The 56691-nt window shown below is 67.8% G+C and carries 49 protein-coding genes and 1 tRNA gene (1 of these 50 only partly in view); 29 read left to right on the top strand and 21 right to left on the bottom strand.

The genetic code is table 11. From position 1 onward, the window contains the following. Positions 1 to 807, top strand: partial view of a MoaF C-terminal domain-containing protein gene (locus QUG03_RS12440; RefSeq protein ID WP_500820124.1) — the 3' portion only. It extends 18 nt beyond the left edge of the window; only the last 807 of its 825 coding nucleotides appear in the window; its start codon lies off the left edge, out of view; the stop codon is at positions 805 to 807. A gap of 16 nt (positions 808 to 823) precedes the next feature. Here QUG03_RS12440 and QUG03_RS12435 read toward each other — a convergent pair whose 3' ends face one another. Further along, positions 824 to 1618, bottom strand: a complete 795-nt coding sequence (locus tag QUG03_RS12435; RefSeq protein ID WP_500820123.1) for an SDR family NAD(P)-dependent oxidoreductase — start codon at positions 1616 to 1618, stop codon at positions 824 to 826. 116 nt (positions 1619 to 1734) lie between these two features. On the opposite strand from QUG03_RS12435, the gene hpaR reads away from it, so the two are divergent. Then, complete coding sequence (hpaR, locus tag QUG03_RS12430) at positions 1735 to 2175, top strand: homoprotocatechuate degradation operon regulator HpaR (RefSeq protein ID WP_253315220.1); 441 nt, start codon at positions 1735 to 1737, stop codon at positions 2173 to 2175. A gap of 31 nt (positions 2176 to 2206) precedes the next feature. Here the strand turns inward: hpaR and QUG03_RS12425 are convergent, their stop codons facing one another. The 4 genes from QUG03_RS12425 to QUG03_RS12410 form a co-directional block, all read right to left on the bottom strand. Next, a complete protein-coding gene (locus QUG03_RS12425; RefSeq protein WP_474453840.1) occupies positions 2207 to 2794 on the bottom strand; it encodes a DUF3156 family protein in 588 nt (195 codons plus the stop codon). After that, positions 2775 to 4277: an APC family permease gene (locus QUG03_RS12420; protein ID WP_474453842.1), complete on the bottom strand. Its 1503-nt coding sequence runs from the start codon at positions 4275 to 4277 to the stop codon at positions 2775 to 2777. Before QUG03_RS12420 ends, QUG03_RS12425 begins: the two co-directional genes overlap by 20 nt. Before the next feature lie 101 nt (positions 4278 to 4378). Further along, positions 4379 to 5710: an aspartate aminotransferase family protein gene (locus QUG03_RS12415; protein ID WP_500820122.1), complete on the bottom strand. Its 1332-nt coding sequence runs from the start codon at positions 5708 to 5710 to the stop codon at positions 4379 to 4381. A gap of 37 nt (positions 5711 to 5747) precedes the next feature. Then, positions 5748 to 7247, bottom strand: a complete 1500-nt coding sequence (locus tag QUG03_RS12410) for an aldehyde dehydrogenase family protein (RefSeq protein ID WP_107798705.1) — start codon at positions 7245 to 7247, stop codon at positions 5748 to 5750. Between the two features lie 284 nt (positions 7248 to 7531). On the opposite strand from QUG03_RS12410, the gene QUG03_RS12405 reads away from it, so the two are divergent. Continuing rightward, entirely contained in the window at positions 7532 to 8539 is a 1008-nt protein-coding gene (locus QUG03_RS12405) for a helix-turn-helix domain-containing protein (protein ID WP_486635435.1), read from the top strand. A gap of 8 nt (positions 8540 to 8547) precedes the next feature. Here the strand turns inward: QUG03_RS12405 and hpaA are convergent, their stop codons facing one another. Further along, positions 8548 to 9450 (bottom strand): 4-hydroxyphenylacetate catabolism regulatory protein HpaA, encoded by a 903-nt coding sequence (gene hpaA / locus QUG03_RS12400; RefSeq protein WP_235087847.1) that lies wholly within the window; start codon positions 9448 to 9450, stop codon positions 8548 to 8550. A 254-nt stretch (positions 9451 to 9704) separates the two neighbouring features. Here hpaA and QUG03_RS12395 point away from each other — a divergent pair, with 254 nt between their 5' ends. From QUG03_RS12395 to QUG03_RS12345, 11 genes are all read left to right on the top strand, one after another. Then, entirely contained in the window at positions 9705 to 10376 is a 672-nt protein-coding gene (locus QUG03_RS12395; RefSeq protein ID WP_500820121.1) for a fumarylacetoacetate hydrolase family protein, read from the top strand. Beyond that, positions 10373 to 11155 carry a fumarylacetoacetate hydrolase family protein gene (locus tag QUG03_RS12390; protein ID WP_500820120.1) on the top strand — a complete coding sequence of 261 codons (783 nt, stop codon included), beginning with the start codon at positions 10373 to 10375 and terminating at the stop codon, positions 11153 to 11155. Before QUG03_RS12395 ends, QUG03_RS12390 begins: the two co-directional genes overlap by 4 nt. Next, on the top strand, positions 11152 to 12621 hold the full coding sequence (hpaE, locus tag QUG03_RS12385) for a 5-carboxymethyl-2-hydroxymuconate semialdehyde dehydrogenase (protein WP_500820119.1): 1470 nt from the start codon (positions 11152 to 11154) through the stop codon (positions 12619 to 12621). The genes QUG03_RS12390 and hpaE overlap by 4 nt, the downstream gene beginning before the upstream one ends. Before the next feature lie 107 nt (positions 12622 to 12728). After that, positions 12729 to 13613 carry a 3,4-dihydroxyphenylacetate 2,3-dioxygenase gene (hpaD, locus tag QUG03_RS12380; protein ID WP_500820118.1) on the top strand — a complete coding sequence of 295 codons (885 nt, stop codon included), beginning with the start codon at positions 12729 to 12731 and terminating at the stop codon, positions 13611 to 13613. After that, positions 13594 to 13983, top strand: coding sequence for a 5-carboxymethyl-2-hydroxymuconate Delta-isomerase (locus QUG03_RS12375; protein WP_500820117.1), 390 nt, complete (start codon positions 13594 to 13596; stop codon positions 13981 to 13983). The genes hpaD and QUG03_RS12375 overlap by 20 nt, the downstream gene beginning before the upstream one ends. A gap of 9 nt (positions 13984 to 13992) precedes the next feature. Further along, a complete protein-coding gene (gene hpaH / locus QUG03_RS12370) occupies positions 13993 to 14796 on the top strand; it encodes a 2-oxo-hept-4-ene-1,7-dioate hydratase (RefSeq protein WP_500820116.1) in 804 nt (267 codons plus the stop codon). Positions 14797 to 14815: 19 nt separating this feature from the next. Beyond that, positions 14816 to 15619 carry a 4-hydroxy-2-oxoheptanedioate aldolase gene (gene hpaI, locus QUG03_RS12365; protein ID WP_500820115.1) on the top strand — a complete coding sequence of 268 codons (804 nt, stop codon included), beginning with the start codon at positions 14816 to 14818 and terminating at the stop codon, positions 15617 to 15619. A gap of 76 nt (positions 15620 to 15695) precedes the next feature. Then, the gene (locus QUG03_RS12360) at positions 15696 to 17081 is read left to right on the top strand and encodes an MFS transporter (RefSeq protein ID WP_107798695.1); all 1386 of its coding nucleotides are present in this window, start codon (positions 15696 to 15698) and stop codon (positions 17079 to 17081) included. 144 nt (positions 17082 to 17225) lie between these two features. Further along, positions 17226 to 18395, top strand: a complete 1170-nt coding sequence (locus QUG03_RS12355; RefSeq protein ID WP_107798694.1) for a p-hydroxyphenylacetate 3-hydroxylase oxygenase component — start codon at positions 17226 to 17228, stop codon at positions 18393 to 18395. A gap of 204 nt (positions 18396 to 18599) precedes the next feature. After that, a complete protein-coding gene (locus QUG03_RS12350) occupies positions 18600 to 19520 on the top strand; it encodes a p-hydroxyphenylacetate 3-hydroxylase reductase component (protein ID WP_500820114.1) in 921 nt (306 codons plus the stop codon). 140 nt (positions 19521 to 19660) lie between these two features. Next, the gene (locus tag QUG03_RS12345) at positions 19661 to 21244 is read left to right on the top strand and encodes a GMC family oxidoreductase (RefSeq protein WP_500820113.1); all 1584 of its coding nucleotides are present in this window, start codon (positions 19661 to 19663) and stop codon (positions 21242 to 21244) included. A gap of 70 nt (positions 21245 to 21314) precedes the next feature. Here QUG03_RS12345 and QUG03_RS12340 read toward each other — a convergent pair whose 3' ends face one another. The 5 genes from QUG03_RS12340 to QUG03_RS12320 all read right to left on the bottom strand — a co-directional run bounded on the left by QUG03_RS12340 (position 21315) and on the right by QUG03_RS12320 (position 26971). Further along, positions 21315 to 22499: a DMT family transporter gene (locus QUG03_RS12340; protein ID WP_500820112.1), complete on the bottom strand. Its 1185-nt coding sequence runs from the start codon at positions 22497 to 22499 to the stop codon at positions 21315 to 21317. 9 nt (positions 22500 to 22508) lie between these two features. Then, entirely contained in the window at positions 22509 to 23402 is an 894-nt protein-coding gene (locus QUG03_RS12335; protein ID WP_500820111.1) for a SphA family protein, read from the bottom strand. A gap of 62 nt (positions 23403 to 23464) precedes the next feature. After that, positions 23465 to 24688, bottom strand: coding sequence for an MFS transporter (locus QUG03_RS12330; RefSeq protein WP_500820110.1), 1224 nt, complete (start codon positions 24686 to 24688; stop codon positions 23465 to 23467). 163 nt (positions 24689 to 24851) lie between these two features. Further along, positions 24852 to 25829: a helix-turn-helix domain-containing protein gene (locus tag QUG03_RS12325; RefSeq protein ID WP_500820109.1), complete on the bottom strand. Its 978-nt coding sequence runs from the start codon at positions 25827 to 25829 to the stop codon at positions 24852 to 24854. A gap of 155 nt (positions 25830 to 25984) precedes the next feature. Next, the gene (locus QUG03_RS12320) at positions 25985 to 26971 is read right to left on the bottom strand and encodes a LacI family DNA-binding transcriptional regulator (RefSeq protein ID WP_235087818.1); all 987 of its coding nucleotides are present in this window, start codon (positions 26969 to 26971) and stop codon (positions 25985 to 25987) included. Between the two features lie 312 nt (positions 26972 to 27283). Here QUG03_RS12320 and ptsP point away from each other — a divergent pair, with 312 nt between their 5' ends. The 3 genes from ptsP (at position 27284) to QUG03_RS12305 (ending at position 32497) form a co-directional block, all read left to right on the top strand. Continuing rightward, positions 27284 to 29800: a phosphoenolpyruvate--protein phosphotransferase gene (ptsP, locus tag QUG03_RS12315; protein ID WP_500820107.1), complete on the top strand. Its 2517-nt coding sequence runs from the start codon at positions 27284 to 27286 to the stop codon at positions 29798 to 29800. Further along, positions 29797 to 30744 (top strand): 1-phosphofructokinase, encoded by a 948-nt coding sequence (gene pfkB, locus QUG03_RS12310; protein ID WP_500820106.1) that lies wholly within the window; start codon positions 29797 to 29799, stop codon positions 30742 to 30744. Before ptsP ends, pfkB begins: the two co-directional genes overlap by 4 nt. Before the next feature lie 73 nt (positions 30745 to 30817). Next, on the top strand, positions 30818 to 32497 hold the full coding sequence (locus tag QUG03_RS12305; RefSeq protein WP_500820105.1) for a PTS fructose transporter subunit IIC: 1680 nt from the start codon (positions 30818 to 30820) through the stop codon (positions 32495 to 32497). Between the two features lie 255 nt (positions 32498 to 32752). Here the strand turns inward: QUG03_RS12305 and QUG03_RS12300 are convergent, their stop codons facing one another. After that, positions 32753 to 34021 (bottom strand): T3SS effector SopD family protein, encoded by a 1269-nt coding sequence (locus QUG03_RS12300; RefSeq protein ID WP_500820104.1) that lies wholly within the window; start codon positions 34019 to 34021, stop codon positions 32753 to 32755. Between the two features lie 170 nt (positions 34022 to 34191). On the opposite strand from QUG03_RS12300, the gene QUG03_RS12295 reads away from it, so the two are divergent. Next, on the top strand, positions 34192 to 34917 hold the full coding sequence (locus QUG03_RS12295; protein WP_235087808.1) for a substrate-binding periplasmic protein: 726 nt from the start codon (positions 34192 to 34194) through the stop codon (positions 34915 to 34917). 73 nt (positions 34918 to 34990) lie between these two features. On the opposite strand, the gene QUG03_RS12290 is transcribed toward QUG03_RS12295, so the two are convergent. The 3 genes from QUG03_RS12290 to QUG03_RS12280 all read right to left on the bottom strand — a co-directional run bounded on the left by QUG03_RS12290 (position 34991) and on the right by QUG03_RS12280 (position 37821). Beyond that, positions 34991 to 35788, bottom strand: a complete 798-nt coding sequence (locus QUG03_RS12290; RefSeq protein ID WP_227107712.1) for a hypothetical protein — start codon at positions 35786 to 35788, stop codon at positions 34991 to 34993. A 34-nt stretch (positions 35789 to 35822) separates the two neighbouring features. After that, positions 35823 to 36965, bottom strand: a complete 1143-nt coding sequence (locus QUG03_RS12285) for a hypothetical protein (RefSeq protein WP_107798681.1) — start codon at positions 36963 to 36965, stop codon at positions 35823 to 35825. Between the two features lie 298 nt (positions 36966 to 37263). Beyond that, positions 37264 to 37821: a GNAT family N-acetyltransferase gene (locus QUG03_RS12280; protein WP_500820103.1), complete on the bottom strand. Its 558-nt coding sequence runs from the start codon at positions 37819 to 37821 to the stop codon at positions 37264 to 37266. A gap of 145 nt (positions 37822 to 37966) precedes the next feature. On the opposite strand from QUG03_RS12280, the gene QUG03_RS12275 reads away from it, so the two are divergent. From QUG03_RS12275 to QUG03_RS12245, 7 genes are all read left to right on the top strand, one after another. Beyond that, entirely contained in the window at positions 37967 to 39010 is a 1044-nt protein-coding gene (locus QUG03_RS12275) for a Tle-like phospholipase domain-containing protein (RefSeq protein WP_500820102.1), read from the top strand. A 343-nt stretch (positions 39011 to 39353) separates the two neighbouring features. Then, positions 39354 to 39770, top strand: a complete 417-nt coding sequence (locus QUG03_RS12270) for a hypothetical protein (protein WP_500820101.1) — start codon at positions 39354 to 39356, stop codon at positions 39768 to 39770. A 257-nt stretch (positions 39771 to 40027) separates the two neighbouring features. Beyond that, the gene (locus tag QUG03_RS12265) at positions 40028 to 41002 is read left to right on the top strand and encodes an ABC transporter substrate-binding protein (RefSeq protein ID WP_107798677.1); all 975 of its coding nucleotides are present in this window, start codon (positions 40028 to 40030) and stop codon (positions 41000 to 41002) included. A gap of 18 nt (positions 41003 to 41020) precedes the next feature. Beyond that, positions 41021 to 41851, top strand: coding sequence for an ABC transporter permease (locus QUG03_RS12260; protein ID WP_227107708.1), 831 nt, complete (start codon positions 41021 to 41023; stop codon positions 41849 to 41851). A gap of 246 nt (positions 41852 to 42097) precedes the next feature. Beyond that, positions 42098 to 42889 (top strand): ABC transporter ATP-binding protein, encoded by a 792-nt coding sequence (locus QUG03_RS12255; RefSeq protein ID WP_500820100.1) that lies wholly within the window; start codon positions 42098 to 42100, stop codon positions 42887 to 42889. A 27-nt stretch (positions 42890 to 42916) separates the two neighbouring features. Next, positions 42917 to 44755 (top strand): sensor histidine kinase, encoded by a 1839-nt coding sequence (locus QUG03_RS12250; RefSeq protein ID WP_500820099.1) that lies wholly within the window; start codon positions 42917 to 42919, stop codon positions 44753 to 44755. Beyond that, positions 44752 to 46095 (top strand): sigma-54-dependent transcriptional regulator, encoded by a 1344-nt coding sequence (locus QUG03_RS12245; RefSeq protein WP_227107706.1) that lies wholly within the window; start codon positions 44752 to 44754, stop codon positions 46093 to 46095. The genes QUG03_RS12250 and QUG03_RS12245 overlap by 4 nt, the downstream gene beginning before the upstream one ends. A gap of 186 nt (positions 46096 to 46281) precedes the next feature. Here the strand turns inward: QUG03_RS12245 and QUG03_RS12240 are convergent, their stop codons facing one another. From QUG03_RS12240 to QUG03_RS12225, 4 genes are all read right to left on the bottom strand, one after another. Continuing rightward, positions 46282 to 46944 (bottom strand): DUF6348 family protein, encoded by a 663-nt coding sequence (locus tag QUG03_RS12240; RefSeq protein WP_500820098.1) that lies wholly within the window; start codon positions 46942 to 46944, stop codon positions 46282 to 46284. 53 nt (positions 46945 to 46997) lie between these two features. After that, complete coding sequence (locus QUG03_RS12235; RefSeq protein ID WP_107798672.1) at positions 46998 to 48608, bottom strand: methyl-accepting chemotaxis protein; 1611 nt, start codon at positions 48606 to 48608, stop codon at positions 46998 to 47000. An 89-nt stretch (positions 48609 to 48697) separates the two neighbouring features. After that, complete coding sequence (locus QUG03_RS12230; RefSeq protein ID WP_107798671.1) at positions 48698 to 50467, bottom strand: ABC transporter transmembrane domain-containing protein; 1770 nt, start codon at positions 50465 to 50467, stop codon at positions 48698 to 48700. Positions 50468 to 50593: 126 nt separating this feature from the next. After that, positions 50594 to 51874, bottom strand: a complete 1281-nt coding sequence (locus QUG03_RS12225; RefSeq protein WP_500820097.1) for an OmpP1/FadL family transporter — start codon at positions 51872 to 51874, stop codon at positions 50594 to 50596. A 245-nt stretch (positions 51875 to 52119) separates the two neighbouring features. On the opposite strand from QUG03_RS12225, the gene QUG03_RS12220 reads away from it, so the two are divergent. The 3 genes from QUG03_RS12220 (at position 52120) to QUG03_RS12210 (ending at position 54027) form a co-directional block, all read left to right on the top strand. Beyond that, on the top strand, positions 52120 to 52677 hold the full coding sequence (locus QUG03_RS12220) for a peptidylprolyl isomerase (RefSeq protein WP_500820096.1): 558 nt from the start codon (positions 52120 to 52122) through the stop codon (positions 52675 to 52677). Positions 52678 to 52742: 65 nt separating this feature from the next. Further along, complete coding sequence (locus QUG03_RS12215) at positions 52743 to 53234, top strand: peptidylprolyl isomerase (protein ID WP_107798668.1); 492 nt, start codon at positions 52743 to 52745, stop codon at positions 53232 to 53234. 76 nt (positions 53235 to 53310) lie between these two features. Then, the gene (locus tag QUG03_RS12210; RefSeq protein WP_253315508.1) at positions 53311 to 54027 is read left to right on the top strand and encodes a UDP-2,3-diacylglucosamine diphosphatase; all 717 of its coding nucleotides are present in this window, start codon (positions 53311 to 53313) and stop codon (positions 54025 to 54027) included. A gap of 84 nt (positions 54028 to 54111) precedes the next feature. Here the strand turns inward: QUG03_RS12210 and tilS are convergent, their stop codons facing one another. Together tilS and QUG03_RS12200 are read right to left on the bottom strand one after the other, a co-directional pair. Then, positions 54112 to 55392 carry a tRNA lysidine(34) synthetase TilS gene (gene tilS, locus QUG03_RS12205; protein WP_500820094.1) on the bottom strand — a complete coding sequence of 427 codons (1281 nt, stop codon included), beginning with the start codon at positions 55390 to 55392 and terminating at the stop codon, positions 54112 to 54114. A gap of 37 nt (positions 55393 to 55429) precedes the next feature. Further along, the gene (locus QUG03_RS12200) at positions 55430 to 56395 is read right to left on the bottom strand and encodes an acetyl-CoA carboxylase carboxyltransferase subunit alpha (RefSeq protein WP_107798665.1); all 966 of its coding nucleotides are present in this window, start codon (positions 56393 to 56395) and stop codon (positions 55430 to 55432) included. Positions 56396 to 56613: 218 nt separating this feature from the next. On the opposite strand from QUG03_RS12200, the gene QUG03_RS12195 reads away from it, so the two are divergent. Then, a tRNA-Val gene (locus QUG03_RS12195) sits at positions 56614 to 56689 on the top strand. Positions 56690 to 56691: the final 2 nt, after the last annotated feature.

Raw genomic sequence — 56691 nt, 5'->3', positions numbered from 1 at the left:
GAATTCATCCAGGTCGGCGCGCTGGCCGACGGCTTCGCGCCCGACAGCCTGACCCTGCCCCGCTGCGCCGAGCTGGACGGCCGCAGCCTGCGGCTGTGCTTCGACGACGACAGCGCCGCGGACTGCCGGCTGGAGTCCGGCGGCGACGCCCGCGTCTTGCTTGACCGTCCGGGGCGAGCCTCGGCGCTGGCGGAGATAGACGGCTTCCACGCCAGCTCCTTGCGCGCCGGCGTCTATTTCATCGATTTCCGTCACCAGGGCCCGGCCGCGCAGTCCCTCAGCCTGATCCTGGACCTGGCGCAGCGCCGCTTCACCCTGGTTCTGGGCCGGCTGCCCGACGCCGACGCCGCGCGGATCTGCGCTTTCGACCGGGTGGAGCGCCAACTGGAATTGACCGGCGTGGACGTCGAGTTCCTCCACGGCGCCGTCGGCCAGGCCGCCGCGAGCGTCCCGCCGCATCCGCCCAGCGCGGAGCTGATCGGCATGCGCAACCGCTACCGCTACAGCCCCACCGAGTGCTACGAGCACATTTATCTGAACGACAGCTTCTACGCCTGGCACTGCCTGGAAGGCGTGGAGCGCGGCCTGGCCGACGTCGACCGCTGCCACTGCCTGCAAGTGGCGGAGCGGCTGTATTTATTCGTCTGGCGCGAAAAAATCATCCCCACCCTGGGCGTGATCCTGATCGATCTGGAACGGATGCGCACCGACGGCAAGATCTTCGGCTATCAGGACGGCGGCTTCGGCGCCACCCGCAACTTCCGGGTGGGCGCGCGGGCCAGCGTTGTCAACCACGTTCGCGGCTGAGGACGCGCGCCGGGCTTCAGTCCCGCTCCAGCCGGGAGTACGCCAGCGTCGGCACATCCACCGCCGTCGCGCCGCCGTCCGCCGCCAGGCAGGCGCCGCTGACCATGGCCGCCTCGTCGGACAAGAGGAAACGGCAGACCGCGGCGATGTCCTCCGGCGTCGCCGGCCGCCGCAACGGCACATCGGCGGTGACGCGCCGGTAGGCGGCGTCCAGGTCCTCGCCATAAGCCGCCATCAGCGGCAGCATCTCCTCGTCCGCCATCGGCGTGCGCACCCAGCCCGGACACAGCGCGTTGACCCGCACCGCCGGCCCGTAGTCGCGCGCCAGCGACCGGGCCAGGCCCAGCAAGGCGTGCTTGGCCGTCACATAGCCGCAGGCCGCAGGCCCGGCCGCCAGACCGGCGATGGACGCCAGCAACACCATGCTGCCGCCCTGCCGGATCAGGTCCGGCAGGCAGGCGCGGGCGCTGACGAAGGCGGTGTCCAGATTGGCGCGCATCGCGGCGCGCCAGGCCGCGTCGTCGGTGTCCAGCGCCGCGCCCATGCCCAGGCCGCCGGCGCAGGCGGCCAAGCCGTCCACCCTGCCCCAGCGCGCGCGGATGCGCGCCAGGAAATCCTCCCAGGCCGCGGCGTCGGCGGCGTCGCCGGCCAAGGCCAGACCGCCGGTTTCCTCCGCCAGCGCCAGCAAGGGGCCGGCCCGCCGTCCCACCAGGGCCAGCCGCGCGCCTTCGGCGGCGAAGCGCCGCGCGCAAGCGGCGCCGATGCCGGAGCCCGCGCCGGTGATCACTATGGTTTTATCGCGCAAAGACATCTCAGCCTCCTTGTCGTTCGCCGTCTAAACCCGACGGCATTATGTTAATATATTCATTTAAAGTAAACAGGCCGCCCCCCCCTTACCCTCCCGCGACTTTAAACCAAGGAGCCGCCATGGACCCTACGCAGCGTCCCTACCAATACCAACTGCCGCAACGCCTGCTGCGCGCGCGCGAAGCGGTGATGTCCTACTTCCGTCCGGTGCTGAGCCGTCACGGCCTGTCGGAACAGCAATGGCGCGTCCTGCGCCTGCTGGCGGAACGCGGAAACATGGAAGCCGGCGAGATCGCCCAGCGCGCCGGCATCCACCCGCCCAGCCTCAGCGGCATCCTGGCGCGCATGGAAAGGGACGATCTGGTTTACCGCCACCGCGCCCAAGCGGACAACCGTCGCTTGATCGTCACGCCGACGCAGCGCGCCAAGACGCTGACCCAGCGCATCATTCCGCTGTCCAACGACTGTTACCGCCAGATCGAAGCCCATTTTTCCCAGGCCAAACTGCAAGCCTTGCTCGCCTTGCTGGATGAGCTGGAAAGCCTGCCCGCGCCGTCTTAGAACCTGTTCAAGAGCGGACCGCCCGCCAGACCTAGCCCCGCCCCGCCTCCGCCGCCAGCAAGGCGCGGCGGCAGGCGGCCAGACTGGCCAGCACCGCCAGGCCCTGCACCCCGCGCAGGCCGATGTAGCGCCGCAATGGCGGCAGACGGCAGGCCACCTCGCTGGCGCCGTAAGGCTCCAGGCACACCTGCCAGCCGTCCCGGCCGCCCAGCAGCTCGCAGCGCTTGAAGTCCAGCGGCGACAAGGCGGTGCGCAGATCCGCGTCCGAGCGCAGGCGCTCCAGCAACGGCGCCAGCGCCGCGGCGTCTCCGTCCAGCAAGTCGACGACGATGCCGCTACGGCGCCAGAAGCCGCCGTGACGCAGGCGGATGCGCGCGCGGCCCGGCGCGCCCGGCACCGTCAGCCGGAACTCGCAAGCCACCATATAGGCCAGCCAGCCCGCTTCCACCCGCTCCCGCGCCGAAAAGCTCCACTCCCCGTGCGGAAAGCGAAAACGCCGCTCCGCCTCCTCTTCGGCCTGGCAATCCAGCTCCGGCCAGTCCAGGCTCAGCCGCGCCAGCGTCGCGCCCGGACGATAGCCGCCCGGCCTGCGCCAGGCCTCAACCAGCCGCGGCCACACGTTCCAGCTCCCGCCGCAAGACCTCGTCCTCGTCCAAAGGCTGCGCGTTCAGAATCTGCTCCAGCGGCACCGGCCGGAACGGGTTGACCTTTTGCACCAGCAAGGTCCACAGCAGCGCATACAGCAGGGTCAGCCCCAACATCCAGCCGAAGGGCACGTAGATGTCGCGCGCCTGCATGCCGGGCGGGGTGATGAAACAGATCGCCAGCACGATGCCCAGCGCGGAGCCTATCTGCGGCAGCGGAAACCACGGCGAGCGGTAGGCGCGCGGGAAATCCGGCCGCGTCAGCCTCAGCCGCACCACGGACAGCGTCACCAGCAGATAGGCCACGCCCCAGGAACAGACCGCCGCCAGCACCAGGGGCATGATGCGGTCCAGATCGCCCTGGATCAACCAGGCGTGGACACAGGGGATGAGCACCGCCGCCGCGATGCCGCACCACGGCGTGTTGAAACGCGGATGCAGATAGGCGAAGCAGCGCGGCAAGGCGCCGTCCTGGGCCATGCCGTACAGGATGCGCGGCAGCGCCGCCATCAGGGTGTTGATCGTCGCCGCGCCGGCCAGCAGCAGGCCGATGCCCAGCCAGATCTTGCCGAAGGGCCCCATCACCCGCTCGGCGAAGGCCGGCAGCGCCATCGGCGTGTCCAGCAGCCGCGGGCCGTCCGCATGGGCCGGGTCCAGCGGCGTATTGGCCACCTGCCTCACCATGGCCGCACCGTACAGCAGCATGGTGACGGCCACGCCGCTGAGCCCCATCTTCAAAGCCCGCGGAATGGCGCGGCCGGAATCGCGCAGCTCCGGCGCCAGCGGCGTCACCAGTTCCGCGCCGACGAACATGAACATCGCCATGCCCACCAGGCTGAGCAGCAGGCCCGGATCGTCCAGACGCAGCGGCGCGCCGAACCAGCCGCCCAGATCCACCGCCGGCGCGCGCAGCAGGCCGGCCACGCCGAAGACGGTCAGCGTCGCCCACATGCCGAAGGTCAGCGCCACCTCGGCCTTGCCGAACAGGGTCACGCCCAGCGCGTTGAGCGCGCCGAAAACGATGACCAGGCCCACGCCCACCATCCAGGCGCTGCCGCTCTTTTCCAGCATGGTGTTGAGATGGTCGAAATTCACCAGCGCCATGATGCCGGACAGTATGGTCTCGGCGGTGCCGGCGAACACATGCACCAATAGATAGGCCGACAAGGTGCCGGCGATGGCCAGGCCGCGGCCCAGGCCGGCGCTGATGTAGTCGTACACCGCGCCGGAAGTCGGCAGCATCGCCGCCGCTTCGGCGAAAGTGGTGGCCTGCGCCTGCATCATCAGATAGGCGATCAGCATCGCCAAGGCGAAAGTGCCGCCGGCCATGCCGAAGCCGCTGGTGGCGGTCAGTATCACCGGGCTGGCCATCACCACGCCCACCGAGCTGGCCAGCGCCACCGGAAAGCCCACCACGCCGCGGCTCAGGCTGCGGCTCAAACGTTCGCTTACAGACATGGTTCTCCTCCCTCTCCATCCGCCGTCGCGCCGGCCGCCGCTCTCTGTCTTCCTGGCGGCGTGCCGGCGCGGCCGGCTGCTCCCCGTTCGGGCCGGGCCGTTCAGGCCTCGGCCAGCCCGGCTTCCAAGGCCGACGCGATCACATCGGCGTGCTCGCGCTGCAACACCAGCGGCGGCGACAGAATGATCTTGCTGCCCACCGGCCGCACCAGCGCGCCGGCCCGGCGCGCGATCTCCGCCACCTTGTCGGCGTAGCCGCTTTGCGGGTCTATCGGCTCCCGGCTGGCCTTGTCCTTGACCAGGTCCAGGGCCAGCATCAGGCCCTTGCCGCGCACCTCGCCCACCGCCGGATAACGCTCGGCCAGCGGCAGCAGCCGCCGCAGCAGGTAGTCGCCCGTTTCCGCCGCGCGGGCCGGCAGGTCTTCCTCCTGCACGATGCGCAGATTGGCGAGGGCGGCGGCGCAGGCCACCGGGTGGCCGGCGTAGGTGTAGCCGTGCATGATGACGCCGCCGAAATCGCCGTTGGCGGCGAAGGCGTCCGCCACGCGCTGATTGACCACGGTGGCGCCCAGCGGCAGATAGCCGGAGGAGATGCCCTTGGCCAGGCACATCATGTCCGGCTTCACCCCCCACAGCCGGCTGCCGAACATGGAGCCGGAGCGGCCGAAGCCGGTGACCACCTCGTCGGCGATCAGCAGCACGCCGTGGCGGTCGCACACCTCGCGCACCCGCGGCCAATAGCTGGCCGGCGGCACGATGACGCCGCCGGCGCCCTGTATCGGCTCGGCGATGAAGGCCGCCACCGTGTCCGGGCTCTGGAACAGGATTTCGCGCTCCAGCATCCGCGCGCAGATTTCGGCCAGCTCCTCAGGGTCGTCGGTGAAGGGGTTGCGGTAGGGCCACGGGGTTTCCACATGGAAGCAGCCGGGCAGCAGCGGTTCGTAATTGCGGCGGAACACCGTGTTGCCGTTGACCGAGCCGCCGCCAAAGTGGGTGCCGTGATAGCCCTGCTTCAAGGAGATGAATTTGACCCGGTCCGGCTGGCCCTTGAGCCGCCAGTATTGGCGCGCCAGCTTGAGCGCGGTTTCCACCGCGTCCGAGCCGCCGGAGCTGAACACTACCCGCGCCATGTCTTCCGGCCGCAGCATGTCGATCAGCAGCGCGGACAACTCCTCCGCCCGCGGATGGGAGATGCCGTCGAAAAGCTGGAAATACTCCAGCTCGTCCAGCTGCCGGGCGATGGCCTGCTTGATTTCGGCGCGGTTGTGGCCGACGTTGACGTTCCACAGCCCGGCCACGCCGTCCACCAGCTTGACGCCCTGGTCGTCGAACACATGGCAGCCGTCGCCGCGCACGATGCGGATGGGCGTCCGCTCTTTCATTGCGTTGGGATGCAGCATGGGATGCCAGAAACGGGCCTTGTCGTAGGACATGTCTTTCTCCTGAATCAAAGTGGAAGCGCGTCCGCGCTCAATGGGCGATGCAGACCGATTTGATCTCGGTGAAACTCTCCACCGCACCCTTGCCGAACTCGCGGCCGAGGCCGGATTCCTTGTAGCCGCCGAAGGGCATGCCCGGGTCCAGCGGTATATGGCTGTTGACCCAGACCGTGCCGGCCTGCAAACGCGGCACGATGTCCAGCGCCGCCGACAAATCATTGGTCCACACGCTGGCGGCCAGGCCGTAGCGCGTGTCGTTGGCCAGCGCCACCGCCTCGTCCACCTCGTCGAAGGGCATCAGCGCCAGCACCGGGCCGAAGACTTCCTCGCGCGCCACCGGATTGTCCGGCGCCAGGTCCGCCATCACCGTGGGCTGCACGAAATAGCCGGGCAAGTCGGCGGCGCCGCCGCCCGTCAGCACGCGGGCGCCGGCGGCGCGGCCGCGCTCAATCAGCCGGCACACCGCCTGCTGACGCCGCTGCGACACCAGCGGGTTGACCTGGGCGTCCAGATCCATGCCCGGCCCCAGCCGCATGCCGGCCACGGCGGCGGACAACGCCTCGGCGAACAGATTGAACTTGCTGCGGTGCACGTACAGCCGCGAGGCGGCGGCGCAGACCTGGCCCTGATTGAGAAAGCCGCCCAGCAAAGCGCCCCGCACCGCCTGGTCGATGTCGGCGTCGCCCAGCACCAGCATCGGGTTCTTGCCGCCCAGCTCCAGCGCCAGCCGGGTCATATTGTCCAGCGCGGCGTGGCCGACGGCCTTGCCCACCTCGGTGGAGCCGGTGAAGCTGACCTTGCCGATCAGCGGATGCCCGGCCAGCGCGCGGCCCGCCGCCTCGCCGCGCCCGGTCACCACATTGAACACGCCCGGCGGCACCCCGGCCTCCAGCGCCAGCTCCGCCAGGCGCAAGGCGCTCAGCGGCGTCTCGCTGGCCGGCTTCAACACCGCCGTGCAGCCGGCCGCCAAGGCCGGCACCGTTTTCCACAAGGCGATCATCAAAGGGAAGTTCCACGGCGCGATGCCGGCGGCCACGCCCACCGGCTCGCGTCGGGTGAAGGCGGTGAAGCGCGCGCCCGGCGGCGCCGGAATCGACACGTCCAGGGTTTCGCCGGTGATCTTGGTGGCCCAGCCCGCCATATAGCGCACGTATTCGATGGAGCCGCCCACCTCGATGGCCCGCGCCAGATGGATGGACTTGCCCTGGTTCAGCGTTTCCAGCTGCGCCAGCTCCTCGGCGTGCGCTTCCAGCACATCCGCCAGCCTCAGCAATACGCGTTCGCGCTCGGCCGGCCGCAGGCCGGACCAGACGCCGGATTCGAAGGCGCGTCGCGCGCTGCCCACCGCCGCGTCCACATCGGCGGCCTCGCCGTCCGCCACGCTGGCGATCACCGCGCCGCTGGCCGGATTGCGCACGTCCTTGCGCCGGCCGGACAAAGCCGCCCGCGGCTTGCCGTCTATCCACAGCCCGTGCTCCCGTTCCAGAAAGGCCCGCACCGAATCCAGCACCGGCACCAGGTTTTGATCCATCCTCGTCTCCTTTTCGATCAAGCTTGCCGCCGCGTAGGCGCGGCCGGCGATGGCCCAATATACCCAGCGCCGCCGCCGCGGCTGATCCCAAATCGGCAAAGCGCGACCCGGCCCTTCTCGTTGCGGCGCAGCATGTCGCCAGATGGAAACATTCAGTAAAAACAATGCTTAAGCGACGCAAAGAGCGCTGGACATTTCGATTTAAATAACATATTAATCATTTTGAGATCCAGAGAATGGACCGAGAACAGGCGGACTCCATCCCCACCCACCGGAGAAAGCAGATGATTGCCGCAGCCCGTTGCTTTGACGACGCCCACCTGCACGCCGAGGCCCTGCCCGGCTGGGAGCAGCTGTACAGCCAGATCAGCGGCGGCCGCTTCCGCAGCACCTTGAGCCGGGTGCGCACCGCGCGCCTGGATATTTTTCGCGAAAGCTTCAACCAGCGCGTGGTGCAGCAAGGCCGCGCGCCCGGCGGCATGATCCATTTCGCGCTGCCCATCCGCGCGCCGTCGCCGCTGAGCCTGCAGGGCGTCGCCGTGCCCGACGACGCCCTGATGGCGCTGCGCGGCGGCGAGGACTTCGTCCTCCATCTGCCGCCGGGCGCGGATTCCGTCCAGGTGTCGGTGCCTTACGAGGATCTGGCCGAACTGACGCCCGCGCTGTGCCGCCCGCTGCGCGAGGCCCGCGGCAAAACGCCGGTGTTCCCGGCCCGGCCGGCGGCGCTGGCGGCGCTGCGCGCGCTGCTGAATGGCGTGTTCGAACAGGCTTTATTGGACCCGGCGCTGCTGTCCTACGCCGGCAACCAGAAAGTGATCCAGCACCAGTTGCTCAGCCTGCTGCAAGACGCCTTGGCGGACGGCGCGCTGGGCGAGCGCCGCGGCAACCTGACCTTCGCCACCCATTGCGACATCGTCAGGCGCAGCCAGGCGCTGGCGCTGGCCAAGCCGGACGAGCCGGTGACGGTGCTGGAGTTGTGCAGCCGGCTGCGCGTCAGCCGCCGCACGCTGCAAAACAGCTTTCAACTGGTGGCGGACACCACGCCGGTCGATTATCTGCGCTCCATCCGTCTGAACGCGGTGCGCCGGATGCTGCTGAACCCGGCGCGGCCCGGCCACGGCGTGCGCGACGCCGCCGGCGCCTGGGGCTTTTACCACCTGGGCCATTTCGCCGCCGATTACCGCAAGCTGTTCGGCGAGGCCCCATCACACACCCGCGGCCGGGCCCTGGCCCATCTGGGCGCGCCTCCCGGCGCGCGCGGACTGGAGCCGGTCAACGATCCAGCCAACTAGACGCGGGCTCAGGCCTGACGGCGCGCGCGGTAGTCGCTGGGCGAGCGCCCGGCCATGCGCTGGAAGAAACGGGAAAAATAGGCCGGGTCCTTGAAGCCCAAATCGTAGGCGATGGCGTGCACCGAGGCGGCGGAGTAGATCAGCAGACGCTTGGCCTCCTGCAACAGCCTATCGTGCGCCAGCCGCTTGGACGGCAGGTCCGCCAGCCGGCGGCACACATCGTTGAGCCGCGCCTCGCTGACCCCCAGCTCGGCCGCGTAGCGGTCCAGGCTCCAGTGTTCGCGGTAATGCGCTTCTATCAAGCCGTTGAAGCGATGGTAGAGCCGCCACTCGTCGCGCCGCGGCCCGCGGCGCGGTCCCGGCAGGCCGGACAGCCGCAGCACGTCCACCAGCACCAGCTGGGCCAGGGCTTGCCGCGCCAGCTCCGCGCCCGGCGCCGGCGCCTCGCTCTCCCGCTGCAACTGCGCCAGCCGCTCGGGCAGGCGCCGCGCCATATCGGCCCATTCCGCCGGCACCTCGGCCAGCTCCACGCAGAACGGCGCGCTCAAGGCGTCCGGCCCCGCCTCCGCCAGCCAGCCGCGCGCCAGCTCCTGGCGCAAGGTCAGCACATGGCCGTCGGCCTCCGGCCCGGTGATGAAGGCGTGCGGCACCGTCGGCGGGGTCAGGAACAAGAGCGGGGCGCGCGCCTGGTAATGGTCTTCCTCCAGTTGCAGACGGATGTCGCCGCTGGCGAGATAGTGCAATTGCAAAAAGCGGTCGTGCCTATGCACCGGCATATTGCGGCCGAAGAAGGCCGCCAGCCGGCCAAAGGATTCGCAATGGATGTCGACGGACTCGTAGGGGCTGTCGTAAGCCTTGCCGATGTCGATATTGGGTATGCGCGCGCCCAGACCGCGCGGGATTCTGCTCATCGCCGCCCCTCCCTTGTGACATTTTCGCCATAGTCGGCCGCCCTCGCCCTCCGCTCTCGCCAAAAGGCCGCCGCTCAGGCTTTCGCGCCGGATCGGCGGCCCGGGCCGCCGCCGCGCAAACGCGGCTTTTGACGATATTACCCGCAACGCAGCATGGATAAACATTGACAGCGGGCCGCCGTCATCGTTATAAACTTTAACATGTTAATGAATATTTGAACAACGGCGATTCATTCAATAACAAGGAGTTAAGCATGAGTCTGGTCCTAGACGCCGCGACGGAGCGGCCGGCGGCCATCTACGGCGCGGCGCTCAACCACCGTCGTCTGCAGGCGGCGCTGGCCGCGGAGTTCGAACAAGCGCCCTATCAGCGCCCGCCGCAAGCGCCGGTCTTGTTCGTCAAACCGCGCAACACCGTCAGCGTCGCCGGCGCGCCCATCCCCTTTCCCGCCGACGCGGATGCCGTCTACGCCGGCGGCGCGCTGGGCGTGCGCATCGGCCGCGACGCCTGCCGCGTCAGCGCGGCCGACGCGCTGTCCCATGTCGGCAGCTACGCGGTGGTCAACGAGGTCAGCCTGGCGGAAACCAGCTTCTACCGCCCGGCGATCCAGGCCAAATGCCGCGACGGCTTCTGCCCCGTCGGCCCGGAGGCCGGCCCCGACGCGATCGACCCGCAACGGGTGCAGGTGCGCACCTACGTCAACGGCGCGCTGGCCGAAACCAACGACAGCGCCGACTGGCTGCGCGGCGTCGCCCAGTTGATCGCCGACGTCAGCCAGTTCCTCACCCTCTACGCCGGCGACCTGCTGATCGTGGCCACGCCGCCGCGCGGCGCGCGGCTGCGGCCGGGCGACGCCGTGGCAGTGGAGATAGACGGCATAGGCCGCCTGGAAAACATCGTCGCGGCCGAGGAGGACATGCAATGAGACACGCCCGCATCCGTTATCAGGGCCGAACCTGGCGCGCGCAGGCCGACGCCGACGGCGCGCTCTTGCTGCCGGACGGCCGCCGCCTGGACGAAACCGAGGCGGAATGGCTGCCGCCCTGCCAGGGCACGCTGTTCGCGCTGGGCCTCAACTACGCCGATCACGCCGCCGAACTGGATTTCAAGCCGCCCAGCGAACCGCTGGTGTTCCTGAAGACCCCGGCCACGCTGACCGGCCACCGGCAACGCTCGATGCGTCCGGACAATGTTGAATATATGCATTACGAGTGCGAACTGGTGGCGGTGATCGGCAAGACCGCGCGCAAGGTCAAGCGCGCCCAGGCGATGGACTACGTCGCCGGCTACACCGTGTGCAACGACTACGCGGTGCGCGACTACCTGGAAAACTACTACCGGCCCAATCTGCGGGTGAAAAACCGCGACGGCCTGACCCCGATAGGCCCGTGGCTGGTGGACCGCGACGAGGTGGCGGACCCGCACAGCCTGGAGCTGGCCACCTATGTCAACGGCCGCCGCGTCCAAAGCGGCAATACCCGCGACATGGTGTTCGACATCCCCCATCTGATCGAATACCTGTCCGCCTTCATGACGCTGCAAGCGGGCGACATGATCGCCACCGGCACCCCGCAAGGCCTGTCCGACGTGCGCCCCGGCGACGAAGTCGTCGTAGAGGTCGAAGGCGTCGGACGGCTGCTCAACCAGATCATCAGCGAAGCGGACTGGCTCGCGCGCCGGAACGCGGAAAAGGAAACCCCATGATCAAACACTGGATAGACGGCCGCGAAGTGGCCAGCCAAGACAGCTTCGTCAACTACAACCCGGCCACCGGCGAAGCGCTGGGCGAAGTGGCGGCCGGCGGCGTCGAGGAAATCAATCTGGCGGTGGCCGCCGCCAAGGCGGCTTTTCCCAAGTGGGCGGCCACCCCGGCCAAGGAGCGCGCGCGGCTGATGCGCCGGCTGGGCGAATTGATCCAGCGCGATGTGCCGCGGCTGGCGGAACTGGAAACCCTGGACACCGGCCTGCCCATCCACCAGACCCGCAATGTGCTGATCCCGCGCGCCTCGCACAACTTCGACTTTTTCGCCGAAGTCTGCACCCGGATGAACGGCCACAGCTACCCGGTGGACGAGCAGATGCTCAACTACACGCTGTACCAGCCGGTGGGCGTGTGCGCGCTGGTGTCGCCGTGGAACGTGCCCTTCATGACCGCCACCTGGAAGACCGCGCCCTGCCTGGCGCTGGGCAATACCGCGGTGCTGAAGATGTCCGAGCTGTCGCCGCTGACCGCCAACGAACTGGGCCGGCTGGCGCTGGAGGCCGGCATTCCGCCCGGCGTGTTCAACGTGGTGCAGGGCTACGGCGCCAGCGCCGGCGAGGCTCTGGTCAGCCATCCGGACGTGCGCGCGGTGTCCTTCACCGGCGGCACCGCCACCGGGCGGCGCATCATGCAGAACGCCGGGCTGAAGAAGTACTCGATGGAGCTGGGCGGCAAATCGCCGGTGCTGGTGTTCGACGACGCCGACTTCGATCGCGCGCTGGACGCCGCGCTGTTCACCATCTTCTCCCTCAACGGCGAACGCTGCACCGCCGGCAGCCGCATCTTCGTGCAAAACGGCATCTACGATCGCTTCGTCGCGGAATTCGCCGCCCGCGCCCAGCGATTGATCGTCGGCGATCCGCAGAACCCCGCCACCCAGGTGGGTTCGATGATCACCCGCCAGCATTACGACAAGGTCACCGGCTATATCCGCATCGGCCTGGAAGAAGGCGCGCGGCTGGTGGCCGGCGGCCTGGAACGTCCGGCCGGCCTGCCCGAGTCGCTGGCCTCCGGCCACTTCATCCGCCCCACCGTCTTCGCCGATGTCGACAACCGCATGCGCATCGCCCAGGAGGAAATCTTCGGCCCGGTGGCTTGCCTGCTGCGCTTCAGCGACGAGGCCGAGGCGCTGCGCCTGGCCAACGACGTCGATTACGGCCTGGCCTCCTACATCTGGACCCAGGACATCGGCAAGGCCCACCGGCTGGCGCGCGGCATTGAGGCCGGCATGGTCTTCGTCAACAGCCAGAACGTCCGCGATCTGCGCCAGCCCTTCGGCGGCGTCAAGGCCTCCGGCGTGGGCCGCGAGGGCGGCGAATACAGCTTTGAAGCCTTCGCCGAGGTGAAAAACGTCTGCGTCTCCATGGGCGGCCATTTCATCCCGCGCTGGGGCGTGGAACAAGCCTGAGGCGCCGCCGGGGCCCAGGCCGCGCAGACGGCCGGCCCCGGCGCGACACCGATCCAAGCAGCAAGACTGCGCCGGCCCCGCGGCCCAGTCGCACCGAGGAGAACGCAATGGGAACCCTAGCCCTGGCGGCCAAGATCACGCATGTGCCATCCATGTATCTGTCGGAACTGCCCGGCCCGCATCAAGGCTGCCGCCAGGCCGCCATAGACGGCCACAAGGAAATCAGCCGTCGCTGCCGCGAACTGGGCGTGGACACCATCGTGGTGTTCGACACCCACTGGCTGGTCAACTCCGGCTACCACGTCAACTGCGCGCCGGCCTTCGAAGGCGTGTACACCAGCAACGAGTTGCCGCACTTCATCAAGAACATGCCCTACGCCTATCCGGGCAACCCCGCGCTGGGCAAGTTGCTGGCCGAGGCGGCCACCGCGGCCGGCGTGCATACCCGCGCCCACGACGCCACCACGCTGGCGCTGGAGTACGGCACCCTGGTGCCGATGCGCTATATGAACACCGACCAGCATTTCAAAGTGGTGTCGGTGGCCGCGCTGTGCACGGTGCACAACCTGGCCGACAGCGCGCGGCTGGGCGCGGCGATGCGCGAAGCGGTGGAGCGCGATTACGACGGCCGCGTCGCCTTCTTCGCCAGCGGCTCGCTGTCGCACCGCTTCGCCCAGAACGGCACCGCCGACCAATACCTGCACAAGGCCTGGAGCCCCTTCCTGGAAAGCATGGACCAGGAAGTGGTGGAAATGTGGCGGAACGGCGACTGGAAAACCTTCTGCGACATGCTGCCCGAGTACGCCGAGAAGTGTCACGGCGAGGGCTTCATGCACGACACCGCGATGCTGTTGGGGGCGCTGGGCTGGGATAGCTACCGTGGCCGCGCCGAAATCATCACTCCCTACTTCGGCAGCTCCGGCACTGGCCAGATCAATGTGGTGCTGCCGGTGGAACCGCAAGGAGAGCGCCATGCCGCACTTCATCGCTGAATGCACCGACAATCTGCGCGAGCAGGCCGACCTGCCGGAACTATTCCGCCAGGTGCACGACTGCCTGGCCGCCAGCGGCCTGTTTCCGCTGGCCGGCATCCGCAGCCGCGCCCACTGGCTGGACACCTGGCGCATGGCCGACGGCGAGGCCGACTACGCCTTCGTCCACTGCCGCTTGCAGATCGGCAGCGGGCGCAGCGAGGCCGAGCGCCGCGCCACCGCCGAACAAGTATTCGCGCTGATCCAGCGTCACTTTGAGCCGCTGTTCGCCCAGCGCTACCTGGCGCTCAGCTTCGAACTGACCGAGTTGTCCGCCACGCTCAACTTCAAGCACAACAATGTGCACCAACGTTTCCGCCAGCCCTCCTGAGGAGCCCGCATGCTGAGCCAAGACCAGATCCGCGGCATTGCGCGCCGCCTGCACGACGCCGAAAGCGAACGCCGGCAGATCCGCCAGATCTCGCTGGACCATCCCGAAATCACCATCGAGGACGCCTACGCCATCCAGCGCTGCTGGGTGGACATCAAGCTGGCAGAAGGCCGCAAGCTCAAGGGCCACAAGATAGGCCTGACCTCGCGCGCGATGCAGATGTCCTCGCAGATAGACGAACCCGACTACGGCGCGCTGCTGGACGATATGTTCTTCCGCGACGGCGCCGACATCCCGGTGTCGCGCTTCATCGTGCCACGAGTGGAAGTGGAGCTGGCCTTCATCCTCGGCCGGCCGCTGTCCGGCCCCGGCGCCACGCTATTCGACGTCTATGACGCCACCGAATACGTGATTCCGGCGCTGGAAATCATAGACGCGCGCAGCCAGTCCATCGACCCGGACAGCCAGCGGCCGCGCAAGGTGTTCGACACCATCGCCGACAACGCCGCCAACGCCGGCGTGGTGCTGGGCGGCCGCCCGATCCGCCCGCGCGAGCTGGACCTGCGCTGGGTGGCGGCGCTGATGTACCGCAACGGCGTGATCGAGGAATCCGGCGTCGCCGCCGCGGTGCTCAACCACCCGGCCAACGGCGTGGCCTGGCTGGCCAACAAGCTCTCGCCCTTCGACGTCGAACTCAAGGCCGGCCAGGTGATTCTGGCCGGCTCCTTCACCCGGCCGGTGCCGGCGCGCGCCGGCGACACCTTCCATGTCGACTACGGCCCGCTGGGCGCGATCAGCTGCCGCTTCGTCTGAACCCGCTCGAGGAACCGCCATGCAACTCCCCGCCAACCCATTCAAAGCCGCGCTGCGGGACGGCCGCAGCCAGATCGGCCTGTGGCTGGGCCTGGCCAGCCCCTATAGCGCCGAACTGCTGGCCGGCGCCGGTTTCGACTGGTTGTTGATAGACGGCGAACACGCGCCCAATGAACTGAACGACGTGCTGCTGCAACTGCAGGCCATCGCCCCCTACCCCTGCCACCCCATTGTGCGCGCCGCCAGCAACGACCCGGTGCGCATCAAGCAGTTGCTGGACATCGGCGCGCAAACGCTGATGTTGCCCATGGTGCAAACCGCCGACGAGGCGGCGCGGGCGGTGGCCGCCACCCGCTATCCGCCGCGCGGCGTCCGCGGCGTGGGCAGCGCGCTGGCGCGCGCCTCGCGCTGGAACCGCGTGCCGGACTATCTGACGCGGGCCGACAGCGAAATCTGCGTGCTGGTCCAAGTGGAAACCCGCCAGGCCCTGGCGGCACTGGACGCCATCGCCGCCACCGACGGCGTGGACGGCGTCTTCATCGGCCCGGCCGACCTGGCCGCCGACATGGGCCATCCGGGCCGGCCCGACCACCCTGAAGTGCGCGCGGCGATGGACGACGCCATCCGCCGCATCCACGCCCAGGGCAAGGCCGCCGGCATCCTGATGGCCGACGAGGCCGAAGCGCGCCGGCTGTTGGCGCTGGGCGCGGGCTTCGTCGCCGTCGGCGTCGACACCACCTTGCTGGCGCGCCGCGCCGAAGCGCTGGCGGCGGCCTTTCGCGACGAAGCGCCCGGCCGGCCGCCGACGCCATCCGCCTACTGACTGACCCGCGGCGACCACACAAGAACAAGGCGCCGCCCGGAGCCGATCCCGGCCCCACCCCCGAGGAGAACGCAAGATGAGCCACACCCCCGCCGCCGCAAGCGCCCACGCGCGCAAAGTCGCCTACGCCACCGTGATCGGCACCGCCATCGAATGGTACGACTTCTTCATCTACGCCAGCGCCGCCGGCCTGGTGTTCAACAAACTGTTCTTCGCTCCGGCCGGCGACCGCTTCGCCACCCTGATCGCCTTCGCCTCCGTCGGCGTCAGCTTTCTGTTTCGGCCGCTGGGCGCCTTTCTCGCCGGCCACTACGGCGACCGCCTGGGCCGGCGCGCGATGCTGGTGCTGACCCTGGTGCTGATGGGCGCCTCCACCGCGCTGATCGGCCTGTTGCCCACTTATGAATCCGCCGGCCTGCTGGCGCCGCTGGCCCTGATCCTGCTGCGCGTGCTGCAAGGCATTTCCGCCGGCGGCGAATGGGGCGGCGCGGTGCTGATGGCGGTGGAGCACGCGCCGCGCGGCCAGCGCGGCCGCTACGGCGCCTTCCCGCAGATAGGCGTGCCGCTGGGCCTGCTGCTGGCCTCCGGCGTGTTCGCGCTGATGAGCGGCGTGGTCTCCCCCGGCGACGCCTTCCTGGAATGGGGCTGGCGCGTGCCCTTCCTGCTTAGCGTCGTACTGCTGTTCATCGGCCAATGGGTGCGCCGCTCGGTGGAGGAAAGCCCGGTCTTCGAGGAGATCAAGGCGCGCAAGGCCGGATCGCGCACCCCAGTGCTGGACCTGTTCCGCCGCCACGCACCGCTGGTGCTGCTGGCCGCGCTGCTCTTCGCCGGCAACAGCGCCGTCGGTTACATGACCACCGGCGGCTTCATCCAGAACTACACCACCGACCCCGCCGGCGCGCTGCGCATGGAGCGCACCCCGGTGCTGCTCGCCGTCGCCTTCGCCTCCGCCTGCTGGATGGCCTTCACCTGGCTGGCCGGCGTCTGGTCGGACCATATCGGCCGCCGCCGCGTCTACCTGATCGGCTTCGGCGTGCAGCTGGCCGGCGTGCTGACGCTGTTCCCGCTGATCAATAGCGCCAGCCTGCCGGCGGTGCTGCTGGCGCTGTGCCTGCTGTCGGTGGGCACCGGCCTGACGTACGGCGCGCAATCCGCGTTCTACGCCGAGCTCTTCCCCGCCTCGGTGCGATTCTCCGGCGTCTCCATTTCCTATGCGCTGGGCGCCATCCTCGGCGGCGCCTTCGCGCCGATGATCGCCAAGGCCCTGATCGCCCAGACCGGCTCCACCGCCGCGGTGACCGCCTATCTGAGCGGCATGACGCTGATCGGCCTCGCCTCCGCGCTCTTGCTGCGCGACCGCCGCGACATTCCGCTGGGGCCGGAGCACGAGGCCGAGCAAGCCGCCTCGCCGATACGCTGGCGCCGGCCCGTCGTCGCCGCCGTTCATGCTGAAGCGCCATGAAAAGTACCTAAGACAGCTTGGAAGATGCATTCCAGTGCGTGGTGTCGCTATCCATAATGCAAATTCGCTGAATGTATTCATTATTGAAACGCCCGCCGCCAAAGGCGGGCCGCTTCAGCGCCATCAAGCACAAAGGAGACCTCCATGCGCCACCCCAACCCCTTGCTGGAAACCCTGCTTCCCATCCTGCCCGCCATCGCCGCCAACGCGGAGCGGGCGGAACGCGAACGCACCGTGCCGGCGGAAAACATCGCCCTCTTGAAAAGCGTGGGCTTTCATCGCGCCTTTCAGCCCAGGCCCTACGGCGGCCTGGAAATCAGCCTGCCCGAATTCGCCGATTGCGTGGCGGCGCTGGCCGGCGCCTGCGCCAGCACCGCCTGGGCCGCCAGCCTGCTGGCCACCCACAGCCATCAGATCGCGCTGTTCTCCGCCCGGCTGCAAGAGGAAGTCTGGGGCGGCGCGCCGGACGCCACCGCCAGCAGCAGCATCGCGCCGCTGGGCCGGGCCGAGGCCGCGGACGGCGGCGTGCTGCTCAGCGGAGAAATGGGCTGGAGCAGCGGCTGCGACCACGCCGAATGGGCGATCCTGGGCTTCCGCCGCCCCGGCCCGGACGGCGAGCCGCAATACTGCTTCGGCGTGGTGCCGCGCGCCGATTACCAAATCCGCGACGACTGGCGCGCCGCCGGCATGCAGGGCAGCGGCACCAAGACCCTGCTGGTGGACAAGGTCTTCGTGCCGGAACACCGGATCGAAGCGGCCAAGGACATGATGGAAGGCCGCTCCGCCGGCTTCGGCCTGTACCCGGACAGCAAGATCTTCTACGCGCCCTACCGGCCCTACTTCGCCAGCGGCTTCGCCGCCATCAGCCTGGGCGTGGCCGAGCGCATGCTGCAAGTGTTCAAGGAGCGCAGCCGCAACCGCATCCGCGCCTATACCGGCGCCCAGGTGGGCGCGGCGCTGCCCGCCTATATGCGGCTGGCCGAATCCACCCACCAAGTGCTGGCCGCGCGCGCCTTGCTGGAAGCCAGCTGGCGCGAGCACGCCGAGCACGGCGCGGCCAAACGCTATCCCACGGCGGAAACGCTGGCTTTCTGGCGCACCAATCAGGCTTACGCGGTGAAAATGTGCATCCAGGCGGTGGACCGCTTGTTCGAATCCATGGGCGGCAATTGCTGGCGGCTGGAAAACGAGGCGCAGCGGCTGTTCCGCGACTCGCACATGACCGGCGCCCACGCCTACACCGACTACGACGTCTGCGCCCAGATCCTGGGCCGTTCGCTGCTGGGGCTGGAGCCGGACCCCGCCATGGTCTAGACGAGCCGTTTACGATCTTCCCGGAGGCCCGACAGGGTGAACGCCGCTTCGAAACGTTCATGCGCCGTATGAGCAAAGCCGCTGTCCCAGTGGTTTTCGCCCTGCCCCGTTCCAGCCCGCGAAATCGCGAACAGGCTCTACCGACATTAGCCCCTCCCACCCGCGCCGCGCCGGCCCCGCGCCGGACGGCCCCGAGGACACGCCATGAACGCACCCGCCCCTGCCCACGACGCGCGCGCGCTGCGCCGCGCGCTCGGCAACTTCGCCACCGGCGTCACCGTCGTCACCGCGACCGCGCCGGACGGCGAACGCGCCGGCGTCACCGCCAACAGCTTCAACTCCGTCTCGCTGGACCCGCCGCTGGTGCTGTGGAGCCTGGACAAACGCTCCGCCAGCAACGCTGTGTTCGAACGGGCCGGCCACTTCGTCGTCCACGTGCTGGCCGCCGACCAGATCGAGCTGTCCAACCGCTTCGCCCGCGCCGGCGCCGACAAATTCGCCGGCCTGACGCCGGAAACCGGCCTTGGCGGCGCGCCCTTGCTGGACGGCTGCGCCGCCCGCTTCCATTGCCGCCTGCATCAAAAGCTGGACGGCGGCGACCACTGGATTCTGCTCGGCCTGGTCGAAACCTTCGACGACTGCGGCGCCGCGCCGCTGCTCTACCACCAGGGCGTGTACGCCGCCGCGCTGCCGCGCGCGCGCCCGGCCGCCGCCGCGGAACCGCTGCCCGGCTGGCTGGGCGACAATCTGCTCTATCTGCTGACCCAGGCGCTGCAGGCCTACCAGGCCAGCTACCGGCCGCGCCAGCTCGCCACCGGGCTGAGCGGCGGCGAAGCGCGGCTGCTGCTGGTGCTGGAACAGCAAGCGGAACAGGATGCCTGCGCGCTGCAACGCGAGACGGCGATGCCGCCGGAGGCGATAGAACTGGCCGAGGCCGAGCTGCGCCGCAAGGGCCTGCTGAGCCGCGACACCGCCGGCTGCCGCCTCAGCGAGGCCGGCCGCGAGCAGGCCGCCACGCTGTGGCGCATCGCCGGCCAGCAGCAACGGGAGATTCAGTCCGGCCTGGACGAACAGGATCTGGCCGCCTGCAAGCGCGTGCTGCGCGCGCTGATCCGCCAGGGCTGAGCCCGCCTCCCCTCGCCGCGTCCGCGGCGGTCAAGGTCCGGGGCGCGCCGGGTCAAGGCCGCCGCGCGCGGCCGCCCTATGCTGGAGCAACCGCCCATCCTCAAACAGTCCAAGGGCGGCGCGACCACAAGGGAGACGCCATGCGCGACTACGACTACATCCTGATCGGAGCCGGCTCCGCCGGCTGCGTGCTGACCCACAGGCTGATCCAGGCCGGCAAGCGCGTGCTGCTGCTGGAAGACGGCCCGCCGGACGACAACCCCTACATCCGCATGCCGGCCGCCTTCATCAAGGTGCTGGGCAGCGAACGCACCGTCACCTACCGCAGCGAACCGCAGCCGGAAGCCGCCGGCAGACGCATCTTCGTCCCGCAGGGCCGCACCCTGGGCGGCGGCAGCTCGGTCAACGCCATGGTCTATATCCGCGGCCAGGCCGCCGACTACGACGACTGGGCCGCCCTGGGCTGCGCGGGCTGGGAATGGTCGCAAGTGCTGCCCGCCTTCAAAAAGGCGGAAAGCCATATGCGCTTGTCCGAGCCCTACCACGGCGTGGACGGGCCGCTGAAAGTCAGCGACGCCCGCTACCACCATCCGCTGAGCCTGGCCTTCGTCCAGGGCGCGCAGGAAGCCGGCCTGGCCTACAACGACGACTTCAACGGCCGCGAACAGGCCGGCGTCGGCTTCTACCACACCACCACCTTCGACGGACAGCGCGGCAGCACCGCCGCCACCTATCTGGCCGCGGTCCGCCAAGACCCCAAGCTGGACCTGCGCACCGGCTGCTATGTGCAAAAAATCGGGTTCGACGGCGGCCGCGCCTGTCAGGTGGAATGGCGCGACGCCGGCGGCGTCCAGCGCGCGCGCGCCGCGGCGGAAATCGTGCTCTGCGCCGGCGCGCTGTCCAGCCCCAAGCTGCTGATGCTGTCCGGCATCGGCCCGGCGGCGCAGCTGCGCGAACACGGCGTCGCCGTGCTGCGCGACGCGCCGCAAGTGGGCGCCAACTACCAGGACCATCTGGAAGTGTCGGTCTACGGCCGCGCCCGCGCGCCCATCAGCCTGCTGGGCCAGGACCGCGGCCTGGCCGCGCTGCGCCACGGCCTGCAATGGCAGCTGTTCCGCACCGGCTTGCTGAGCTCCAACGTGGTGGAGTCCGGCGCTTTCGTCGACACCGCCGGCGGCGGCCGGCCGGACATCCAGTTCCACGTGCTGCCCACCCTGGTGGGCGACGTCGACCGCGAGCCCTTGCCCGGCCACGGCATTTCCATCAATCCCTGCCTGCTGCGCCCCAAGTCGCGCGGCAGCGTCGCGCTGGCCTCCGCCGACCCGGCCGCGCCGCTGCGCTTCGACAGCGGTGCCCTGCGCGAGGCCGACGACCTCGCCGGCCTGCTGCGCGGCGTCAAGCTGGCGCGCCGCGTCCTGCGGGCGCCGTCCATGCGCCGGCTGATCGCCGAAGAACTGCTGCCCTCGCCGGCCGAAGACGCCGACGACGCGCTGCTGGAACAACACATCCGCCAGTTCGCCAAGACCGTCTACCACCCGGCCGGCACCTGCCGCATGGGCGCCGACGCCGACGCGGTGGTGGACCCGAGGCTGCGCGTCAAGGGCGTGGCCGGCCTGCGCGTCTGCGACGCCTCGGTGATGCCCGCCATCGTCTCCGGCAACACCAACGCGCCGGTGGTGATGATCGCCGAGCGCTGCGCGGAATTCATGCTCAGCGGCCAGTAAGCGCCGCCCCCCTGCGTTTCAAGATCCTGCGACGGCGGGGATGGAAACATCCAAGCCGCGCAGCGAAGGGTTAATCCGCTCCGGCGCGGCTTGCCTTCAAATGAAACTCCGTGATCAGCATGCCCAGAATAATCAGCCCGGCCCCCAGTAAATTCAAAGGCGACAAGCGGTCGCCGGCCAGGAAATAAGCAAAAACACCGCCAAACAGCGGTTCCAGCACAATGATCAATGCGATTCGATTGGGCGAAGAGGCCACTTGGGCCCGGGTCTGCACATAAAAACCGACTGCCGTTCCCAATAGGGCGATGATAAGAATCGCCGTCATCGTCTCGCTTCGAAAGGGAAGCGAGAACTCATTCAAAGCCAATGACTGCAGCAAGGACAAGCCCCCCACGACCGCGACCTGGACAAAGGCGATGTTCAATACCCGCGCTGTTTTGCTGACCTTGGACAAAACAACAATGTGCAAAGCGAAGGAAGCCGCACAAAGCACAACCAGCATATCTCCCCAATGAATGGCCAGATTTTTCAAGGTCAGCAAAGCAAGCCCAATCGTCGCCGTGGCTGCGCCGAATAGCTGACGTTTTTCCGGGCGCACCTTTAACAGCCAATAAGCAAACAGCGGAGTAAAGACAACGGCCAAGCCCGTAATGAAACTGGCATTGGAAGCCGTGGTGTAAGCCAAGCCCTTGGTTTGAAAAAAGAAGGCCAGATATAGCGCGACGCCAGCGGCGATGCCTCCGAAAACATCCTGCCGCGAGAATCGACTCCCTTTGACCCGCACCACGATCCACATCGCCAGCGCGGCGATGAGAAACCGGTAGGCGTTAAACGCCGAGTCGCTTAGATAATTCAGCGCATCGTGAATAGCGACAAAAGACCACCCCCATAAGGCGGTGACTAAAATCAGCGCGATTTCCCATCCCTGTCTGTGATGGCGTGGCTCAAGCTTACTCATGGATTTTCTTTCCAACTCAGCGACAAGCTGCGGGGAGATGCGCAATAAGCGATCAACTTGCCCGCCATGACGAATTTGGGACCGCCAGGCCTGCGGCGGGCAGCGGTCATCCGGACTGCGTCGCGGAATGGGAAGCGCACTGGATTGCACAAGAATTCCAATCATGCGGCATCTCGATGACGGCGCGGTGAAGAAAGAAGAAGCAAGAGAAGAAAATAAAGACGAGCGCGCGCGGGAGCGCCGCTCCGCCAAGAAAAAAGCCGGACGCAAGCGCCCGGCCGTGTTTGCAAGCCCCATGTCCGCCCGCTACAGCGGCAGCACCAGCTTGGCCCAGACTGCGCTGCCCTCGGGCCGGTTGCGCACATCGAACTCCTTCAACCACCTCAATTCCAGACCGGCCTTGTCGAACTGGTAGCGCAGCGCCGGACCGATGGCGAAAGCCTGGCCGCGAAAACCGTTGCCCGCCACCGCCCGACCGTACTGGACATCGTCCGTGGTCTGCTTGATGAAGTAGCCGTTCAAGCCCAGCCTCCAGGCCGGGCTGACCGCGTAGCTCAGCGAGTAATCGAAGTGGAACAGCTGGCCGGACTGGTAATCGGTATCGCGGTTCTTGCCGTTGAAGGTGTAGCTGATCTTGGACGACAGCTCCCAGCCGGACGCCGGCAGATAGGAAAAGGCGAATACCGGACGCAGCGAATAATGATGGGCCCCCAGGTTCAACATCCGATTGCGGTCGTAGTCGCCGGTGGGCAGCACGATGTCGGCCGCCAGCGCCGTGTGCAGCGGCCCGGCGTCGCCCCAGGCCAGCACCGGCCCCAGCACCGCGTCGCCCAGGCCGCCGCGGCTCTCATGCGCGCCGCCGGCGTCCAGACTCAGTCTGGGCAGCGGCGCCAGCACGAAGCCGCCCAAGCGCCCGCCCCACAGCGTCCGGTCCGACATATACAGCAGCCGCGGCACCAGCACGTCGGCGCTCAGCTTGAAGCCCGGCGCAGCGGAACGGCCGGCGTCGTCGTTGAAGCGGTCCGCCTGGTAATGGGTGTAATAGAACACGCCGTACCAGCCGGCCGGCGGCAGCGCGCCGGCGAGAAAACCCTCGGCGCCGGCGCCTATGGTGTCCGCGCCGGACTGGGTGGCCTGAGCCGTCGCGCAGGCCAGCGCCGCCGACAGCCCGGCCAGCGCCTTGATCAAAGTCTTGTGCATGATGATCTCCGTCAGGGAGTGCGGCGTCCCGGCGCAGCGGGACGCGCAATGAGAATGGCGGCTCAGGTCGGCGCCCGGTCGGCTTCCAGCGCGGCCCCGCCCGGCTTCAGCCGCAGCGGCGCGGTTTCGCGCAGGCCCAAGGACAGCAAGGCCGGCAGCAGCGCGCCGGCCATGGCGATCCACATCACGATGGACAGGCCGTAGCGGTCCGCGGCGAAGCCGGCCACCGTGGGCGCGACAAAACCGCCCGCCAGCTCGCCCACCCCCATGATCATGCCCAGCGCGGTGGCGATGCGCCGCGGCGACACCGTCTCCGCCGGAATCGTGGCCATGAACAGGGTGAAACAGCCCAGACCGGTGTAAGTGAGGAAGACCAGCGGCAACAGCCAGACCATGCGGTCCACGTTCAGCAACACCAGCGGGCAGCAGGCGGCGATCAAGGAAAACGCCACCATGGCCGGCTTGCGGCCGATGCGGTCCGAAATCGCCGGCACCAGCCCGCCCCACGCCACCCAGGCGAAGCCCAGGCTGCTCATCACCGCCCCCATCGCCTGCGGGCTCATGCCCTTGACCTGGATCAGAAAGGTGGGTGTGAAGGAAATCAGGATGATGAACCAGGTGATGTAGCTGCAGGCGATCAACACGCACAGCAGGATGTTGCGCTCGGCCAGCAACGAAGCGAAACCGCCGCCGCGGCCGGCCGGCGCCGGCGCGGGCGCCGGCTCGCGCACATGCCGCCACACCAGCCAGGCGATCAGCAGGCCGGGCAGGCAGGACAGATAGAAGGCCGCGCGCCAGCCGTAGGCCTCGGCCAGCGCCACCAGCAGCGGCGGCCCCAGCACCGCGCCCAGCAAGCCCGGCGCGGAGCCGTTGACGATGCCCATATTGAAGCCGCGCCGCGCCGGCGTGGACGCCGCCGCCAGCAAGGATTGGGAAATGGGCAGCACCGGTCCTTCCGCCACGCCCATCAGCGCGCGGAACAGCAGCAAGGACAGAAAACCGGCCACCAGGCCGGAAGCGGCGGAAAACAGCGAAAACGCCAGCACCGCCGCCACCAGCATCGGCTTCTTCGCGCCGCGCCGGTCCGACCATGCGCCCAGGCCCAGGCCGGACAGCGACCAGGTCAGCGCCAGCGCCGACGCCAGCATGCCCAGATGCGCGGGGCTCAAACGCAGTTCCGCCGCCATGAAGGGAAACAGGAAGGACAGCGCCAGCCGGTCGAAAAACACGAAACCGAAGCTCAGCGCCAGGATGGCCAACAATTTGTTTTCATAGGAGAGGCGCATGGCGGGCCTCTCTTTCGCCAGCGGCGCGCGCGCGGCCGCCCGGCGGCGAACCGCCCATTCGTGTGTGCATGATGGTGTCTCCTCTTTATTAGTTGGGCGTCCCCCGCGCCAGAAAGCGCAGCGGACCCGTCCACTCTAACGATGGGGAGAACGTGGAATTTGTCTAATGAGGACAGTATTGTTGTCTGGGAAGGACGCGTGCGGCCAGGGCCTCGGCTCGGGTATGACTCGGCGTTTCGCCGTAACGGCGTTTATAGCTGCGACAGAAATGGGCGATATGGTTGAAGCCCCAGCGGAAAGCCAGCTCGCTCACCGATAAATGGCGCAAGGCCGGATCGGCCAGGTCCACGCGGCAGCGTTCCAGCCGGCGGCCCCACAGGTGGCGCGTCACCGACTCGCCCTCCTGTTCGAAGATGCGGGCCAGCTGACGCGCGGACACGCCCACCGCGCGGCTGATGCGCTCGCAATCCAGATCGTCCTCGGCCAGATGCCGCTCGATATAAGCCTTGGCCCGCCACAGGCTGCACAAGGTGGAACGGGAGGCCGGCAGGCCCAGGCGCGCGCTCCACAAGGAATGCAGCCATTCCAGCAACTGGCTGGCCAGATGCCGCCGCGCGGCCTCGCCACCGCTGAGCAGGCGATGGGCGGCCAAGGCGTCCATGCCGGCGGCGCGCTCGATGCGCACCAGGCCGCGCTCGTTCCACACCCCCACCTGCTCCTGGAACAAGGACCGCGGAATGTCCAGCACCGCCATCGCCATATCGGCCGGAAAGCCGTGGCCGTAAGGGCGGGCGGTATCGTACAGCACCACATCGCCCGGGCCGTGGCGGGCGTACTCCACGCCCTGATGGCTGAAGCCCTGCCCCTGCAGCATCAAACAGGCGAAGATGGAGTCCCGGCCGTCCCGGCTCAGGCTATGTCCGCTGCGCGTCACCGCGTGCTGGTTGGCCCGTATCGTGGCCATGCGCAGCAGGCCGAAGTCCTGCCAGTCCAGCGAAGCCTCCAGCCGCTCTTCCGGACGGCGGTCGCACTCCACCCGGACCAAGAGGCGGTCCACCTCGCTCAGCCAGAAATCCAGCTTGTCGCCGTCCGCCGCCTGGCGTGTGGAAAGATGAATGTCCCCGGTGTAACGCGTGTCCATGGCGGGCCTCCTCCTGACGGCCGCCCGGCTGGGCGGCGATGGCTGAAACGGCATCGGCAAATCATGGCACAATATTTAATACATTAAAAATCAAAACCGCGGCCGCCTTCCGCGCCGGACCAGAGGCTGTCTCGCCGCCGCCACAAGCGCGGCGGCTAGCCCTCGGCCAGGCTGGAGCCCCGCACCACCAAACGGCCGGTCAGCACCACCTTGCGCGTGGGCCGCAGCGGCTGTTCCAGCCGTTCCAGCAGCATCGCCATCGCCGCGCGGCCGATCTCGTCCACCGGCTGCTCGATCACCGTCAGCCCCGGACCGGCCAGCTCGGTCCAGCTGTCGTTGTCGAAACCGGCCAGCGCCAGCTGGCGCGGCAAGGCCAGGCCCAGCGCGCGCACCGCGCGCATCGCCCCCAGCAGCAGCAGGCCGTTGCTGATCACCAGCGCCCGCGGCGCCTCCGCCTCCGTCAGCCAGGCGGACACCGCCTGCTGCGCCGCCTCGGCCGTGGGCGCGACGAAGCGCGCCGGCGCGGCCAGCCCGGCCGCCGCCAGCGCCGCGGCGAAGCCGGCGTGCCGCTCCGCGCCGGTGCTGCTGGTATTGCCGAACAGCCCGCCGATGCGGTCATGGCCCTGCTCGCGCAGATGGCCGACCAACAGGCCGGCGGCGGCGGCGTTGTCCAAGACCACCGCGTCGGCCGCGCCGCCGGGCGCGGCCCGGTCGATCAAGACCACCGGAAACCCCAGCGCCTCCGCGTCCAGCGTCTCCGCCGTGGCGCGGGTGGCGGCGAAGATCACCCCGGTGACGCGCTCCTCCTGCATCAGCCTGAGGTACATCGCCTCCTTGTCCGGGTTCTCGTCGGTATTGCACAGAATCACCCGCATGCCGGCCTGGTAGGCCACATCCTCCACCGCGCGGCTGACCGCGGTGAAGAAGGGGTTGCGGATGTCGGACACGATCAGGCCTATGGTGTCGCTGTGCCGCGAGCGCAAGCGCCGCGCGGACAAATTGGGCCGATAACCGGTGGCGGCGATGGCCGCCTCCACCTTGGCCTTCAGCGCCGCGCTCACCGGGCCCTTGGCCAGGGCCCGCGATACGGTGGCCACCGACACGCCGGCCGCCAGCGCCACATCCTTGATGCTGACCGTCATATGAAATCGTTTTCTCTTACCAAGATAGAAACTGGGTTTACGCAAGCATACCCTTAAAGCGTAATTTTACAACACTTCCGCTTGAGACGGTGCAAAGATGTAGCGACGGGACTACGACTGTATTGACAGAAAAAATGTAATCGTTTTCAATCCACTCAGCGCGTGAACGGCGCCGCCCCTCCGCAATGACAGCTGGACGGACGCGGGCCGATCCGCTATACCGAGCCCGTCCCAAGCCGCGCCGCTTGCGCGTCGGGCCGTGAACGGGTTCCCGGAACCGCGCAGCCAATTGAACCGACAGAAGAGACCGCCATGCACGACACCGGATCGCCCTCCTCCCTGATCCAGCCCGAACTGATCCGGCTGGGCTGTCAGCCCGCCGACAAAGAGGCGGCCATCCGCCTGGCCGGACAATTGCTGGCCGACGCCGGCTGCATAGACCCGGCCTACATCGACAGCCTGCTGCGGCGCGAAGCGGTGGCCAACACCTTCCTGGGCAACGGCCTGGCCATCCCGCACGGCATGGTGGAAGACCGTCAGCTGATCCGCCGCACCGGCATCGCCATCGTGCAGATCCCGGACGGCCTGGAATGGAACCCCGGCCAGCGCACCCGGCTGCTGTTCGCCATCGCCGCCCAATCCGACGAACACATCACCCTGCTGCGCCGGCTGACCCGGCTGCTGCAGGACGAGGCCAGGCTCGAGCAATTGTTCACCGCCGCAGAGCCGGCCCGGGTGCTGGCCCTGCTGGAAGAAGACGCGCCGCCCGCCGCCGTCGACGCCGCGGCCGATCTGGCCGAGCGCGCGCAATGGATAGTCGACTACCCCAACGGCCTGCACGCGCGCCCGGCCGCGCAATGGGTGGAAGCCGCGCGCCGCCACGCCGCCCAGCTGCAAGTGCGCCACGGCCAGGACGCCGCCGACGCCAAGAACCTGATCAGCCTGCTGCAACTGGGCCTGCGCCACGGCGACACCGTCACCGTGTCCGCCCAGGGGCCGGACGCCGCCGCCGCTTTGTCCGGCCTGCTGGCCGCGATGCGCGACGCCTCGGCCCAGGAACAGACCGACGCCGCGCTCGCCGCGCAAAAAGCGCAGCTGCTGGCCGCGCAACAGGGCTGGACCCCGCCCGGCCACCCGCTGTCCATCGCCGGCATCGCCGCCAGCCCCGGCCTCGCCATCGGCGTGGTGCGCGTGCTGCACGCCGGCCAGCTCAAAGTGCCGGACCGCCCGGTGGCGCTGGGCGAAGGCGGCGACCGCCTGCACGCGGCGCTGAGCGCCACCCGCGCCGAACTGAACGAACTGGCCGCGGCCACCGCCAGCCGGCTGGGCAAGGCCGAGGCCGGTATTTTCCACGCCCAGGCGGAACTTCTGTCCGATACCGATCTGATCACCCTGGCCTGCCAGCTGATGGTGGGCGGCCACGGCGTGGAATGGGCCTGGCACCAGGCGGTGGAGCGCATGGCGGAACGGCTGGCCGCGCTGGGCAACCCGCTGCTGGCGGCGCGCGCCGCCGACCTGCGCGACGTGGGCCGCCGCGTGCTGCGCCAGCTGGACCCGGCGCTGAACAGCACCACCCTGGCCGACATCGACGGCGACGACTGCATCCTGCTGGCCGCCGACCTCACCCCGTCCGACACCGCCACCCTGGACACCGACCGCATCCGCGCGCTGGCCACCGCCCAGGGCGGTCCCACCTCGCACACCGCCATCCTGGCGCGCACCCTGGGCCTGCCGGCGCTGGTGGCCGGCGGCCCGGCGCTGCTGGACATCGCCGACGGCACCCCGGCCATTCTGGACGGCCTGGGCGGCCGGCTCTATCTGAACCCCGGCGAGCAAGACCTGGCCTCCGCCCGCGACTGGCTGCAGACCCAGCAACGCACCCAGCAGCAGCAGGCGGAGCAGCGGCAGCGCCCGGCGGTGACGCCGGACGGCCACCACGTGGAAATCGCCGCCAACATCAACCGTCCGGACCAGGTGGCCGCCGCGCTGGACGCCGGCGCCGAGGGCGTGGGCCTGATGCGCACCGAATTCCTGTTCCTGGAACGCGAGCAGGCGCCGAGCGAGGACGAACAGTTCCACACCTACAGCGCCATGCTGGACGCGCTGGACGGCCGGCCGCTGATCGTGCGCGCGCTGGACATAGGCGGCGACAAACAGGTGGACTATCTGAAGCTGCCGGCCGAGGACAATCCCTTCCTCGGCATGCGCGGCTCGCGTCTGCTGCTGCGCCGCCGCGACCTGCTGGAACCCCAGCTGCGCGCGCTCTACCGCGCCGCCCGCGGCGGCCAGCCGTTGTCCATCATGTTCCCGATGATCACCTCGCTGAAGGAAATCACCCGGCTCAAGGGATGGTGCGAAGGCATACGCCGCGAGCTGGACGCCCCGGCGGTGCCGTTGGGCATCATGGTGGAAGTGCCGGCCGCGGCCATGCTGGCCGATCAACTGGCCGAATACGTGGACTTCTTCTCCATCGGCACCAACGACCTCACCCAATACACGCTGGCGATGGACCGGCAGCACCCGGAACTGGCGGCCGAAGCCGACAGCCTGCACCCCGCGGTGCTGCGGCTGATCCAGCACACCGTGGCCGGCGCCTCCCGCCATCAGCGCTGGGTGGGCGTGTGCGGCGGCATCGCCGGCGATCCCTTCGGCGCCGCGCTGCTGACCGGCCTGGGCGTGGCCGAGCTGTCGATGAGCCCGCGCGACGTGGCCGCGGTCAAGGCCAAGCTGTGCGCCAACGGCCACGACCGGCTGCGCGAGCTGGCACAGCAAGCGCTGGCCTGCGACAGCGCCGACGAAGTGCGCATGCTGGCGCGGGAGCTGACATGAGCGCGCGCGTCCACACCCTCACCCTCAATCCGGCGCTGGACCAGACCATCGCCCTGGCCCGGCTGACGCCCGGCGCGGTCAACCTGGCGCAAAGCGCCAGCAGCAACGCCGGCGGCAAGGGCGTCAACGTGGCCAGCTGCCTGGCGGACTGGGGCGCGCCGGTAAGCGTCTGCGGCCTGCTGGGCCGCAACAACAGCGAAGCCTTCGAACAGTTGTTCCTGGACAAGCGCATCGCCGACCACATGCTGCGCCTGCCCGGCGACACCCGGGTCAACATCAAGCTGGCCGACCTCTCCAGCGGCGACACCACCGACATCAATCTGCCCGGCATCGCCGCCGGCGAAGCGCAGCTGGAACAAGTGGGCGCCGAACTGGCCGCCCGGCTGCGCCCCGGCGACATCGTGGCCTTGTGCGGCAGCCTGCCGCCCGGCCTGCCCGCCAACAGCTATCTGCGGCTGTGCCGGCTGCTGCGGCCGCTGGGCGCGCGGCTGCTGCTGGACAGCAGCGGCGAGGCGCTGAGCCAGGCGCTGGACGGCGATGCGCCGCCGCATTGCGTCAAGCCCAACCGCCACGAACTGGAGCACTGGGCCGGCCGCGCCCTGCCCGACACCGCCGCGGTGCTGGACGGCGCGCGCGGGCTGCTGCAACGCGGCGTGGAACAAGTGGTGGTGTCGCTGGGCGCGGACGGCGCGCTGTTCGCCGGCCGCGACCACGCGCTGCTGGCCGCCTTGCCGGCCCAACAACCGCTCAGCACCGTAGGCGCCGGCGACGCGCTGGTGGCCGGCCTCGCCGCCGCGCGGCTGGACGGACTGGACCGCGAGGCCGAAGCCCGGCTGGCGGTGGCCTTCGCCGCCGCCAAGCTGGCGCGCGTCGGCCCGCACCTGCCGCCGCCGGAACAAGTGCGCGCGCTGGCGGCGCAAGTCCGGCTGCGAAACCTGGGCTAAGCGCCTGTTAGCGACGCGGCATCAGGGGGCTTCGCCTGCGGCTCCAAACTAAAAACACAAGGGAAACAACGCCATGAACCTACTTGCCATCATCGCCTCCGGCGAACGCAGCACCCAGGGCCGGCTGGCCGCGGAAGCGCTGCGCCAGGCCGCCCAAGGGCTCGGGCATTCTCTCAGCCTGGAGCTGGACGGCGCGCCGCCGCTGGACGCGGCCGAAATCGCCGCCGCCCAGGCCGCGCTCCTGATCGGCCCCGCCGCCGATCCGCGCCTGGACGGCCTGTCCGCGCTCCGCCTGAGCCTGGACCAGGCCCTGGCCGATCCGGCCGAAGCCGTCCGCCGGGCCGCGGCCCTGAGCGCCCCGCAAACCGAAGCGCTGCGCATCGTCGCCGTCACCTCCTGCCCCACCGGCATCGCCCACACCTTCATGGCGGCGGAGGGCCTGAGCCAGGCCGCCCAGGCGCTGGGCCACGCCATCCGCGTGGAAACCCAGGGCTCGGTGGGCGCGCAGAGCGCGCTCAGCGCCGGCGAGATCGCCGAGGCCGATCTGGTGCTGATCGCCGCCGACACCCAGGTGGAGCTGAGCCGCTTCCACGGCAAGCGTCTGTTCCAGAGCGGCACCAAGGCCGCCATCAACGACGGCCGGGCGCTGCTGCGCCGCGCCATCGCCGAGGCCGCGCCCCACCGGCCGGACGCCGCCGGTGCCGCGCCGGAAAAACCGGCCAGCGAGCGCAGCGGCCCGTACAAGCATCTGATGACCGGCGTTTCCTTCATGCTGCCCTTCGTCACCGCCGGCGGCATCATGATCGCGCTGGCTTTCGCGCTGGGCGGCATCTACGCCTTCGACGACGCCAACAAGGGCACCCTGGCCTGGGCGCTGTTCCAGATCGGCGCCAAATCCGCCTTCGCGCTGATGGTGCCCATCCTCGCCGGCTATATCGCCTACTCCATCGCCAACCGCCCCGGCATCGCGCCCGGCATGGTGGGCGGCATGCTGGCCGCCAGCCTGGGCTCCGGCTTTCTCGGCGGCATCATCGCCGGCTTCATCGCCGGCTACGGCACCGACTGGCTGAACCGCAAGATCCAGCTGGGCCGCAATCTGGACGGCCTCAAGCCCGTGCTCATCCTGCCGGTGCTGGGCTCGCTGCTGGTGGGCCTCTTGATGATCTACGTGATCGGCGGCCCGGTGGCCGCCCTGCTGGGCATGCTGACCGAGGCGCTGAAGAGCTTGCAAGGCAGCAGCGCGCTGGTCCTGGGCGCCATCATCGGCGCGATGATGGCCTTCGACATGGGCGGCCCGGTCAACAAGGCCGCCTACGCCTTCTCCACCGGCCTGATCGCCAGCCAAGTCTATACGCCGATGGCCGCGGCCATGGCCGCCGGTATGACGCCGCCGCTGGGCATCGCGCTGGCCACCAAGCTGTTCGCCGACCGCTTCAGCGCCGACGAGCGCGAGGCCGGCAAGGCCGCCGGCGTGTTGGGCCTGGCCTTCATCAGCGAAGGCGCCATCCCCTTCGCCGCGCGCGATCCGCTGCGGGTGATCCCCGCGCTGATGCTGGGTTCCGCCGTGGCCGGCGCCATCTCCATGCTGGCCGGCGTGGAGCTGAAAGTGCCGCACGGCGGCGTCTTCGTGCTGCCCATCCCCAACGCCGTCAGCCATCTGGGCCTCTATCTGCTGGCCTTGCTGGCCGGCACCGCCGTCACCGCGGTCGCGCTGCGCGCGCTGAAAAAGCCCGCCCAGCCCGCCGCGGTCTGAGCCCGCCGGCGCCCAAGCAAGCGAAAGCCCCTCCCGGCCATGGCCGGAAGGGGCTTTTCCACGCGGGTTTCAGCGCCGTGGCGCCGACGCGCGGCGAACCGTGAAAATCCTCAGCGCCTGCTCCACGTCTCGCGAGCAAGCGCGAGACAAGGCCTTGCGACTGAAGAAGCGGCATGGCCATACGGCACATGAGCATTCTGAAGTCGTACTCGCCGGGCGACTTTTCACGAAGCGCAGCAGAATTTGAACAGGTTCTCAGAGGCGCAAACCCACCCCCAACTGCGGACGCGCCAGCCCGGCCAAGACCATCTGCACCGAGGCCGAGGCGCGCTCAAACGCCTGATCGATGCGCCGCTCGTCCTCCGGCCCCGCCATCTGCAAATCCGCCTTCAACATCTTGCCGATGCCGGACAAGGTCTCCGTCACCTCCGCGCCGCGGGCGTTGAAACGCTCCAGCAGCTTGTGCAAGGGGTAATGTTTCTTGGCCACCGCCGAATCCTTGCCGGCCAGATAGTTGCGGCCCACCGTCTCCGCCAGCGAGCAGCCTTCGCGGTTGAACAGGTAATCGATGTCGTTGAAGCGCTCCGCCTCGAACGACTCGCCGAACTTGGCGCGGCCAAAGTCGATCGCCTTCAGGAACACCGCGCCGTCCTCCTTGCGTTCGTGCACCAGCAGGTTCTGCATGTGCAGATCGCGGTGGGACAGCTGATGGCAGTAGAAGGTCCTGGTCATGTCCACCAATTGCGCCGCCACGCTGCGGGCCTGATCCAGCGACAGCAGAGGCAGGCCGACATCCAGTTCGCGGCTGACGATGACCGCCGGGTCGTACTGCTCGACCCGGGCGTAGGCGAACTTGTCGCTGACGCCCGGCGGCGCGGCGATCTGCTGCTGGGTGGAGAGATAAGCCCGCAGCGCCGGACGCGACTCGGCGTACGCCTCCAACTGGCCTTCGCGGACGAAATCCGCCCGGCCCACCCCGTCCCGCGCCTGCAAGACCCCGGTATCGGCGTGAAAGCGCTTGTGCACCCCGCCGGAAGCAAAATCGCCGTCCAGCAGATACATCAGCCCCGGCGAGACGTCCATCCGGTAATCCGCCAGCGACGCCGCCTGCGCCTGAGCCTGCTCGGCGCCCAGCGGCGCGCCCAGCCGCGCCAGCACCACTTCGCGCCCCTCCTGCGACAGCCGCTCCGTTTTCAGCGGCTGGCCGTTGATGCAGTAACTGATCTTGCCGCCGCCCTGTTCCGGCGCCACCGCCACCGTGAACAAGTTCCGGTTGCTGGGCGTGGCCAATTGCGCCAAGCGATTGAAAATATCGAAGGAGCGCGCCGGCGACGGGCTGTCCACCAGCTTGAACAGGGTGTTCAGCGCATCCTGCTTTTTCTCGGCGCGGAACACATCCTTGAACTTGTCCCACAAGCTCATATGCGTGGCCGTCTGCTGATCGCCGCTCATCATGCGGGCCACCCGCTCGTTGCTCAGGGAAAACGCCGGACCGCCGGCGCTGAAACTAATGGAAGAAGACATCGCGGCTTACCCCGTCAATGATAGTGCGAACCGACCGCGCCCCGCCCAGGGGGCGCCCCTGACGGCCATTCTCGGCAAGGCCGCCGCGGGACGCTTGCAAAAACCGCCCGGCTTGCCGCCCCGCCCCGCTCCGGCTATACCAACGGAAGGCGGCGACGACGGGGGCAACCATGAGGCGTGTGTTGAGCATGCTGTTGTTTTGCGGGGCGGCCTGGGCGGCCCAGCCGGAGACCTGGCGCATCGCCGGCGACATCCAGTTCGCGCCCTATAGCTACCAGAACGACGCCGGCGCCAAACCCCAGGGCCTGGACGTGGACATTGTCCAGGCGGTGATGGCGGAAGCCAGAATCCCCTATCAGTTGCACCTCTACCCCTGGGAACGCGTCAAGCAGATGCTGGGCAACGGCGATGTGGACATGGCTTTTCAGTTCGCCGGCACCGCCGAGCGGCGCGGCCAGTACGAACTGGCCGGCCCGATACGCACCGGCCGCACCGTGTTCATGGTCTTGAAGCAGCACGGCCTGCAAAACTGGAACACCCTGGCCGACCTGGCCCCGCTGACCATAGGCCAGGTTCACGGCTACGCCTATGAATCCGCCTTCGACAGAGCCCAGCTCAAGCGCGACGCCAGCGCCACCAATCCCGAACAGCTGCTGCTGATGCTGCTGGCCGGCCGCATCGACCTGATCGTCGGCGACCGCGGCCAGCTGCTCTACTACGCCCGCCAGCTGCGCGCCTTGCCCAATGTGCGCATCCTGCCCAAACCGCTGGTGGAAATGCCGCGCTTCGTCGCCTTCGCCAAGGGAGACAGCCGCGCCGTCCAATTCAACGCCGCGCTGGCCCGGCTGCAGCAAAACGGAAAACTGCAAACGATTTACAACCACTGGCAGCAATGAGCGCCCGCCCTTGGACGCAAAAAAGCCCGGCCGCCTTCTGAGGAAGGCGCGCCGGGCCGGTCCCCGCCCGCGGCTACAAGCAGCCGGCGGTGCCGCCGCCCACGTTCAGCCTGGCCGCCGCGTTGCCGCGCAGCGACATCACGTTCTCCTTCAAGGACTGCAGCCGACGTCCGTTGAATTCATGCGCCAACTCGCGCGCCGCGCTGTTTTCCGCCTCCTCCGCCGCCTTGGGCAGATAAGAGATCTTGATGTCGGACACGTAGTCGGTCTGATTGGCCAACTGTTGGCGGATCACATTGTCGCAAGACGCGCACGGCGCTTGCGAGATATAGCCGACCATGCGTCCGCCGCGCGGCACCGCGCCGTCTAGGATGTCCTTCTCAAAGGTTTTCAAGGCCTTCAGCTCCGCGTCCGTCGCCTGCTTGTCTATGATGGCGGACAGCTTGCCATTGGGCACGTTCACATTGGTGGCGGCCTTTTCCACGCTGCTCTGACGCAGATAGCCGGGATAGGCCTTATGGCCCGGGGAATTGGCCTCGTACAGCAAATCCGCGGTGTCCTGGCCGGACATCGCGTTGTACACGCGGGTGCCGCCCGGATAGTTGTACTCGAAACGGGCCACCGTGGCTCCGCGCCACTTGGTCTCCAGCTTCTTCAGCTTGGACGAGGACGGCGGATTGGCCTTGGCCGCGCCGCTGACGCCGTTGACGTGAAACTCCATCGCGTTGACCAGTTCGCCGGGCACCAGGCTGTTCTTGTCGGTCACCTTGCTGATGTCCACCGTCGCGCCCGCCAGCGCCGCGGCGGACAAGGCCAGCATCAGAACGGCCGCCGCCGCCCTGCGCGCTTGCTTGAATGTACGCATAGTCATCTTCAATCCTGTTCGCATTGCTTGATCGCCAAGCTCAAATCCGGCAGAAGCGGCTGAGATAGCCGGACTCTGTGGCCGCCACTTCCTCTTCGGTCAAGGCCGCTTCGGCCCCCAATTCGGACGCCTCCAAAGTGGAGAAGAACTCCATCGCCGCCATGCCCTCCATCAGCAGCGCGATCGGCAGCAAGAGCTTGGCCAGCCGTTGGAAACCGCTGCTTTCCTGTTCGGACGGCGGATGCGGCTTCATTTGCTGCTGATAGAGCTTGCGATACCAGTCGCTCAGCTTCTGGTCGGTCATATTGGCGTAGCACAGCTTGCCGCTGCTCTCCGGGTAGAGGTTCTTGCCGTCCTTGGCGCAGGGGAAGTCGAACAGATAGCCCTTGCGGTCCTGATAGGCCGCGGCCAGGCGCGCCACGCGGAACTGCGCGGCCGGCTGGAACTGGCCGCTCTTGAAGCCGGACGAATTGAAACGGGTACGCCGCACCTCGTTGTGCAGCAGGTTCATCAGATAATGCTTGTCGTATTCGGACAGGCTGTTCACGCCGGTGGTGGCGCTGCTCAGATAGCGGTCCAGCACCTCCTTGCGGATGCCGTTCTGCAACTGCTTGGCCGCCGGCACTTTCTGCGTCGCGTCGCGCAGCAACTGCGCCGCCACCGCGAACTTGGCGGCGATGGTGCTGTAACCGTAGCCGAACACGTCCAGGCTCTTGTAGAAGATGTCGCCGTCCACCCCGGCCTTGAAGGCATTGGCCAACACCAGCTTGTCCTCATCCTGGCGATAGCCGGCGCGGCGGCGGTTCAGATCCACGTCCGCGCCCGGCAAGGCCTTGTTCAGACCCGCCTCGCTGGCGAACAATTTGACCGAATCGTCCATGCTCAGATTGACGCGGTGATAGCGGTTGAAATCGCTGAGCGCGTTATTCCACTCAATGGAATTGATGATGGGCGGCTGGAGATTGAGATCGGAGTAGGCCGAGCCCGGCGTTTTCAGGAAATCCTTGGCGATCTTGTCGCCGCCGAGATCGCCCTGGCTGCGGTTCTTGGTCTTGTAATACAGCACCGACTTCAACAGGGTGTCGGGCACAAAGGTTTCGGCCATCGCCGGCGGCGTCAGCAGCAGGCCGGCGGCTGCCAGGCCGCTTAGCCAGCGCGAACGCCGAGTAAAGCTTTGGGTCATCACGGACTCCAATGGAGATTAGAAACAGGAGGGAGGCATGGGTCGCTTTCAGGTCTGTTCAAAATCCGCCGCGGCGAGCGCCGCTTTGGTACAGGCTCATGGACGATGAGGCGCGGATCGGGCTGCCACCCGTTCACGCCAATAAATAAGCGTAATATAAAATTCTAATAGACTAGAGCCTAAACTCAGGGTTCCGCCTGAAATTGCAAAAATCGCTCATCGCGCATAAAAGCAGCCTATCCGCCATGCCGCGGGCAATAAAAAAGCCGCCTGACGGCGGCGGTTCTCCCTCCCGGCTTCAAGCCTCGGGCGGCGCCACGGCCCACTCCGCCGCCGACAACAGATACAGGCAATGCCGCCGCAGCGGATGCCCGGGTGCCAGGGCCGGATGATCGAAATCCCGTCCGGCGTTGCGCATGCCCAGCCGCTGCATCAGCCGCTGCGACGGCAGATTGGGCAAGGCGGTGAAAGACACGATTTCGTCCAGGCCCAAGGTCTCGAAACCGAAGGCCAGCGCCCGACGCGCGGCCTCGGAGGCGTAGCCCCGGCCCCAGGATGCGCGCCGCAGCCGCCAGCCCGCCTCCACGCAGGGCATGCACGGCAATTCCGCGCGCGGCACCGCCAGGCCGACGAAACCGAGGAAGTCCCCGGACGCTTTCTCCTCCAGCGCCCATAGCCCCCAGCCGCGCGTCGCGATCAAGCCGCGCTGGCGTTCCATGCCTTCCGCGCTGTCCTCGGCGCTCAGCAGCGCCGGAAAATAACGCATCACCTCCGGATCCCGCCCCATGGCGACGAAGGGCGCCAGATCTTCGTCCCGCCATTGGCGCAGCCATAAACGCTCCGTCTCCATCTCCATCGCTTCCCCTTCCCGTTCACCGCGGATTCATCCCGAATCCGTCATTATCACGGAACCGTAACCGCCGGCTGAGTAAAATCTGCAAGGCAAGCCGTCCGCGTCCCTTTAGCATGCGGCGATCAACCTTCTCACGCGTCTGCCCATCATGCTCATTCAAGCTTCCCGCGCCGCCGCGCCCCAAACCACGGCAGCGGACGAACCCGCCCGCTCCCACGCCGCCGCCAGCCCGATAAAGACGCGGCTCAGCCAGACGGCCAACCGCGCGGACGCCCCCGCCCCGACGCGGACCGCGCCGCGCGCCAATCCGCTGGACGGTCTCTGCGCGCCGCAGCCGCTGGAGCGACTCAACCCCGAGCCGGCCCGGCAAAGACTCAAGGACAGCGCCCTGCTCGCCAACTTCCCCTATAGCCGGGATCTGGACAGCCTGCGCGCCACCCAATGGAGCCCGGACGCGGAACTGGCGCGGCTGCTGGCCAAGGGCAGCAAACTGGAGTTTCAGCCCCAGCAGGCGCGCCTGATGGACCCGGAAAGCGGCCTGGTGGCCTATGTGTTCCGCAACAAGGCCGAGGGGGACATCCGCCTGGTCTTCGGCGGCACCACCAGCGGCCGCGGCGTGGGCGGCCTCGCTCAGCGCAATCTGAAAAACCTGGCCAGCGTGGCGCGGCAGTGGCGCGCCAACATCGGCAACGCCGCCTTTGGCGGCCGTCCCGCCTGCTACGCCCAGGCCGCCCAGCTCACCCGCAAGCTGCAAAGCCTGGCCGCCGGCCTGCCGCTGATGCGCAGCGGCGAGCCCGGCTACACCGTCAGCACCGGCGGCCACTCGCTGGGCGGCGGCATGGCCGCCTACGCGGCGATGCAGCTGTCCACCCCGCAGCGCCCCGTTCACGCCGAGTGCTTCAGCAGCGCCCAGTTCGGCCGCGGCCTGCAAAACGAACTGCTGGCGCGACACGGCAACGATCTGGATCAGGCGCGCGCGGCCGCAGCCCATATCCGTCATTACTGCGTCCAGGGCGATCTGGTGCCGGCGCTGGACGGGCTGTTGCCGGTGCGCCACGTCGGCCAGCTCTATCTGCTGCCGGCCAACCGCCAGGCCGACGACAGCCGCCTGGGCCGCCATGACAAATTCCTGAATCATGTGCAAGACTTCGTCGCCAGCGCCTGGCAGGGACAATCCCGGTTTTACGCCTAGAAGACCCGGCCGCCGCCCGGTCCCGGCCGGGCGGCTCAATCAGCGGCCCAGGCGCCGATGCCGCCTTGACCCCCTCATCTCCGCTAGGCACAATCGCAAACGCGCCGCCCCAACCGGCAGCGCCCAGATTGGAGTCTGGCCCCGCCGCCTCGGCCCAAGCGCCGCAACCGCTTGGTCCGTGCCCTTGCACCCTTCAGCCATACCTAAAACGGGCAGGCCGTGGTGGGAGGGTGCTCGCACCCGCCGGACCGTGGCGCCGGAACTCCAATCCTGCCATGCGCCTGCCATGAGCCTGCGGCTGCCCGTCGCCCCATCGGCAGCCTGAATCAACAGGAGTGCGCGCATGTCCGTCAAATACCCGATTCGCCGCCATTACCGCCCCAATCTCAAACCCGTTTCCTATCAGGAACTGCCCTTCGCCGCGCGCTTGCCGGACCATCCTCAAGTCCATTGCTGGCAAGTGCCGCCGGCCGACAATTATCGCCAGGCCTATTTGCTGGGACGCGAATACGCCGGCCATTTCATCCAGTACCTGCAGGACAATCCCGACGTCCCGAAACGCGCCTTGCTGGCGCGCATCGCCGCCGACGTCGATTTCTCGGTGCAAGGACCCGAGCAAGGCTATTGGGCCGGCTTCTTCGCCTTGGTCGAACAGGTGCTGATCTTCCCCATCGACATCTTCGGCTACATCGACCGCATCAAGCTCCGGGAAGACGCCTTGCGCCAGCAGACGGCAAAACGCTTGGCTGATACTGAATAAGTGCAGCTATTGCGCCGCCGACGACTGAGCCGCTTTTGGCACAGCCGCCGGCGGCGCTGGCTGAATCCGGCCACGCGCTCCCGACGCAAGCCATGAAAATCAACAGTTTAACGATGAAGTGAGCTGGCACGCGCTTTGCCTAATAAGAACCACCTCGCGGCCTCGCTCCGCGTCGCCGCGTCGTTTAAATGCAAACGTCGTATAAATAGAAGGTTGCCGCGCTCCGCCCGGCCCCATACCCGCAAAGGAGAAACACCATGCAACGCATCCGCACCTGGCTCTGTCTCGCCGCCCTGGGCGGCGGCCTTTCACTGCCCGCCCTCGCCGCCGACGTGGTCCGCCTGGGCAATCTCAAGTTCGCCCACTACGGCGCCATCAGCTATATGAAGGAGATTGCGCCCAAATACGATCTGAAGATCGAGGAGCGCATGTTCGCCAAAGGCATAGACATCATGCCGGCCATCGTCGCCGGCGAAGTGGATATCGCCGCCAGCGCGGCGGACGCGGCGGTGGCCGGCCGCGCCGGCGGCGCGCCCATCTTCGCGGTGGCCGGCTTCGCCAAGGGTGGCGCGCGCATCGTGGCCGCCAAGGACAGCGGCATCAAGAGCGTCAAGGATTTGAAGGGCAAGAAAGTGGGCGTGGCGCGCGGCGGCGCGCAGGAACTGCTGCTGGCGGCAGAGCTGGCCAAATACAAGCTCAGCTGGTCCGACAAGCCGGGCAAGGACGTGCAGGTGATCTATATGCCCTTCGCCGATCTGAACCAGGCCTTGATGGGCAAGCAGATAGACGCGATGAGCCAGTCCGAGCCGCAGTCGTCCCAGGCCATCAACAAGGGCTTCGGCGTGGAAGTGCTGAAGCCTTACGACACCCCGCTGGGCGAGCCCATCCGCACCCTGGTGATGACGGAGAAAATGTACAAGGAACGCCGCGGCGTGGCGGAGCGCCTGATCAAATGCTTTGTGGAGGCCACCAACACCTTCATCAAGAACCCCAAGCTGGCGGAAAAATACGTGCGCGAGAATATGTTCAAGAACCAGATCAGCGCCGACGATTTCCAGGACGCGATCTCCAACTCCCCGTACAGCTACGATCTGAGCGTGGCCCATATCCAGACCACCACCGACATGATGCAGCAGTACGGCATCGGCAAGATGGCCAAGCCGCCCAAGGCGGCGGACTGGGTGAAGCTGGACTTGCTGAGCAAGGCCAAGCAGGACCTCAAGGTTAATTGACGGCGGCGGGAGCGAATCATGCAGCAGACTGTGTTTTCCCGGCTGGGCCAGGCCTGGTCCAGCCTGGCGGTGCCCATCGCCATCGTGCTGATCTGGCAGGCCAGTTCCAGCCTGGGCTGGATCAATCCGCAAATCCTGCCCTCGCCGCTGGCGGTATTGCAAAAGTGGCTGGCTTACTGGCAGCCGCTGGAAGCCTACGATCCGGCCTCCGGCGGCTATCTCGCCTGGCTGCTGTCCGGCGAGCTGGTCCACGACGTGGCGGCCAGCCTGTGGCGGGTGGTGCTGGGCTTTGCGCTGGGCGGCGGCCTGGGCTTGCTGCTGGGGCTGTTCATGGGCGTCAGCGACCCGGTGTACCGGGCCTTCAACCCCTTGATCCAGTTCCTGCGGCCGATCCCGCCCATCGCCTGGACCCCGCTGTCCATCCTGTGGTTCGGCCTGGGCAATCCGCCGGCGGTGTTCCTCATCACCATAGGCGCTTTCTTCCCCATCCTGATGAACACCATTTCCGGCGTGCGCAATGTGGACGGCATCTATATCCGCGCCGCGCGCAACCTGGGCGCCAGCCGCGCCACCCTGTTCCGCCGGGTGATCCTGCCGGCGGCCACGCCCTTCATCTTCACCGGCGCGCGGGTGGGCATGGGCACCGCCTTCATCGTGGTGATCGTGGCGGAGATGATCGCGGTGAACAGCGGCGTCGGCTACCGCATCATGGAGGCGCGCGAGTATTTCTGGACCGACAAGGTCATCGCCGGCATGGTCACCATCGGCATTCTCGGCCTGTTGATCGACATGCTGATGCAGGGGCTGAACAACCGCCTGCTGAAATGGCATCGCGGCATCGACCAGTAAAAACCCGCTCAATGTCCGCTGCGCGTTGTGGGGCCTCGCAAGGTGAGCGCCGCTTAGAAATGCTCATGTACCACGCGTACATTCCGCTTTCTCGGCAGTTGTCGCCTTGTCTCGCCCTAGCGCGCGGAACATTGGACAGGCTCTGATCACAATGCGCCGCCGGGCCCGCTTCGACGCGGGCGCGGCGCAAAGAACGAATTCGCGCAACAGCGGCCCCCACTGCTGCGCGACATGGAAGGATGAGGCATGAGCGCCCAGATCGAAGTGCAACAGGTGCAAAAAGTATTCAAGACGCCGGGCGGCGACGTAATCGCCCTGCGCGACATCCAGCTGGACATCCAGCCCGGCGAGTTCGTCTGCCTGCTGGGCCCGTCCGGCTGCGGCAAATCCACGCTGCTCAACGCCATCGCCGGCTTCGCGCCGCCCAGCGGCGGCGAGATTCTGGTGGCCGGACAGCGCGTCGCCGCGCCCGGGCCGGACCGCGGCATGGTGTTTCAGGAGTACGCGCTGTTTCCGTGGATGACGGTGGAACAGAACATAGGCTTCGGCCTGGAAATCCAGAAACGCTCCCCGGCCGAGATCCGCGCCGCGGTGGAGCCGCTGCTGGACAAGCTGCACCTGCGCGACTTCCGCCACCGCTTCCCCAAGGACCTGTCCGGCGGCATGCGCCAGCGGGTGGCGATTGCGCGGGTGCTGGCGCTGGATTCGCCGGTGATGCTGATGGACGAGCCCTTCGGCGCGCTGGACGCGCTGACCCGGCGCTCCTTGCAAGACGAGCTGCTGCGCATCTGGCAGGAGAGCGGCAAGACCATCATCTTCGTCACCCACAGCATCGAGGAATCCATCTACCTGGCGGACCGAGTGGTGATGATGACCTACCGCCCCGGCACCATCAAGCGCGACGTGCGGGTGGAGCTGCCGCGCCCGCGCGACCCCAGCGCGCCGGGCTTCAACGATCTGAAACGGGAGCTGACCCGGCTGGTGATGGAGGAACATTCACGCCACGAAGCCGCGGAACTGCAAGCTGCGGTAGACTGAGGCATCGCCGATTTCCGATCCGCCGCCATGCTCGCACGCGCGTTGCGTTTCCTGCTGAAAAGCCTGCCCTCCCTCTTCTTGCTGGCCTTGGCGCTGGGCGGCGGCTGGGTGTTGGCCAGCCGCATGCTGTTGACCGAAGCGGAGCGCGAGGGCCGGCACCGGGCGGAGATGCACGCCGCCAACCTCGGCGCCACGCTGGAGCAATACCGCTACCTGCCCTATGTGCTGGCGCTGAACCAGGACATCCTCAACCTGCTGGCGGACCCGCGCAATCCGCGGCGGGTGGAGGCGTTGAACCGCTATCTGGAACAGGTGAACCGGCAGTCGCGCACCTCGGCGCTCTTCATCGTCAACGTGGACGGCATCGCGCTGGCGTCCAGCAACTGGATGTCGCCGTACAGCTTCGTCGGCAACAGCTACGCCTTCCGTCCCTATTTTCAGCAGGCGCTGGCCGGCCGGTCCGGCAGCTTTTACGGCATAGGCAGCACCAGCCGCGAGCCGGGCTATTTTCTGTCCTGGCCGGTCTTGTCCGGCCGCCGCGCCGTGGGCGTGGCGGTGGTCAAGGTCAGCCTGGCGCCGCTGGAGGAAGCCTGGCGCAAGGGCGCGGAGCCGGTCTTGGTCAGCGACCGCCACGGCGTGGCCTTTCTCAGCGCCAATCCGGACTGGAAGTTCGCCACCTGGCAGCCGCTGCCGCCGGCGGTGCGCCGCCAGATCGACGCCACCCGCCAATACCTGGGCGCCAAACTGCATCCCTTCGCGCTGCTGCAACCGCACGCGGGTTGGCGCGAACAGGCCTGGCTGGCGCCGGACAGCGAGCGCAAGCTGCTGGCCGGCCGCTATCTGCAAATCCGGCAGACCTTGCCGCAAACCGGCTGGACGCTGACCTTGCTGGTGGACATGCACGGCCGCAACCTCACCTTGCTCGCCATCATGAGCACGCTGCTGGCCAGCGGCCTGGGCCTGCTGACGCTGTGGCATTACCGGCGGCTGCGGCTGAGCCGGCTGCGGGAGCAATTGGCGGCGCAACAGGCTTTGCAGCAGGCCCACGACCAACTGGAGCGTAAAGTGGCGGAACGCACCCGCGATCTGGCGCTGAGCAACACCCAGCTGTCGGCGGAAATCCGCGAGCGCATCCAGACGGAAAACAGCCTGCGCATCACCCGCGGCCAATTGGCCGAGGCCAGCAAACTGGCGGCGCTGGGCCAGATGGCGGCCGGGGTCGCCCATGAAATCAACCAGCCGCTGGCGGCGCTGCGCGCCTTCGCCGACAACGCGGTGACCCTGTTGCAACGCGGCCGCCCGGACGACGCCAGCGACAATCTGGGCCAGATTTCCCAGTTGGTGGAGCGCATCGCCCACATCACCCGGGATCTGAAAACCTTCGCCCGCCGCCACCGCGGCCCGCTGGGCCAGACCAATCCGCTCGCCGCGCTGCGCGACACGCTGACCTTGCTGCAGCCGGCGCTGCGCGAGGCCCGGGTGGAGTTGGAGCTGGACCTGCCGCCGCGCTGTCCCGACATCGCCTGCGACGCCATCGGCCTGGAGCAGGTGTTCACCAATCTGCTGAGCAACGCCATAGACGCGATGCGGCAGCAAGGGCGAGGCCGGCTGGAGATCAGCCTGCTGCACAAGGCGGGCATGCTGGAATTCCGCCTGCGCGACCACGGCCCCGGCATCGCCGACGCCGATCTGCCGCATCTGTTCGAGCCCTTTTACAGCACCAAGCCGCGCGGCCAGGGCCTGGGCCTGGGGCTGGCCATCGTGCAGGAAATCGTCGAACAGTCCGGCGGCCGCATCGAAGCCTGCAACCACCCGGACGGCGGCGCCCGCTTCATCATCAACTGGCCTTGCGAGTCCGCCTCATGAAACCCTCCCCCAACGTCCGCGCGGGCGTGATCTACGTTGAAGACGACCCGGCCGTGCGCATGGCCACGCTGCAATCGCTGGAATTGGCCGGCCTGCCGGTGCAGGCCTACGCCGACGCCGAAAGCGCGCTGACCGCGCTGAGGCGCGACGAGCGCGCCGTCCTGCTCAGCGATGTGCGCCTGCCCGGCCTCAGCGGCCTGGAGCTGATGGAACAGGCGCTGAACCAGGACCGGGAACTGCCGGTGATCCTGGTCACCGGCCACGGCGACATCGCGATGGCGGTGGCGGCCACCCGCGCCGGCGCCTACGACTTCATCGAAAAGCCCTATGCGCCGGGCCGGCTGATCGAAACGGTGCAACGCGCGCTGGACAAGCGCCGGCTGACGCTGGAAAACCGCGAACTGCGCGCCAGCCTGGCGCGCAGCAACGGACCGGTGCTGATCGGCCATAGCCCGGCCATGCAGGCGCTGCGCGAGACGCTGGCCAATGTCGCCGACACCGACGCCGACGTGCTGATCCACGGCGAAACCGGCACCGGCAAGGAAATGGTGGCGCAGGCGCTGCACGCCTGGAGCCGTCGCCGCGAGCGTCATTTCGTGCCGCTGAACTGCGCCGGCCTGCCGGAATCCATTTTCGAGAGCGAAATTTTCGGCCACGAGGCCGGCGCCTTCACCGGCGCGCTCAAACGCCGCATCGGCAAGATAGAGTACGCCAGCGGCGGCACCCTCTTCCTCGACGAAATCGAAGGCATGCCGCTGGCCTTGCAGGCCAAGCTCCTGCGGGTGCTGCAACAGCGGGTGGTGGAAAGGCTGGGCTCCAACAGCCTGATCCCGGTCGACTGCCGGGTGGTGGCCGCCACCAAGGACGATCTGGCCCTGGCCAGCCGGGAGCGGCGCTTCCGCGAAGACTTGTATTACCGGCTCAATGTGGTGTCGCTGCGGCTGCCGCCGCTGCGCGAACGGCGCGAGGACATCCCGGACTTGTTCCAATGGTTCGTGGAGCAAGCGGCGGCGCGCTTCGACCGCCCGGCGCCGGACACGCCGCCGGCGCTATTGGGCCGCCTGCAGGCGCAGACCTGGCCGGGCAATGTGCGCGAGCTGCGCAACGCGGCGGAGCGCTATGTGCTGGGCGTGGCGCCGGACGACGGCGAAGCCGCGGCCTACGCGCCCAGCGCGCTGGACGCGAGGGTGGACGCCTACGAGAAGCAATTGATCGAGCAGGCGCTGCTGCGCACCCAGGGCCAGGTGATGCAGGCGGCGGAGCTGCTGGGCATTCCACGCAAGACCCTGTACAACAAGTTCGCCAAGCACGGCATAGACCCGGACGGCTACCGCGCCTGAAGGACCGGCTTACGATCTCGCGAGCACCAGCGCGGCCGCCTCAGAAACTGTTTAGGATCTCGCGAGCTAGGGCGAGACAAGGCGAAAACGAGCGAAAAAGCGGAATGTACTCGTGGTCCATGAGCATTTTGAGCGGGTACTCACCGTGCAGGGCTTCACGACGCGCAGCAGATCGTAAACAGGTTCTCACACCGCGCGCAGCAGCATGAAATGGCGCAGGCTGTAATAACCCTGCGCCGCCGGCCACGGCAAGGCGCCCAGCAGGCTCAGACCCGCTTCCCAGCGTTGATTGTCCAGCAGCGCCTCGGAGACGAACTCGCCGTTCAGATTGCAGAAGAACAGCCGGGTCCAATGCGCGTCGCCGGACAGCGTTTCCGCGCGCAGCGCGGCGGTGGCTTGGCGGAACAGCGCCTCGAACAAGGCTTGCTCCAGCCGCTCGGCGGCGCCGCGCAAGCCGAAATTGCCGATATAGGCCATATAGTCGCGGCCGGCGATTTCCCAGCGCCGTTCGGTGACTTGCGCTTCGTCGCGGATGCCCCACAGGCCGGCCAGCAACACGTGCAGCACATTGGCGCTGAAATTTTCCAGCGCGTCGTTCAGCCCTTCCCGGCCCGCGCCCAGGCCGGCGAAGCTTTCCATCAAGCGGATGTCGTTTTCCAACAGCACGTGGATGTCCAGCCGGCCGTTGTTCTCGCCCGGCGTCCAGTGAGCGCCTATGGCCGGCAGTTGGCCCTGCGGCAGCAGCCAGCCCTTGGCCTCCTGGCAGGGCAGGCCGTGGGCGGCCAATAATTGCGCCAGCAGCGGCGTGGGGTCGAGCGCGGCTTGGGCTTCCGGAACGTGGGCAGACAAGATGGCCATCCTTTTGATTTGATCGCGAGGCCGGCAGTGTACCACCGCCCGCCTCACAGCCTGAAGCTGGCCGCCGCCTGCCGCAGCCCGGCGGCCAGCGTCTCCAGCGCTTCCACCTCGGCCTCGGCCGCCAGGGCGGTGGCGCGGGTCTGTCCGGCCAGGCCGGCCACCTGCTCCATATTGCCGGCCACCTCGCGGTTGGCCTCGGCCTGCGCCGCGGCGGCGCCGGCCACCGCGCGGATATTGTCGCGTGCGGACTGCGCGCCGCCGCGGATGCGCTGCAAGGCGTCCGCGGCCTGCCGGGCCATGGCCACGCCACTGTCCACCCGCGGCCCCACCTCGCCCATGCTGGCCACCACGGAATCGGTGTCCGCCTGAATCGCCTGGATGGTGGCGGCGATCTGGCGCGTGGCCTCGCCGCTGCGGTCGGCCAGCTTGCGCACCTCGTCCGCCACCACCGCGAAGCCGCGGCCCAGCTCGCCGGCGCGCGCGGCTTCTATCGCCGCGTTCAGCGCCAAGAGATTGGTCTGGTCGGCGATGTCCTTGATCACCGCGGCGGTGACGTCGATCGCGCGGCAGCGCTCGGCCAGTTCGCCTATGCAGCCGGAGGCCGCCGCCACCTGGCCGGACACCGCCTGGATCTCCTCGGCCGCGCGGCGCACCAGGCCTTCACCCTCGTCCGCCAGCGCGCAGGCGTTGGCGGAGTCCGACTCGCTCTCCGCGCTGCGGCGCGACACCTCCGCCACGCCGTCCAGCATGCCGGCGGTGGTTTCCGCGGCGCCGGCGCTGGCCGCCGCCGATTGCTCCACCTGACCGTGAATCTGCTGCATGCGTCCGGACAAACCGCCCACCGAACGCTCCAGCTGCGCGGAACCGTCCTGCAGACGTTCGATCAGCTGGCGCAAGCTGCGCTGCATGCCGGCGAAGGCGTCCATCAGGCTGCCCTCGCTCGGCGCGCGCTCCAATGTCTGGCTCAGATCGCCGGCCGCCATCGCCCGCGCCGTCGCCGCGGCCGCCTCCGCCTCGCCGCCGATCAAGCGGAAAATGGACGCGGCCACGCGCCAGGCCAGCAGCGTCACCACCGCCAACACCGCCAGGCCGATGCCGGAGAGCTTGAGCGCCAGGCCGTTGAACTGGCTTTCCACATCGTCCATGAACACGCCTGTGCCTATGGTCCAGTTCCAGTCCGGTATCCGCATCACCGCATTGAGTTTGGGCAGCACCTCGTTGCCGTTGGGCCGCTTGGTGCGCACCAGCGCAAAGCCGAAATCGCCGTTCGACAGCGCGTCGCGGTAGGCCTGCACCAGGGTGCGGCCGTCCGGCAGCTTGCCGCCGGTGTCCCGCTTGCCCAGCTTGCGCCGGTCCGGGTGCACCAGCACTAGGTCCGACGCGTCGCGCGCGAACACGTAGTTGCCCTTGTCGCGCAGTCCGGACATCGCTTCGACCGCGCGCCGCTGCGCCTCCTCGCGCTTGAGCTTGCCGCTTTGCTCCTGCTTCTGGTACATCGCCACCTGCTGGCCCGCCAGGTGCACCAGGCTGCCGATCTGCGCCTTGCGGTCCTCCAGCAGAGTGGAACGCAAGGTGTGCAAGGCGAATCCGGCCACCACGCACAGGCCCAGCCCGGCGCACAACACCACGCCCCCCAAACGGACAGCCAGTTTCATGTCTTCGCTCCATCACGGGTCTCGGCGCCGCGCGGCGGCCGTTCATCCATGGAGCATAGACTATTCATTATGCTTAAGCGGACGCTGCCTCAACCCTCCCCGCCGGCGGCGAACTGCAAGGCCGCCAGCCGCGCGTACAAGGGCGAGTCGGCCAACAGGCTCTGGTGACTGCCTTCGGCCACGATGCGGCCCTGGTCCAGCACCACGATGCGGTCCGCCTGCTTGACCGTGGCCAGCCGGTGGGCGATCACCAGGGTGGTGCGGTTTTGCGCGGCGCGCTCCAGCGCCTGCTGCACCAGTTGTTCCGACTCCGCGTCCAGCGCGCTGGTGGCTTCGTCCAGCAGCAGCAAAGGCGGGTTCTTCAGGATGGCGCGGGCGATGGCGATGCGTTGGCGCTGGCCGCCGGACAGACGCACGCCGCGTTCGCCCAGATAGGTGTCGTAGCCCTGCGGCAACTTCTCGATGAAGCCGTCGGCGGCGGCGGCGCGGGCCGCGGCCCGCACCTCCTCGTCGCTGGCCTCGGGTTTGCCGTAGCGGATGTTCTCCAGCGCGCTGGCGCCGAAGATCACCGAATCCTGCAAGACCACGCCCACATGGCCGCGCAAATCGGCGAAGGACAGCTCGCGCACGTCCACGCCGCCCAATAGCAATTGGCCTTGCTGCGGATCGTAAAAACGCAGCAAGAGCTGGAACAAGGTGGACTTGCCGGCGCCGGACGGCCCCACCAGCGCCACGTGCTCGCCGGGGCGCACGCTGAGCCGGATGCCGCTGAGCGAGGGCTGGCCGGGGCGGGACGGATAGGCGAAATCGACGTCGCGCAACGCCAGGCCGGCGGGCCCGGCCGGCAAGGCGCGCGGCGCGGCCGGCTCCGTCACCGGCGAACGCAGGGACAGCAGCTCCATCAGACGCTCGGTGGCGCCGGCCGCGCGCTGCACATCGCCCCACACCTCCGCCAGCGCGCCGATGGCGCCGGCGGTCACCACCGCGTACAGGATGAACTGGCCCAGCTGGCCGGCGCTCATCGCGCCTTCCAGCACCGCGTGCGCGCCCAGCCACAAAACGAAGACAATGGCGCCGAAGATCAGCAGGATCACCGCCACCGTCAGCCAGGAGCGCGCGCGGATGCGCGCCAGCGCGGCGTCGAAACCCGTCTCCACCGAAGCGCCGAAGCGCCGGCTCTCCCGCGCCTGCTGATTGAAGGCCTGCACCGTGGGAATGGCGTTCAGGGTTTCGCCGGCAATGGCGCTGGAATCCGCGATGCGGTCCTGGCTGGAACGGGACAAGGTCCGCACCCGGCGGCCGAAGACCACGATGGGCAAGACCACCAGCAACAGCGTCACCAGGATGTAGGCGGTCAGACTGGGGCTGGTGGCCATCAGCATGGCCAGGCCGCCCAGCATCAGCAGCGCATTTCGCAGCCCCATGGACAGGCTGGTGCCGATCACGGTCTGCACCAGGGTGGTGTCGGTGGTCAGCCGGGACAGCACCTCGCCGGTCTGGGTGACTTCAAAGTATTCCGGGCTGACCCGGATCACATGCTGATACACCGCGCGGCGGATGTCGGCGGTGACGCGTTCGCCCAGCCAGGACACGCAATAAAAACGCAGCGCGGTGGCCAGGGCCAACACCGCCGCCACGCCGAACAGGCCGAGGAAATAGCGGTTGATGTCCGCCGCCGCGCGCTGGCTGAAACCATGGTCGATCAGAAAGCGAAACGCCACCGGCAGCAACAGGGTGGCGGCGGCGGCCACGATCAGGGCCAGCAAGGCCAGCCAGGCGCGCAGCCGGTACGGGCGCAGATAGGGCAACAGGCCGGCCAGCGGGCTCAGCCGCAGCCATGGGGAGGGGGCAACGGACATGGGAATGGACGCTCAGAGAAACACAGCGCCCTACTCTAGCCTGCCGCCGGACAAACCGCACCCCCGGATATGAAAAAACCGCCGCGGGCGAAGCCGGCGGCGGCGGGACGGTCAGGCTTGCCTGAATCAGAACTTGTACTGCATCTGCACGCCCAGCAAGTGGCCGCGGATGGAGCTGTAAGAACCTTGCAGCGTGTCGCCGTTGCCCAGCGGGCTCTTGGCGGTATGGTTGATGTCGCGGTCGCCCACGCCCATCAGATAGGTGTAGCCGGCGTCCACGGTCAGCTGCTTGCTGGCCTTGTAGCTGGCGCCCAGGCTCAACCAGACGCGGTCGGTGTCCGGAATCAGCGGGTTGCGGTAGCTGGCGTTGCGCACCGGGCTGGTTTCATAGCCCACGCCGCTGCGCAGCGTCAGTTGCTCGTTGAAGTTGTAGTCGGCGCCCACCGAGAACAGCCAGCTGGCTTTCCAGTGATTGTCGATCACGGTTTCAGCCACCGGGTTGCCCTTGATCACCAGCTGATCGAAGCGGCTCCAGTTGGTCCAGCGCGCGGTGGCGCTCAGCGCCCACTTGCTGTTCAGACGGCTGAAACCGGACAACAGCAGCGATTCCGGCGTGGTGACGTCGGCGGCGCCGGCATGCACGCCATCCAGATTGGTCATGCCCGGAATGCCGAGACGGTTGAAACCGCTGGCGGTATAGTCGCCGCGCGCCTTATGGTGCAGCTTGGAGCGATAGGACAGGCCAACGCGGTTGTCCTGGTTGAACGCGTACATCAGGCCCAGATTGTAGCCGTAGGCCCAGCTGTCGGCGTCGATCTCGCCGGTGGCGCCCGGGAAGAAGGCGCCCTGCTTCAGATCGGCCTTGGCGTACTGCGCCGACACGCCGGCGCCGAAGCTCCACTTGTCGTCCAGCTTGTAGGCGAAGGACGGGTTGAAGTCCACGGTCATGATGGAACTGGAAATGCCGTGGTTGCGGCCCACCCAGTTGTCGTCATAGCTGGCGCCGAGGCCGAAGGGCACGGTGATGCCCAGGCCCAGGCGGGCGCGTTCGCTCAACTGATGCACCAGATAGGCGTTGGGGATGAATTCGGCCTTGGCGCGGCCGTTGTCTCTGCCCTGGCGCGCGGCCGGGAAACCGCCCTTGCCTTCGAACGGCGCGTCGATTTCGGCGTAGGTGAAGCCGCCCTGCACCTGAGTGCCTTCAATCAAGGTCATGCCGGCCGGGTTGTAGAAGACGGCGGACAGGTCGTCGCCCACCAAGCCGGCGCCGGCGTGGGCGCGGCCCAGGCCGGCCACGCTTTGCTCGGACAATTGGAAGCCGGCGGCCTGAGCCAGCGGCGCGGCGGCCAACAGGCCGGCCACCAGCGCGGGAATGAGGCGAACAGCGGAAGGTGCGAATGCTTTCATTTTTTTATATCTACCCCGGCGGCGGCTGCCGCCTTTGTTATTGGAAACCGAGCTTGCGTGCGAAAATATGCCATCCAAATAGATAGCGATCACACAATTTTTAGGGGGTGGAGTCTAAATACTATTTTTTAAAAAAACAAGAAGTCCGCCTTAGGCTAAAAGCATAAGACAGCCGCGCCATGCGCTGAATCAAAAGGCTGTGCTAATATTGGCGGCTCCTCATAACCCTGTTGAATAAAGCAACCATGAAACGAATGCTGAGCATGCTGGCGTTGAGCGCGCTGCCCGCCGTGGCCCTGGCCTCGCCGACAGTGGAAATGACCACGAACAAGGGCAATATCGAGATTGCGCTGGACTCGGCCAAAGCCCCCAAGACCGTGGAAAACTTCGTCGCCTACGCCAAGGCCGGCCACTACAACGGCACCGTGTTCCACCGCGTGATCGACGGCTTCATGATCCAGGGCGGCGGCTTCGACACCAAGCTGAACCAGAAGTCCACCCGCGCCGCCATCGCCAACGAGGCGAGCAACGGCCTGAAGAACGGCATAGGCACCATCGCCATGGCCCGCACCGCGGACCCGAATTCCGCCACCGCCCAGTTCTTCATCAATGTGGCCAACAACGACTTCCTCGACTATAAATCCCCGACGCCTCAGGGCGCCGGCTATGCGGTGTTCGGCAAAGTGACCCGCGGCATGGACGTGGTCAACCGCATCGCCAAGACCCGCACCGGCAGCATGAACGGCATGGGCGACGTGCCGTTCGAGCCCATTGTGATCCAGAAAGTCACCATCAAGCCTTAAGCTTTTCTACAACCTCTTTCATACCGGCAGGCCCCACGCGGCCTGCCCGTCATCAAGGAAACACCATGATCAAACTGACCACCAACTTCGGCGCCATCGTGCTGGAACTGTTCGCCGACAAGGCCCCGAAAACCGCCGCCAACTTTGAAGAGTACGTAAAAAGCGGCCATTACGACGGCACCATCTTCCACCGCGTAATCAACGGCTTCATGATCCAGGGCGGCGGCTTCACCGCCGACATGTCGCAAAAGCCGACCAACGCGCCGATCGAGAACGAGGCCAATAACGGCCTGGCCAACAAGGCCTACACCGTGGCCATGGCCCGCACCATGGACCCGCACTCGGCCTCCGCCCAGTTCTTCATCAATGTGTCCGACAACGACTTCCTGGATTTCAAATCGGAAAGCGCCCAAGGCTGGGGCTACGCCGTGTTTGGCCAGGTTGTGGAAGGCCAGGACGTAGTGGACAGCATCAAGGCGGTGCGCACCGGTCGCAGCGGCCCGCATCAGGACGTGCCGGCGGAAGCCGTGGTGATCGAGAAAGCCGAAATCATTTGATTCGCCGACGCCGCGCGACGCGCGGCGCGCTTCCAGCCCGGCCGTCCGGCCGGGCTTCAACTCATCCGCACGCGACATGGCCATTCACTTCATTTCCGATCTGCACCTGGCGGACGACACTCCGGCGCTGAACCGTTTGTTTCTGGACACGCTGCAAGCCTGGCAAGGCCGGATCGACGCGCTCTACATCCTGGGCGATCTGTTCGAATACTGGGTGGGCGACGACGACGATTCGCCGTTCCTGGAAACGCCGCTGGCCGCAATGCGCGCCTTCGCCGCCGCCACGCCGCTGTACGTGATGCACGGCAACCGCGATTTCCTGCTGGGCGAGGGCTTCTGTCTGCGCAGCGGCGCGCGGCTGCTGGACGATCCAAGCTTGATCGAGGCCCATGGCCGCCGCTGCCTGCTCAGCCACGGCGACGCGCTGTGCACCGGCGACGCCGCCTATCAGCAGTTTCGAGCCGTCAGCCGCAACCCGCAGTGGCAGCGGGCGATGCTGGCGCGGCCGCTGGCGGAGCGCCACGCGATCGCGCGTCAGGCGCGCCAGCAAAGCGAGATGAGCAAACAACAGAACGGCCTGAGCGAGATTTCGGACGTCGCCGCCGACGCGGTCGAGGCGCTGCTGGCCGCCCACGACTGGCCAACGCTGATCCACGGCCATACCCACCGCCCCGCGGTCCACCGACACGGCGCCTCCGAGCGTTGGGTGATCCAGGACTGGCACGGGAACCAGGGCGGCTATCTACGCCTGGACGATGCGGGCATCGTCAGCCTGCCGCTGAACGCCGCCTGAGAATTTGCGCAAAGTCCGCTGCGCATCGCGAGATATCAGATTGCAAATGCAAAACGCCTGCCGGATCGGCAGGCGTTTTTCACGTCAGCGCGGCTCCGCCGACAGCGGCCGCCACAGCGGCCACCAGCCCGGCCCGCAGGCCAGTTCGGCATCCACCGCCACGCCGGGCAGCGCCAGCACGCGCCCGTCGGCGTCGCACAACAGCGGCCAGCGCTCGCGCAAGGGCGGCGCGATGCCGGACTCCTGCAGAAAGCTCTTCACCGGCTTGCGCCCCACCCCGGCCGCCAGCCGCTCGCCGCCCTCGCGCGGCCGCAGGCTCAAACCCCTCGCCAAGGCCTCCGCCGGCAGGCCGCGCGGCCGCCACTCCCAGCTCAGCGTCCCGCCCCACTCTTGCACCAGGCGTTCCGCCGCAGGCTCCACCGCCCCCAGCGACACGGCCGCCGGCGCCGGCAGCGCCGGCAAGGCGAACAGGCCGTCGCGATAACGGTATAACAGGCCCCGCGCCAGACTCAGCCGCGGACAGCTGGCGGCGCCGGCCTCCAGCGCCTGGCGCTGGAACTCCGCCAACGCGTCCGGCTCCGGCGCCGGCCAGGCCAGGCCGCGCAGCCAGGCCAACAAGCACTGCCGTTGCCTGGCCGCGGACAAGCCTCGCCAGCGAGTCAGGTCCAGGCCGCCTTCGCGCCGGCAAGCGGCCAGATCCTGCGCCGCCACCTCGTCCAGCACCGCGGCGGCGTCCGCCAGCAAGCCGGCCGATCGCGTCAGATGCCGGCGATAATCCGGCAGCGCCGCCTCCAGCTGCGGCAGCAGCCGCTGACGCAGCAGATTGCGCCGCCAGCGCTCGTCCTGATTGCTCTCGTCCTCAACCCAGCTCAGGCCCTGCGCCTGAACGAACGCCTCCAGCTGCCGCCGGCGCAAACCCAGCAAGGGCCGCCACAGCCAGGGCCCGTCCGCGTCCAGCTTGCGCAAGGCCGGCATCGCCGCCAGAGCGCGCGCGCCGCCGCCGCGCAGCAATTGCAGCAGCACGGTTTCCGCCTGATCGTCCAGATGATGCGCCAAAACCACCACGCCGGCGGCGGAACGCCGATACGCCTGGTAGCGCGCCTCGCGGGCCACCGCTTCCAGACTGTCGCCGCCGCTCAGGACCAGCTCTACCCGCTCCACCCGCAAAGACGCGCCCAGCGACGCGCACAAGGCGCGACAGTGCTCGGCCCAGGCGTCGGCGTTCGGGCTCAGCCCGTGGTGCACATGCACCGCGCGGACCTCCAGCTCCGGACGGCGCTCCCGCGCGCGGCACAGCAGCGCCAGCAGCGCCACCGAATCCAGGCCGCCGCTCAAGCCCACCTCAAAAGCACATTGGCCGGACAATTCGTCCGGCCAATGGCTTAACAGAGATTCGAGCGGGTCAGGCTGCGGCTTCCTTGAAGCGGCCATAACTCATCAATCTGTCGAAACGGGTTTTCAGCAACTCGTCGATCGGCTTGCCGGTCAAGTCTTTCAACTCTTCCTGCAGCACGCGCTTCAGCGTCGCCATCATCTGAGCGTGATCGCGATGCGCACCGCCCACCGGCTCGTTGACCACGCGATCGATCAGGCCCAGCGTCTTCAGGCGCGGCGCGGTGATGCCCAAGGCTTCCGCGGCGTCGGACGCGCGCTCGGCGGTCTTCCACAAGATGGAGGCGCAGCCTTCCGGCGAAATCACCGAGTAGGTGGCGTATTGCAGCATATTGACGCAATCGCCCACCGCGATGGCCAGCGCGCCGCCGGAACCGCCCTCGCCTATCACCGTCACAATGACGGGCACGCGCAAACGGGTCATTTCATAGAGATTGCGGCCGATGGCCTCGGATTGGCCGCGTTCTTCCGCGCCGATGCCGGGCCAAGCGCCGGTGGTGTCCACCAAGGTGACCACCGGGATGCCGAACTTCTCGGCCAGCTTCATCAGGCGCAGGGCCTTGCGATAGCCTTCCGGATGCGGCATGCCGAAATTGCGGCGGATCTTTTCCTTGGTGTCCCGGCCCTTCTGCTGGCCGATGACCATCACCGACTGGCCGTTGAAACGGGCCAGACCGCCTACGATGGCGGCGTCGTCGGCAAACGCGCGGTCGCCGTGCAGCTCTTCGAAGTCGGTGAAAATACTCTCTATATAGTCGAGCGCGTAGGGGCGCTGCGGATGGCGCGCCACCAAGGCGATTTGAGACGGCGTCAGCTTGGCGTAGAGGGACTTGGTCAAGTCCTGGCTCTTCTTCTGCAGGCGCGCGATCTCCTCGGAGATGTCCAGCACGGAATCGTCCTGAACATAGCGAAGTTCTTCTATTTTGTTCTCGAGCTCGGCAATAGGCTGCTCAAAATCGAGAAAGGTCGGCTTCATTCGTAACGTCATCCGATAAATAGCTAATGGCGGCATGATACCTTAGCGGCAAAGTCGGCGTCACCTTTCTGTCTGACAAAAACATTAAATTTTGGAGCATTTATTCGAAATTGCCGCCGGTTGCAAAAATTTGCGGGTAGACCACTTGCGCAAGCTTAAACCCTGTGTTTTAATTCGCCTCCTCGCTGAAACGCAAACGCAGCAGCGAAAAGGATTCAGGGCGTTTAGCTCAGTTGGTAGAGCGTCTGCCTTACAAGCAGAATGTCGGCGGTTCGACTCCGTCAACGCCCACCAAC

Source organism: Chromobacterium sp. CCUG 30098, from assembly GCF_059916605.1.
This window is presented reverse-complemented; position numbering and strand designations above follow the sequence as displayed.

Bases quoted from the DNA above. Each gene is read 5' to 3' on its own strand.
- QUG03_RS12435 (WP_500820123.1), bottom strand. From the start codon at position 1,618: ATGTCTTTGCGCGATAAAACCATAGTGATCACCGGCGCGGGCTCCGGC.
- hpaR (WP_253315220.1), top strand. From the start codon at position 1,735: ATGGACCCTACGCAGCGTCCCTACCAATACCAACTGCCGCAACGCCTG.
- QUG03_RS12420 (WP_474453842.1), bottom strand. From the start codon at position 4,277: ATGTCTGTAAGCGAACGTTTGAGCCGCAGCCTGAGCCGCGGCGTGGTG.
- QUG03_RS12415 (WP_500820122.1), bottom strand. From the start codon at position 5,710: ATGTCCTACGACAAGGCCCGTTTCTGGCATCCCATGCTGCATCCCAAC.
- QUG03_RS12410 (WP_107798705.1), bottom strand. From the start codon at position 7,247: ATGGATCAAAACCTGGTGCCGGTGCTGGATTCGGTGCGGGCCTTTCTG.
- QUG03_RS12405 (WP_486635435.1), top strand. From the start codon at position 7,532: ATGATTGCCGCAGCCCGTTGCTTTGACGACGCCCACCTGCACGCCGAG.
- hpaA (WP_235087847.1), bottom strand. From the start codon at position 9,450: ATGAGCAGAATCCCGCGCGGTCTGGGCGCGCGCATACCCAATATCGAC.
- QUG03_RS12395 (WP_500820121.1), top strand. From the start codon at position 9,705: ATGAGTCTGGTCCTAGACGCCGCGACGGAGCGGCCGGCGGCCATCTAC.
- QUG03_RS12390 (WP_500820120.1), top strand. From the start codon at position 10,373: ATGAGACACGCCCGCATCCGTTATCAGGGCCGAACCTGGCGCGCGCAG.
- hpaE (WP_500820119.1), top strand. From the start codon at position 11,152: ATGATCAAACACTGGATAGACGGCCGCGAAGTGGCCAGCCAAGACAGC.
- hpaD (WP_500820118.1), top strand. From the start codon at position 12,729: ATGGGAACCCTAGCCCTGGCGGCCAAGATCACGCATGTGCCATCCATG.
- QUG03_RS12375 (WP_500820117.1), top strand. From the start codon at position 13,594: ATGCCGCACTTCATCGCTGAATGCACCGACAATCTGCGCGAGCAGGCC.
- hpaH (WP_500820116.1), top strand. From the start codon at position 13,993: ATGCTGAGCCAAGACCAGATCCGCGGCATTGCGCGCCGCCTGCACGAC.
- hpaI (WP_500820115.1), top strand. From the start codon at position 14,816: ATGCAACTCCCCGCCAACCCATTCAAAGCCGCGCTGCGGGACGGCCGC.
- QUG03_RS12360 (WP_107798695.1), top strand. From the start codon at position 15,696: ATGAGCCACACCCCCGCCGCCGCAAGCGCCCACGCGCGCAAAGTCGCC.
- QUG03_RS12355 (WP_107798694.1), top strand. From the start codon at position 17,226: ATGCGCCACCCCAACCCCTTGCTGGAAACCCTGCTTCCCATCCTGCCC.
- QUG03_RS12350 (WP_500820114.1), top strand. From the start codon at position 18,600: ATGAACGCACCCGCCCCTGCCCACGACGCGCGCGCGCTGCGCCGCGCG.
- QUG03_RS12345 (WP_500820113.1), top strand. From the start codon at position 19,661: ATGCGCGACTACGACTACATCCTGATCGGAGCCGGCTCCGCCGGCTGC.
- QUG03_RS12340 (WP_500820112.1), bottom strand. From the start codon at position 22,499: ATGGGGCTTGCAAACACGGCCGGGCGCTTGCGTCCGGCTTTTTTCTTG.
- QUG03_RS12335 (WP_500820111.1), bottom strand. From the start codon at position 23,402: ATGCACAAGACTTTGATCAAGGCGCTGGCCGGGCTGTCGGCGGCGCTG.
- QUG03_RS12330 (WP_500820110.1), bottom strand. From the start codon at position 24,688: ATGCGCCTCTCCTATGAAAACAAATTGTTGGCCATCCTGGCGCTGAGC.
- QUG03_RS12325 (WP_500820109.1), bottom strand. From the start codon at position 25,829: ATGGACACGCGTTACACCGGGGACATTCATCTTTCCACACGCCAGGCG.
- QUG03_RS12320 (WP_235087818.1), bottom strand. From the start codon at position 26,971: ATGACGGTCAGCATCAAGGATGTGGCGCTGGCGGCCGGCGTGTCGGTG.
- ptsP (WP_500820107.1), top strand. From the start codon at position 27,284: ATGCACGACACCGGATCGCCCTCCTCCCTGATCCAGCCCGAACTGATC.
- pfkB (WP_500820106.1), top strand. From the start codon at position 29,797: ATGAGCGCGCGCGTCCACACCCTCACCCTCAATCCGGCGCTGGACCAG.
- QUG03_RS12305 (WP_500820105.1), top strand. From the start codon at position 30,818: ATGAACCTACTTGCCATCATCGCCTCCGGCGAACGCAGCACCCAGGGC.
- QUG03_RS12300 (WP_500820104.1), bottom strand. From the start codon at position 34,021: ATGTCTTCTTCCATTAGTTTCAGCGCCGGCGGTCCGGCGTTTTCCCTG.
- QUG03_RS12295 (WP_235087808.1), top strand. From the start codon at position 34,192: ATGAGGCGTGTGTTGAGCATGCTGTTGTTTTGCGGGGCGGCCTGGGCG.
- QUG03_RS12290 (WP_227107712.1), bottom strand. From the start codon at position 35,788: ATGACTATGCGTACATTCAAGCAAGCGCGCAGGGCGGCGGCGGCCGTT.
- QUG03_RS12285 (WP_107798681.1), bottom strand. From the start codon at position 36,965: ATGACCCAAAGCTTTACTCGGCGTTCGCGCTGGCTAAGCGGCCTGGCA.
- QUG03_RS12280 (WP_500820103.1), bottom strand. From the start codon at position 37,821: ATGGAGATGGAGACGGAGCGTTTATGGCTGCGCCAATGGCGGGACGAA.
- QUG03_RS12275 (WP_500820102.1), top strand. From the start codon at position 37,967: ATGCTCATTCAAGCTTCCCGCGCCGCCGCGCCCCAAACCACGGCAGCG.
- QUG03_RS12270 (WP_500820101.1), top strand. From the start codon at position 39,354: ATGTCCGTCAAATACCCGATTCGCCGCCATTACCGCCCCAATCTCAAA.
- QUG03_RS12265 (WP_107798677.1), top strand. From the start codon at position 40,028: ATGCAACGCATCCGCACCTGGCTCTGTCTCGCCGCCCTGGGCGGCGGC.
- QUG03_RS12260 (WP_227107708.1), top strand. From the start codon at position 41,021: ATGCAGCAGACTGTGTTTTCCCGGCTGGGCCAGGCCTGGTCCAGCCTG.
- QUG03_RS12255 (WP_500820100.1), top strand. From the start codon at position 42,098: ATGAGCGCCCAGATCGAAGTGCAACAGGTGCAAAAAGTATTCAAGACG.
- QUG03_RS12250 (WP_500820099.1), top strand. From the start codon at position 42,917: ATGCTCGCACGCGCGTTGCGTTTCCTGCTGAAAAGCCTGCCCTCCCTC.
- QUG03_RS12245 (WP_227107706.1), top strand. From the start codon at position 44,752: ATGAAACCCTCCCCCAACGTCCGCGCGGGCGTGATCTACGTTGAAGAC.
- QUG03_RS12235 (WP_107798672.1), bottom strand. From the start codon at position 48,608: ATGAAACTGGCTGTCCGTTTGGGGGGCGTGGTGTTGTGCGCCGGGCTG.
- QUG03_RS12230 (WP_107798671.1), bottom strand. From the start codon at position 50,467: ATGTCCGTTGCCCCCTCCCCATGGCTGCGGCTGAGCCCGCTGGCCGGC.
- QUG03_RS12225 (WP_500820097.1), bottom strand. From the start codon at position 51,874: ATGAAAGCATTCGCACCTTCCGCTGTTCGCCTCATTCCCGCGCTGGTG.
- QUG03_RS12220 (WP_500820096.1), top strand. From the start codon at position 52,120: ATGAAACGAATGCTGAGCATGCTGGCGTTGAGCGCGCTGCCCGCCGTG.
- QUG03_RS12215 (WP_107798668.1), top strand. From the start codon at position 52,743: ATGATCAAACTGACCACCAACTTCGGCGCCATCGTGCTGGAACTGTTC.
- QUG03_RS12210 (WP_253315508.1), top strand. From the start codon at position 53,311: ATGGCCATTCACTTCATTTCCGATCTGCACCTGGCGGACGACACTCCG.
- QUG03_RS12200 (WP_107798665.1), bottom strand. From the start codon at position 56,395: ATGAAGCCGACCTTTCTCGATTTTGAGCAGCCTATTGCCGAGCTCGAG.